The following is a 57,671-nucleotide window of genomic DNA, read 5'->3' on the forward strand; positions in this document are numbered from 1 at the left end:
GACCATGTAGAGTTGGGAACCCTGCGCGGTCTGGGCCCGGATCAAACGCTGGTTCTGGTAAATGGCAAACGTCGTCACTCCACCGCCTTTGTTTCGGTATTTGGTACCCGTGGCCGTGGCAATTCCGGCGTCGATCTGAGTTCGATCCCCACAGCTGCTATTGATAAGGTAGAAATTTTACGTGATGGTGCATCCGCTCAATATGGATCAGACGCTATAGCCGGGGTTATTAACCTGGTATTAAAGAAAAATATAAATCAGTTCACTGCCAACGTGGGCTATTCCGGTTATTATGATCCGGCTTTTAACAGTGGTAAGAGTGTTGTCGCGGCCCAATATCCTCATGGCGGCGCTATAGACGGCAATGGTATTACCATTGATGCCAATTACGGTTTAGCGGTAGGCAAAAACGGTGGTTTTTTAAACCTTACCGGCGATTATTCAAAAAATGGTAAAACATTTCGCCAGGTACACGATACTACTTATTCAAATCCAAAAGCCTTGGGCGTAAATACCTCCAGGAGGGCCAATGGGGATGGTTCGGCAGAAACGGGCACCTTCTTTTTTAACAACGAGATCCCATTGGCCGGTACCCGCACTACTTTTTACAGTTTTGGAGGATACAGCTATAAAGCATCTGACGATTATGCCTTTAGTCGAAATTTTTCGGCAAGGCCAGATCGCTTCCCTACCACCAGCGATGGTAAAATAATTCCGGTAAGCGGCATTATATTCAACACACCTGATGGTGAATCTTATTATAACCCCATTATCCAAACGCATAATACCGATGTAGCGGTTGCAGCAGGTTTTAAAGGCACTTTAGGCGAGGGATGGGACTGGGACCTGAGTAATAATACAGGTAATAATAAATTTCATTTTTTTGGCGAAAAAACTTTTAATGCCTCTTTAAACGCTACCCAAACACATTTTGATGATGGAGGATCGGAGTTTTTACAGAGCACTTCCAATTTGAATATCAACAAGCACTACTCCAAAGTAATGCAAGGCTTAAATCTTGGTTTTGGTTCGGAGTATCGCTATGAGCAGTACAAATTATTTGCCGGCGAAGAGGCATCCTATAAAAACTATGACCCTACCGGTGTAAAAGCACCGGGATCACAGGGTTTCCCAGGATTTCAGCCCAGTGATGTTGCCAAACAAAGCCGCTCTGTATTTGGCGCTTATGTTGACCTGGAAGCAGATGTTACCAAAAAATGGCTGGTAGATTTTGCCAATCGGCTGGAACATTACAGCGATTTTGGCTATAACTTCAACACCAAACTGGCCACCCGGTATAAAATAACCGATAACTTTAATATCCGCGCCTCTGCTGGTACTGGCTTCCGTGCGCCATCGTTGCAACAGATCAATTATAGCTCCACATTTACGAATGTGCAGGGCAACGTCATATCAGAAGTAAAGATAGCTCCTAATTACAGCCCTATTACCAAAGCGGCCGGCATACCTACACTAAAACAGGAAAAATCAAAAAACTTAGGCGTAGGTTTTACATTTAAACCTATACCTGAATTAAGCATTACAACCGATGGCTACCTGATAAAGGTTACGGACAGGGTGGTACTTTCCGGGCAGTTTAGCGCTAAAGACAGTACCCTTGCTCCGGCTTTTATAGCAGCCTTAAATAATTTACATGTTGGTACTGCTCAATTTTTTGCAAACGCGGTAAATACTACCAATCGTGGTTTGGATGTGGTTATCGACTATAACAAAACCATTGGTCAAGATCGTTTCCATATATTGTTTACCGGAAACTTTCAACACATGACTATTGATAAGGTGAATTATCCGCCTATATTAGGTACTACCCCAGAACTTAAAGAAACCTTTTTGAGTGACCGTGAAAAGAAATTTATCCTGGCATCGGCCCCGCCGCAGAAACTTTCTTTAAATCCCGAATTTGGGCATAAAAATTTTACTATAGGTACACGCTTCACCTATTTTGGCAAAGTGGTGATTGATGGCTATGGAGATGGGACAACCCTGCTGCCTACTGTAAAGGCAGATAACGGCTCAGGACAACTGCCAGATGTATACAATTATAGCGGTAAAGTAGTGAGTGATGTATACTTGGCTTACAAACTCAACAAAACAGTTCGTATGTCTATAGGCGTCGATAATGTATTTAATGTACACCCGGATCTTGCTTACGTAAAAGGAGCAAAGCTTCAGGCCTATAACAATGAACCAGCGGGCCCATTTGATGCTGTGCAGATGGGCAGCAACGGGCGCAGGCTTTTTGCACGCGTGGGTTTCAATTTCTAGAATTAATTTTTTCTATACAATAAAGCTATCTCGTAAAAATGAGATGGCTTTATGTTTTTATGACATTACAGATAAGCCTGTTCTGTAGATTATAAATATATTTAGATTGTTTAACCAGCTGATATCTGCCATGAAAAAAGCCATAGACCATATACTGGAAGCCCGCGAGAAAAAAATAACGGAAGAAGATGTAGTGCTACAGCCCTTACCACATCAGCAATTCCGCTTTGCGAACCCTTTTATCGTTTTGCACCATATGAGGCCGCTTGTTATTCAACCAGGGCAATCGTCACGGATACATCCTCACCCGCATCGTGGTTTTAGTCCTTATACCATTATGTTACAGGGCGAGGGCTATCACCGGGATAATGCCGGCAATGATAAAGTGGTTAAGGCTGGTGATGTACAACAGATGTTTGCAGGGAAAGGCATTTTACACAGCGAAGGCCCAACTGATGAACTTTTAAAAAGCGGTGGTACACAGGAGTTGATACAACTCTGGATAAATGCCCCCAAAGCCTATAAATGGGACGAGCCTTTTTATCAGGCTGCTACCAAAGACCAACAACCCTGGGTATTAGAGGCCGATGGTGTTAGCTTCCGCCTGTTAAGCGGCGAGTACGAAGGCAAAACTGGCCCTATCAAAAACTTCACGCCCGTTATTTCTATAGTTGGTGAAATAGCTGCAGGTAAAGCAGCCCATTTTACGGCAACGCCCGGTTACTGGACTTTGCTGTATATTATCCATGGCGATATGGAAGTAAATGATCAACCGGTAACAGCTCATAACCTGGTCGTATTCAGCAAAGAAAACGAGGACATTACTATAACTGCCAATACCGATGCGCAGGTATTGTACCTTTCGGCCGAACCAATTGAAGAACCCGTTGCCGCGAAAGATAATTTTGTGATGAACACACCCGAAGAAAACGAACAGGCCATTGCTGATTATAAAAACGGCCTGTTCGGTAGCTTAAGTTTTTAACCGGGCAGCACATTTTCTGGGTTTACCGAGACGCTATCGTATTTATCATAAAGCTTTAAAAATTTAGATGGATCGATAGGATGTTCGGTCAATATTTCTTTTAAGCCAAAAAAGAAACCTTCCCGATTTTGTCCCGGATTAAATATTAAAGTGGTTACAACAACACTATCGCTACTATTACGAAAGGCGTGTGGTGTAAACCTCGGAATGTAAACAACAGATCCTTCTACTGCATCTACAGTTTTGTCGGCCAGTTGAACGGTTAGTGTACCTTTATTTACAATAAAAGTTTCGTCCATATAACGGTGATAGTGCAACTGTGCACCAACGGTACCCGGTTGCAACAGAATTTCATACACGCCCATTTGATTGTTTGATATCTCGCTGGTTACTTTCAGTGTAATCTTATTGCCTGCTATCTCCAGTATTTCTCCTTCGCCGGGATTAAAGACAATAACTTCGTTTTTTAATACGTCGGTATAATGATTTATTGGAGTACTCATAGTGTTGTATCTTATGCTTTAGTTTTAACTTCATAATTTAAATACCAACCGAAACCAAACTGGTCTTTAATTACCCCAAAGGCGCCCCATGGGGTATCCTGTAATGGCGAAATAAATTGAGCCTCTACCGAAAGCTTTTCAAAAAAGGTTTTAACCTCTTCTTTATTTTCGCTATCGACACATAGGTAAACGGCATTGCCATGGGTGATCCCTTCAGGCTCAGTCAGTTCTGAGGCAAACAGGGTAATACTATTACTAATTAAGCTGGAATGCAAAATGGTCTCTGGAGCTTCGTGCGGCATAAATTCGGCCATAGGCGAGTTGCCGACCGTTTGCAGGGTTAACTCCCCGCCAAAACAATTTTTATAGAAAGCCATCGCTTCACGACAGTTTCCATTAAATTTTAAATAGGCATTGATCTGTGTCATGATAATTTGTTTTTTTGATAAAACAAATTTCCATAACCGCCTGAGTAAAAACGTTTACAAATGTTGAGACTCTAAAAAAACTTATAACTCGGCCCTGATGCGGCTTAATTGCGTGGGGGTTATCCCCAGGTATGCTGCTACTTCGTGCTGCTTTAACCGGGATTCGAGTGTGGGGTAGTCTTTTAAAAATTGAATATACCTGGTTTTAGCCGTATCAGACCGGAAGGCTATCTCCAATGGCTCCTTTTCAATAATCCAGTGCAATTCCATGTACCGGATATACATGGCTGCTATATCACTATATTTTTCTGTTAACTGTTTAAAGTCATTAAAATTATACTCCAGCACTACACTTGGTTCCAGCGCCTTAATGGTAAACATGCTTGGCCCTTTTAGTAATAAGGCGCTGGTTGATGCTACGAAATATCCTTCGGGAAAAAACCGCTTGATAATGGTATCGCCATCTTCAGAGGTATAGCTTTGTGCAAACAGCCCTTCGCCAACAAAGGCAACCATTCTGGGGATCTGCCCTTCCGTTAAAAAAAGGTCATTTTTGTTATACACCTTTCTTTTTAAACCTTTCTCCCAGACCGACCGGCTTTCATCTGATAATTTGGTATAGTTATTTATCCCTTTCCAAAATCTTTCCAGTATATCTTCCAATGTTTAACTCCTTAAATGAATGATCTTTTAAAGTTAAACTACCAAGATAACACTTATGTTTTTATAATAGCAAATTGTTTGTCTACTTCGCTTTGCGGATATAAATATTTCCATTCATGTTCTTCATCAGCATTTCGGGACCGCCACCATCAATTTTGCCATATACCCAGTCATCAAATTTGAGGCTATACATACCGTTTTTATTGGTTTTTGTAACTGCCGGTTTCTGCACGGTATTTACTACATCAAAGTCGGTATAAATATCACCACGATCTGACTTGAGCTTTACATTAGCTTTTAGTGTGGCGGGGAAAGTTACATCTACATTCCCATTTAATGTGGTAAACGCCATAGCCGCTTTAGGATCAATAGATCTGAACGTAACAGTCACGTCACCATTAATTGTATTGGCTACTACAGAGCCGGAAACACCTGTTAGTTTGATATGACCATTCACATTAATTACCTCCAGCTCGCCTTTTACATTGGAGACCATGATATTGCCGTCATTTATAGCAGATAATTTTAATTTTGCACCATTTTGCGGCACTTTAATAATTAAATTAACAAGCTTGCCGGCACTGCCACCTACATTCACTTCATTGTTCTTTTCTTCTGCTGTGATATCCAGATTATTATTACCTATCAAGCGTTTCATACCGTTACCGTCTTCTTTAACGTGACCACGCTTTTCTTCTCCCGACTGTGCATCTATCACAATATCTTTGCCTTCGTAACCTGTTACCGTAATTGATCCCCGTACCAGACCCGCGCTTAATTTATAAGGCTTACCAGGCTCGCTTAACGGTACAATCAACTGCCCGGATCCGTTTTGTGCCCAAATGCGTGTATTTAGTAATAAAACGGTTAGGAGTATCCCCGTAATTTTTATGGTTTTTATCATTTTCATGTCCTTAGCTTTTATTGTTGCTTTTTAATATAGATATCCCCGTTGAGGGTTTCAAATTTGAATAATTTACCACCTGACCCTATCCTTACATCAGAGTTTTTGCTGAGTTTAAAGGTTGTACCCTTACTATTTTTTGACTGGCTTGTAATTACTTTGCTGGGCATTACTTCTGCGTTAGGAAAGTCCGTATAAAACTGACCGTTCATACTTTTAAACTCCATATCAGCAGATAATGCTGCGGGATAGGTAACTTTTACCTCTCCATTTATTGTTTTGTAAGATGACGCTTCTGCCGGAACTTTAAGATAATTGGCCGTAACCGCCCCGTTAATAGTATGCGCATCCGTAGCGCCCTTGGCGTTAATGATATCAATAGGGCCATTTATATTATTTAGGTTTAATGCGCCATAAACATCTTTAACCGCGATATGGCCATCATTAATTGTTGATATACGGAGATTAGAATTGAACGGTACTTTCACCGTAAATTCCAGACCGATTTTATATTTAACCTCGGTGTCATCCCCATCGTGCCAACTGTGGTGAGGTTTTGAATTATATGGTTTGGCTATATAAGCTATTACACTATCAGGTTTCTGATCAAAGGCCAACTGAACTTCATTTTTTCCCTGATCTACGATCTGCTGGCTCCTGCCAGAAATAGTTTCATCAATTTCCATGATCACCTTATCGCCCGAATAGCCTTCTACATTGATGGAGCCATACACATTATAAATAGCCACCACTCCGCTTTGCAAAGTAAACTGCTTGCTGATGTGTTGCTTAAATTCCTGGGCCGAGGCCGAAAATTGGGCAAAACAAAGCCCTGCTCCCGTCAAAACGGGGATCAATAATTTTTTCATAAACTGGTTTTAAATAAGTTGTGTTATTGTTTCCTTGATCTTTTCACGTACGCCACGATCCAAATCTTTTTGTTTTAATAATTCTTTAAACGAACCTACCGAACGTTTTTCCTGCAGCTTGAGCATCACATCGGCTATGGCAGATTGCATTAAGGGCGAATCCTGGTCTAAAATAGAACGAATAAGCCCTTCTCTAACCTCTGGATGATCAGACAAATGCGCTAATGCCTCAAGCGTACTCAAACGTACATTCACATTAGGATCGTTATTTAAGGTAGCCAGCAGCGCGTTGATAACCTGTTTATCCGCATGTTTTATCTCACTGGTATAACTCACCCCTCGCATCCGTTCGGATGCTGATGGATTTTCCAACAAAGCCAGCATCATGGTTTGTCTTAACTCATGAACCTGCGATGACAGGGCCTGCAACTGCTGATCTTGTTTGTTACTACGGCCGGAAGAAAAAACCCAGTATCCGCAGGCAAAGCTAATGAGCACCACGAGCATACTGTAGGCCATTGGCCAGCGTGGCTGCAATTGCCATAACCGGTTCCAGTTGTCTGCTATTTTATCCCAAAAGCCTCTTTTTTCTGCAACCGATGCTGTGTAAGTATCCAGCATAGCGTAAAATTTCACCTTTACATTTACTGATGGCTCCGGTGTTTCCAGATCACCCAGTTCATTCCATAGCTCTTTCATAGCAGCTAATTCCTGCCCGCAACTATCACAACCCGCAACATGTATGTCCAGCTCTGCCTGTTGTTCCGGACTTAGCTGTTTATTCATATAATCTGTAAACAGCTCCTGGTATTGCTCACACTTCATCTTATTTCTGTTTAGCATTTTCTTTTAAAATAAACCTGTTTTAACTCCTGCATAGCCCGATGCGCCCTTACCTTAACTGCACCTTCAGTTATTTGAAGTATCTGTGCTATTTCCTGATATTTGAGTTCCTGCAGCCTGCTCATGATTAAAACTTCCCGATGATCATTGCTTAAATTCTTCATAGCGCCATGAAGTTCCGTCCGCGTTTGTTTTATTTCGAACAACTCATCGGCTGCTGTGCCTCCGTCAATCCTGTCGGCAAAATCTGTCACATCATAATGCGAAACATTCTCCGATTTCTTTTTATAACTGTCTTTTAATACGTTGCGGGCTATCTGGTACATCCATGCCATAAACTCACCCTCGCCGGTAAAGCTATTACGGTACTTAAGCATCTTGTAAAAAACAGTTTGAACCATATCTTCACTACCTTCCCGGTTATAGGTCATGTGAAACAAAAAGCCATATAAAGCCCTGTGGTACCGCTCAAAAAGCAGTCCCATTTTTTCCAGTTCCCCGGTTTTAACCCGAAGCATGATGGCATTGTCACTTAGCGTATTCAAACAGGTTTAGTATTTTAATTTACATTGGAGACTTCTGCAAAAAGAAATGGTTACAAGAAATTTAATAAATATTGTAATTTACTGATTATGAGTAAAAATCAATAAAAAAAAGAAGGCCTCCATAATGCATGTCGGCCTGTCTTTTCTCGCGGTAAGGTAGGTATAAATTCTTAGTTACTAATACACTTGAACCCAAACGGGATAAGTTATTAGTTGATAGCGTCAAGCACCATGGTGCCTTTGAGCTTTGATTTTTTATCGTATGTTTCTGATTTTACAAAGCGACCCATTTTTGGAGAAAACCACTCGGCAACTTTAATATGTAAGGGAATACCTATGCCCATCATTTTGATTTTCACGGTAGAATCATAGGTAATTTTGTAACAATCAAAAGTACCGGCGTTAGTGGTTACGTTTTCCTCCTTTTCAACCATACGGTTAATAATATCCATCTGCATGGCCGTCATAGACTGTCCGCCGTTGCCAATATCAAGGGTAACCGAGCCGTCATCCAATTTTTGGCCAACGCTCAAATTAAGCGGATAAGCCATGTATTTGACATCTCCCGTGATTCGCATATTGTTGTACTGTTTCATGGAAGAAGCAGGAACAAAAGATTTCATGTCAACTTTAATGGCATCACCATCACAAATCATTTCTGTGTCGCCACTGGGGCCTGGTTTTCCATCCTTATCAACAAAGTCAGCATGCACTATTACAGTTGTGGCATTCTTTTTAGTAGCCGTATAGGTGATTTTTTCCAGAGAATTTCCTTTGGTATCCAGATTTACATAGGTGAGTTTTTTTCCGCTTATTGCTCCCACAAACTGGCCACAGTTTTGTGCATCAGCTAACTGTGAGCCCAAAAACAATAACGTAATAATAGTAATGATACCTCTCATTGATGACTTTAACATTTAGTGTAAAAGTCAGCTTACTATTCGTTACTCACAACAGTACAAACACGCTACCTATATGCGGTTTTTACGCATTTTTATAAAAAATAATGGCAATCACATATATCTTATTATAGTTGTGGAATGGCGGGATTAGTTTATTAGTTATTTGTAACAGGTTTCATAACCTGGTCAAGGGCTAATTGCCAGTTGAATTTTTGCTTTGTAGTATTTACCTGTTGTATATCTTGTATATAAGCAGGATTAAAATACGCAGCCAGCGAAAGCGTATAAACACCATTGCCAGGTTCAAACAAGGTACCGGCTTCATATCCTTTTTCGTGGTTGGCGGCGCGTTGCTTATCAAACGGCACTTTACTGTTCACAAATTCGCCATGGGTTTTAACTCCTGTTACAAAGGGCACTAAAAAATCGACCGATTTCTGGATGGATGCTCCTTTTTCTGACTGATAGCTAAAGTAGTTTTTACCAGTGGCGCGGTAAATAACCATGCTGGCTCTTAATAAAGGTTCAAGCGTATAGGTATGGTAATGCAATGCGTCTCTTTCCAAAAAGTCAAAGCCGCTTCCATCAGCATTCAGGTTAACGTTGATCTGTTTTTCTATTTCCTGGTAAATACGGGGTTCATAACCGGTATTATGGAGCGTAAATGCAACCAATGTGAGCGTTTTGATCCGGTGCGAATTCCAGTTATTAAAACTGGTTGTTCTACCAGGTTTGGCAGATGCACTGTTGAACTCTGCTTCGCCAACCTTGATCAGCCAGCTATCAATCTGTTGTTTTGATTCTGCGGAAACGTTATTCCTGATTAAATCATACCCGGTTATCATATCCTCCAGCTTGGTTTCGTTGATCGGGTCGCCATTAGGTTTATTGGTATTTGCCCAGGCCAACAGAAAATCCTGCACTTTTTGCAGATAAGATTTTTGCTGATACAATCGGTAACACAAAGCCAATGCGTAAATTTTATTACCATCCTGCAATGATTTAAGACTGGCTGTTTTTGCCGGATTACCAGCCAGTACTCCCTGTGATACAATTGTTTCAATGGGACTTGGCTGCTCATTCAAAGCCTGTTCCGCTGTTCGCTTGTAGCGTTCAAAAGCTTTTTTCACATCATCACTGCCCGCAATATTCTTTTTTAACACCTGAATTTCAGCATCATTTAAACTTACATATTGTGCTTTGACGTATACAACTCCAAACAGGAGTACTGTCAGTAGAATTACTTTTTTCATAAATCAATTACGGTTAATTACAGGTTGACCTTTGTATAGATGTTGTTTACGCAACAATGCTTCCAGGTAATAATAATCGGCATAAATGATAGGCACATCAATTTCGGTACCTGCTGGTTTATGACCTGTACTGTGGATGAGTAAAAACCCTTTGCTCCCCCCTGCTTTGGCCTGATATTTTTCGCTTAGCGTTTTAACAATTTTATCGGCAGTAGAGCGGTACTCTTTGGCATTTTTACTATAAGTACTTAATTCATATAATGCCGAAGCAGCTACTGCCGCAGCCGAAGCATCGCGCGGGGCATTAGGTATAGCGGGATCATTATAATCCCAGTAAGGCACCAGATCCGCCGGTAAATTAGGGTTACTGAATATGAATTTAGCTATATTTTCGGCCTGTTTCAAATAAGCTTTGTTATGTGTTTCGCGATAACACATGGTATAACCATAAAGCCCCCAAGCCTGTCCGCGTGCCCATGCCGACTCATCGGCATAACCCTGGTGGGTTTGTTTGTGCAGTACTTTACCAGTTTCGGGGTCATAATCAATAACGTGGTAGGAGCTATAATCGGCCCTGAAATGGTTTTTCATGGCGGTATTGGCATGTGCCACAGCTATTTTATAAAAAGAGGAGTCGCCGGTTAAATGAGTGGCTTCAAACAGCAGCTCCAGGTTAAGCATATTATCAATAATAACCGGGAATTTCCATTGTTTACGGTTATCCCACGATTTGATGGAACCCACAACCGGGTTAAACCGGGTCGATAGCGTTTTGGCAGCTTCAATAATCACTTCTTTATAATGCGCATCTTTTGTTAAACGATAACCGTTGCCCACACTGTTATATACCTTAAAACCCATGTCATGGGTAATGCCGTTTGTTTTCTCAACCTCAATATTTGTAGTGAACTGTTGGGCTAGCCCCATCCACTTTTTATCGTTGGTATACTCATATAAAAACCAAAGTTCGCCCGGGAAAAAGCCGCTGCACCAATCTTTTGAAGGCACCATGACCAATTTTCCTTCTACGCTTAAACTACGTGGCGATACAAGTGCTGAGTTAGCTGCGTCTGACTTTACGGTGTCAACTTCTTTAAGCAACAAAGTGGTTTGATTTTGTGCAAATGAAAAGGCTTTGGCTACATCGGTTTGTGAAAACACCTTAGTAGTCAAAAGGGTCAGCGCAAAAAATACGATCAAGTTTTTGGTTCTCATGGGTTTTATAAAAAGTTTATGATCAGCTTGGTTCGTCTAAAGTTCAGGGGGATAAAAGACGCTGATGATGAGTTCAATATTACGACGTATTCCTGCCAAAATAAAAGCATAGCCGGTTAATTTTTACGCAAACGTTTGAGTTAGCTTGATGTAATCTGGACTTCGATGCCTTTTTGGGTGTGTCTTTTCGCAAAAAGCAGGTAAAAAATGCTGTTTAGTTGAGGTTTTTGTCTAATTTTAGGAAAATACTCATATACTTGTTGAGTTGCCGGGAGAGAGCCAAATTATGAATTTTGATGCCATTACTATAAGGGATATTGCCAGGGAATTACATCTATCTGTATCTACTGTTTCTAAAGCACTGAGAGACAGCTATGAGATAAGCGAAAAAACCAAAAAACTCGTAACAGAGTTTGCCCAAAAACATAACTACCGGCCTAATCCTATGGCCCAAAGCCTTAAAAAAGGGCATAGCAAATCCATCGGCATTGTAGTTTCCAGTATCGATAACCAGTTTTTTTCGCAGGTGATTAACGGCATGGAGTCTGAGGCTTATAGCCAGGGCTACAACGTGATTATCACCCAGAGTCATGAATCATATGAACTGGAGGTGCAAAACGTTGGACACCTGATCCATAGGGCCATTGACGGCCTGTTGATTTCAATCGCGACCGAAACCGCCGATGTAGAACACCTCAGACGGTTGCAGCAACAGGGCTTACCTATCGTTTTCTTTGATCGTGTAAGTAACGAGATAGACACACATAAAGTTATAGTTGACAATTTGGGTGGCGCCTACCAGGCCACTATGCACCTGCTTGCCTCAGGCTACAAAAACATTGCGCATATCACTAGCTCGGTAACATCATCTGTCACCAACCAACGGCTGGCCGGCTATGTAGACGCTCTTGTTGAAAGCGGCATTGAAGTTAATGAACAGTACATCAAATATTGCCTCCATGGCGGTCTTAATCTGGATGAGTTGGAACAAGCGATAGACGAGCTGATGCAGACAGAACCACGTCCGGATGCCATTCTTACCGCTTCCGACAGGATCACGACATCCACCATGACCTTATTGCATAAAAAAAATATAAGGATACCACAAGATGTTGCATTGGTTGGTTTTTCCAATACCGTACTGGCCGATGTATTAAACCCCTCCCTTACATCGGTACATCAGCCTGCTTTTGAAATTGGCAGAAAGGCCACTGAAATGTTGCTGAGCATCATTAACAGTAAGCGCCCCATTACCGAATTTGAGAATGTGGTTTTACCTACCGAACTGTTTATCAGGAGTTCATCGGCAAGCAAGCTTAAATAAACTTTTTTCTTATTCTGAAAAAGCTCTCCAGACTATTTCAATAACAATTCAGCTTCCTGAAATACACCTTAGTGTAGGGATAATTTTACATTTCCTAATTTTTCGAAAACGATTGCGTAAATAAAATTGGGGCAAAGTGTAAAACACCATATCAAATGTAGGTACTTTTGATATGTGCCATTCGCCTAAATAAGGCGATCACCCATTTATAAACCCTGTATTAATTATTAAAGTTTGCTGTATGTGCCAGGTTGTACCTTCATATTTTGTAAATACTATTGATCAGCCATTAAACATAGTAAGTGTAACCGATATCCATATGCGTTAATGATAGGAGACCTGCATGCGGTCATACAATTTATTTACAGTGTAAAATAACGTACTAATAACCACCCAAAACCAATAAAACCAAAACTTACTAAAACGAGAGTGAATATGAAAGAATAACAGACAAAACAAGTCTGGTAACAGACGCCCCTCCCCCTCATTTAAGGTTTCCTCAAAAAATCAAGTAACGAAAGTTGCCCGGAATCCTATTGCCAATTTTTTAAACCTAATTAATACCATAAACAAAGAATATGAAGAGAAAAACTTTATTTTTTAGCGTATTCAGAAGCACATCATTGCAATTAGCGCTTATTTGCTTTTTGCTGACCGGTGCTTTTGCAAGCGTTAGCTCAAAGCCCGGGGCTACGCCAATGAAAACTGCCGGTAACTTAAAAACTGCGGCTGATATAAAAATAACCGGTCATGTAACCGATGAAAAAGGCTTGCCACTTCCGGGAGCCAGTATACGGGTAAAAGGCACAAAAGCGGGTACCACTACCGATATTGATGGTAAATATTCCATTACCGTACCGGATAATAGTGCCGTTCTGATATTTACAACCATAGGATACACTGCCCAAGAAATACCGGTTAACGACCGTAAAACCATCGACGTTCAATTATTAAACAACGCCAAAGATTTAAACGAGGTTGTAGTAGTAGGTTATGGTGCGCAAAAGAAACGCGATGTAACCGGCGCAGTAACCTCAACCAATTTAACTAACGTTACCAAAACTCCTGTTTTTGGTACAGCTCAGTTATTACAGGGCCAGGTAAGCGGTGTGCAGGTTACGCAAACCAATGCACAACCAGGTGCTAGTTTTAGCGTACGCATCAGAGGTACCAACTCCATCACTAACAGCAGTGAGCCTTTATATGTAGTTGACGGTTATGCGGGCGCCGATATATCTGCCATAAACCCGAATGATATTGCTACTATGGATGTATTGAAAGATGCATCTGCAGCGGCTATTTATGGTAACCGTGGCGCAAATGGCGTAGTTATCATCACTACCAAAACCGGTAAAGCAGGGCAAAATATTGTTTCGGCCGATGTATACTCTGGTGTTCAGAGAGTAGGTAAAATACTCGATTTGATGAACGCATCACAATTTGCCGTATACCTTGATTCGGTGACATCTTATAACAATGTGGGCTCAAAAACACCAAAGCCACTACCTTTTACCCAGGATCAGATCAATAACTTAGGTGCCGGTACCAACTGGCAAAAAGAATTGTTCCGCACTGCCCCTATTACCAATGCAAACCTTTCTATAAGCGGTGGCAGCGAGCTTACCAAATACCTGGTAAGTTTCAGTTACTTTGATCAAAAAGGTATCATCCTTAACTCCGGGTACAAACGAGGTACCTTACGTTTTAATTTTACACATGAAATCAGCAAAAAACTATCATTTGGCCTTAACTCCCAGGTATCTTACGATCAGCAGAATATTGCTAACGTAAATACCAGTGGTGGTGCCGGTGGCGGTACATTGCTTGATGCCTTACGTATAAGCCCTACTATACCGGTTTATGATGCTACCGGCGCGTTCACTTTTCAAAATGGCCCTACCGGATATGCGGATATATTAGGTAACCCGATTGCGGCGGCTACGCTAAATACCGATGTTGACAATTCACTGCGTTTGTTTATTAACGCCTATGGCGAATATCAGATAACAAAAAACCTAAAATTCAGGTCGAGCTTTGGTACAGATGACCGTTTTGAAAAAGAAAGGATCTTCAGGCCAAACACTACTTACCTGGGCTTAACCACCAATGGTTATGCATCAATCATTAATCCTTCTAACCTCGATTGGTTAAATGAAAACACGTTAACCTATAATGCCACTTTCAATAAAATACATACCATAACCGCCTTAGCAGGTTTTACCTATCAAAACTCCCAATACCGGGCCAGCACAGCAACCGCGCAATCATTAACTACCAATAACCTGGGTACTGATGGTTTAGGTGCAGGTACCAGCCTGAATGCAACATCAACTGCCAATGGGCGCAGGTTAGCATCATTTATAGGCAGGGTAAATTACAGTTTGATGGACAGGTATCTATTAACCGTTTCTGTACGCCGGGATGGTTCTTCGGCCTTGGGCGCTAATAACCGATGGGGTACATTCCCATCAGGTGCATTAGCCTGGAGGGTATCAAGCGAAGAGTTTATGCAAAACATCAAAACCATTAGCGATCTGAAACTACGTTTAGGATATGGTATTGTGGGTAATCAGAGTATCCCTGTTAATTCGCCATATGCACAGTATGCTTTAAATAGCTATGTTCTCAACGGCGGTCGTAGTGTTGGTTTTTCACCCAATAATATCCCGAATGATAATTTACAATGGGAACAAACCCGGTCATACAACATTGGTGTCGACCTTGGTCTATTGAACAACCGTATTACTTTCAATGCAGATGTTTACGATAAAAAAACCACTAAATTATTATTCCAGCGTCCAGTGCCTTCAACAACCGGCTTTACCACTTTCCAGGACAACCTGGGTGCCATGAGCAACCGTGGTATTGAGCTGGCTTTAAATACCACCAATATCAGCGGGCAATTTATAAAGTGGACCACCGGTATTAATTTTGCCAAAAACATCAATAAAATACTAGATCTGGGCGGCCCTCAGAGTGTACTTACCGGTACCGTAAGTTCCAGCTTATATCCGGGCGGTCAAAACTCATCTATATTACAGGTGGGTAAACCTATCGGCTCATTTTATGGTTATGTATATGACGGTATATGGCAGTCAACCCAACAAATTGCAGCCAGCGGTATTACTAACGCTCTTAAGCCTGGCGACCCAAGATATAAAGACCTGAATGGCGATCATATCATTAACGCGTCAGACCGTACTATTATCGGCAATGCTTTACCAAAATTCACTTACGGCTTTAACAGTAATTTAACTGTAGGGCAGTTTAACCTGTTTGTGTTGATACAAGGCGTTTATGGTAACCAGATCATGAACGAGAACAAAATTGAGACTGAAAACGGAACCACCAACGATAATAAATTAGCTTATGTATTAACCAGAAGCTTTGGTATGCCGGGTTCCGATAATTCGCTGCCAAGTGTGGGCAGTACTTTGCGTCGGAGTTTAGGCCCAACCAGTGACATATTGGAGAGTGGCAGCTATTTAAGATTTAAAACTATCACTTTAAGCTATAATCTGCCTTTGCCAAAAGTGAGCAGGATATTTAAATCAGCCAGTGTATATGTAACAGGCCAAAATTTATTCACCATCACCAAATACTCAGGTTATGATCCGGAAGTGAATACTTACGATACGTCAAGCGGAAACTATACTTCATTGGGTACCGATTATAACCCGTATCCAAATATCAAAACCTACACCCTGGGCTTAAGATTAGGCATGTAACCGGTAATTATTTAAATAGACAAATCATGAAAAAAATATATATACTATGTGTTTTGGCGGGATTGGGCCTTTCTTCCTGCAACAAGCTGTTAGACGAAAAACCAACCAGCGTTTTAACCAATACTAACTTTTATCAAAGCGCTGCCGATGCACAGGCTGCTGTTGTAGGCGCCTTAAGTCAGTTACAACCACAGGCTTATTATCAGCGTACAGTTTATATTATGGGTGAGCTCTCCGGCGATTGCCTTATCCCTCTGCTTACACAAAATCAGGAGCGTATTGATATGTATAAGCTAACTTACACTCCATCAAATATCGAAATAAACAACTGGTGGGTAAACAGCTATAAATTGATTAGCAGGGCCAATGATATTTTGGCTAATGTTCCTAAGATCACCATGGATGTTCCTACGAAAAACAACCTATTGGGTAACGCCAGTTTTTTACGTGGGATGGCTTACTTTGACCTGGCCAAAAGCTTTGGCGATGTTCCATTGATCACTCACCCAATTATTGATAAAAGTGATCCTGATTTTTCGCCGCCAAGAACAGCTGCCAGTAAAGTATACGCGCAAGCTATTGCCGATCTGTTATTTGCCGAAGCCAATTGTTTATCGGAAGATAAAATCTCATCAGCCAATAAAGGAATGGTATCATCAGGCGCGGCGTCAGCTATGCTGGCCCGTGTTTACCTGCAAAGGGCAAGCACCACCTTTGCCGATCCTAACGACAATCAAAACGCACTTGCCGAATGTAATAAAGTGATCAGTTCTGGCCTTTATAAACTGATGCCGAATTATACCGATGTGTTTAACTGGGATATTAAATATTTCCCGCAACAAACAGAACATATTTTTGATGTGCAGTTTGGCAGTAATAACACCACTACCACGCAAAATATAACCATCCGTATGTTTACACCGTTGGCTGGTGGTGGTTCCGGATCATTTGTGGCCAACCCTTATGTATTCAACAGTCTTTATTTTGGAGCCGATGTGAGAAAAGCATGGAACGTAACCAACAAAGTAACCGATTCAAAAGGAGTTACCACAACTGTTGCTCCGTGGATCAGTAAATATAAAGATCCTCAATGGGTACAGGGAAGCAATAACTCCCGTATGAACTGGATCATACTGCGTTATGCCGATGTATTGATGATGCAATCAGAAGCCATGAATAATCTTAATCCAGGCGATCCCGCCAAATTTAATGGGCTAAACACTGTGCGGGACAGAGCAGGTTTATCTGCTGCCCACCTGAGTTTGGCTAATACCCCTACACCTTCCGCTTTTATTGATACGTTAGTTAAAGATCGTGCCCGTGAGCTTTGTGTAGAAGGGCATCGTCGTTGGGATTTAATCAGGTTAGGCCGTATTAAACAAATTGAACAGACTATTAATGGTTTTACACTTCCAGACAACCTGTTATTGCTACCCATACCACAGCCGGAGCGCGATGTAAACCCGAACTTAACTCAAAACCCAGGATATTAATTATGACATACAGACACATTACCCTGTTTCTGTTAATACCCCTATGTTTTACCAGCTTTGCCCAACGCAAGGCTGGTAAAACTATTTTTATACTGCTTGATGAGCAAGCGCTTCATCAAAGTAAACAACAGTATCAAAATAAAGACACAGCCATGGTAGCACAGGTTAACAACCTGCTTGCCCGTGCCGATAGCCTATTAAGTGCAGGTCCCTATTCGGTAACTTATCATAAAACTAAGCTGGCACCCAGTAATGATAAACACGACTATGTAAGCCAGGCGCCCTACTGGTGGGCAGATTCCTCCAAAAAAGATGGTAAACCTTACATCCGAAAAGATGGCCGGCGTAATCCCGAAATTTATTTGTTGCATGACGGCAGCCAGATAGGTAATTTATGCAATAGTGTAGAGCAGCTCACGCTAGCCTGGTACTTCACCGGTAACGAAAAATACACACAGAAAGTTAAAACTTTACTGCAAGTTTGGTTCCTGGATGCCGATACCCGAATGAACCCAAATTTAAATTACGCGCAATATATTCCCGGACTTAATGATGGCCGTGGAATTGGTATTATTGAAACGACTGGATTAACCGTTATACCGGATATGCTCACCCTACTACAATCCAGCAAGAATGTTGATAGCGGCTTAATAAATGGCATAAAACAGTGGTACCAACAATATCTGAATTGGTTGGTAACCAGCAAAAATGGCAAATCGGAACACAGCCAAATCAATAATCATGGTACTTATTATGACCTGCAGGTAGTTGATTTCGCCTTGTTTACCGGCAACGATGCTTTGGCAAAACAAACCCTGCAGCAAACCACTATGGCCAGGATCGACCAACAATTTACTCCCGATGGCGCTATGCCGCTGGAGTTGATCCGTACCAAATCCTGGGGTTATGCCAACATGAACCTTTGGGGCTGGTGCCGCCTGGCTAAAATGGCCGCTTTGGTTAATGTAGATCTTTGGCATGAGCAAACCATCGATGGTAAAGGCATCAAAACAGCCATTAACTGGCTTATGCCTTATGCACTTAAACAAAAAGCATGGACCCACGAGCAAATTGAGCCTATTACCTATGGCACATTTACCCGTATCGTTCGTGCTGCTGCCGCTGTTTATCCTGATGATAACTTCAAACAATATTTAAAAGAGCATCCAATAAAAAATCGGTTAAACGATATCAATTAGCAGGTTTTTAATATACTTATGAAAAGATCAGTATTATCCCTTTTAACTTTTATCTGTGTTTTTGGTCAGTTGAGCTATGCCCAGCAAAAAACAAGGCTTACCGGTAATTGGGAGTTCCTGAGGCAGGACATTGGCGGCATATGGGAAGCCGTGCGTCCGGTTACACCCGGTAACCCCGAAAGTGTTCCGGTTTGGCAAAAGGTAACGCTGCCCCATTGTTTTAATGCACGGGATGCTGTTGATCCGGATGTGAACTATTACCAGGGACCAGGCTGGTACCGCACCCAGTTGGATATTAAAAACCCTTATGCTAATGGCCGTATATTGCTCCATTTTGAAGGTGCCGGACAAAAAACCGAGGTATACGTATATACCACCAAAGTAGGTGCCCATTTGGGTGGTTACGACGAGTGGACAGTAGATATCACCCAGGCGGTGGAAGATTTTAAAAAGACGGATGTTTGTCAAAAACGATTTAAAGGACGTATCCCGGTGGAGATCAGGTGCGATAACTCGCGAGATCTGGAAACTATCCCCTCACAGTTATCTGATTTTAATGTTTATGGTGGACTTTACCGCTACCTGAACATGGTGTATGTTCCGGCTGTTTCTTTGGATAAAATATTTGCATCGGCACAAACTGATAAGGAAGGTAAGCTGGGCGAGCTTCAGGTTAAAGCCAGGTTCTATAACCCGGCTAATAATTTTGCTGCCGATGGCCTGATTAAACTGATTGATCCGCAAGGTAAAGTTGTGGCCAACAAAACTTTTCAGCTCAACAATTTGACCGGCGATATTTCGATTGGCTCGTTCCAGTTGAAAAAACCAAAGTTATGGTCACCTATTGATCCAGCTTTGTATACGGTTGAAGTATCAGTAAAATCAGGCGACCAGGTTGATGTGCAAACCGAAAAAGTGGGGTTTCGCAATTTTGAGTTTGCCAATAACGGGCCGTTTTATTTGAACGGTAAACGTTTGCTATTACGCGGTACCCATCGCCATGAAGATCAGGCTGGTGTAGCTGAGGCCATGACCGATAGTATGATGCACCAGGAAATGCAATTGATGAAGGATATGGGTGTTAACTTTATCAGACTGGGTCACTACCAGCAGTCTCGTATCATATTGAATTTATGCGATAGCCTGGGCATCCTGGTTTGGGAAGAAGAACCATGGTGCCGCGGCGGCTTAGGCGGCGAGATCTATCAGAACCAAGCCAAGCAAATGATGACCAACATGATCGAACAGCACTTTAATCATCCGGCTATTATTTTGTGGGGATTAGGTAATGAGAACGATTGGGAAGGTGATTTTCCAGTATTTGATAAAGAAAAGATCAGAACTTTCATGAAAACGCAGAATGACCTGGCTCATCGCCTGGATCCTTCACGCAAAACAACCATCAGGCGTTGTGATTTCTGTAAAGATATACCCGATGTATACTCCCCTTCTATCTGGGCGGGCTGGTACCGTGGTTTATTTACCGAGTACAAGTCAACTTCCGAAGAAGAATTTAAAAAAGTAAAACACTTTTTCCATGCCGAATGGGGCGGCGATAGTCATGCCCTGCGCCATTCCGAAAATCCGGATAAAGCGTTGAGCATCATCAAAGCGGGAACAGGTACAGATGAACGCCTTGGTGACGCTTCCCTGTATGGCGGCGCAGCTCGTGCGTCTAAAGATGGCGATTGGAGCGAAAGTTATATCTGTAACTTGTTCGACTGGCACCTGAAAGAGCAGGAAACCATGTCATGGCTTACCGGCTCGGCATTTTGGATATTTAAAGATTTCTCGACGCCCATCCGTCCGGATAACCCTATCCCTTATATGAACCAAAAAGGTGTGGTTGAACGAGATCTTACACCCAAGGAATCGTATTATGTATTCCAATCTTATTGGACGGAAAAACCTATGGCCCACATTTATGGGCACAGCTGGCCCGTGCGCTGGGGTGATGCAGGCGAAGAAAAAATGGTAAAAGTGTATTCTAATTGCGATAACGCTGAGCTTTTTGTGAACGGTAAAAGCTATGGTGTAAAAAAACGCAACAGCCAGGATTTCCCGGCAGCGGGTTTGCGTTGGATGGTACCGCTACAGGCAGGTAGTAACGATATTAAAGTAGTGGCCCATAAAGGCAAACAAACCGTTACCGACCAAATCAGTCAGCAATACCAGACCGAAAAATGGGGTAAACCGGCCAAAATTGTGATCGAAAAAGTGAAAGATGAAAATGGCGAGGCCACTATACAGGTAAAATTACAGGACATTAAAGGGGTACCATGTCTTGACGCCGTAAACTGGATCGCGTTTTCGCTATCCGGCGATGGTACGCTAATAGATGATCTGGGTACTTCAAGAGGTTCACGTAAAGTACAGGCGTATAATGGTCGGGCTTTAATCAGTGTAAAAACAAATAATGGTAAAAGCGTGGTAGGTGTACAATCGCCGGGCTTACCAACCGCATTCATTAATTTATAAGCTATGTTTAAAATACGGTATTTATTATTTCTTTGTTTGCCCCTGCTCTTACTAAGTTGGCAAACAGATACAGACTTGCCCGTTAAACAGCAGGTAACGGCTACATTAAAAGCCGATATACTAAAAGAAGCCGCCTGGGCGCTTAAACAAGATCCGGTAACCGTTACGACCGAAACTTGCTCGCGCAGCTCGGGAGGCAAGCACGATTTTTACTCCGAAGGTGACTACTGGTGGCCCAACCCGCAAGATCCGAATAGCCCGTACATACAAAAGGATGGGTTGACCAATCCGCAGAATTTTGTGGCACATCGCCTGGCTATGATCCGCTTTAGCCGTATCATTGGAGCCCTTGCATCCGCCTATCAGATTACCGGTGATAAAAAGTATGTTAAGCAGGCGCTCTGGCACCTGAAAGCCTGGTTCATTACCCCCGAAACTTTGATGAACCCCAACCTGCAATATGCGCAAGCCATTAAAGGGGTAGCCACTGGTCGCGGTATTGGCATTATTGATACCATACAATTAATGGAGGTGGTTCAGGGTGTGGAAGCGATGCAAAATTCTTCCTTGATAGATCAACAAACGCTTGTGGGGATCAAAGGCTGGTTTAGCCAGTATATTACCTGGCTTACCACTCACCCGTACGGTAAAGACGAAATGAATGCCAAAAACAATCATGGCACTTGCTGGGCCATGCAAACCGCTTGCTTTGCCAAATTTACAGGCAATAAAGAGGTGATGGATTTTTGCCGCACCCGCTTTAAAGAGGTATTATTGCCCAGCCAGATAGCTGCCGATGGTAGTTTCCCCTTAGAGTTAAAACGCACCAAACCTTATGGATATTCTATATTTAACCTGGATGCCATGACCACCCTATGCCAGATACTGAGCGACAAAAACGATAATTTATGGACCTACCAAACACCTGATGGTCGCTCCATCAAAAAAGGGATTCAATTTTTATATCCCTTTTTAAAAGATAAAAATACATGGCCCTATGCGCACGATGTGATGCACTGGGAAAGCTGGCCGGTAGCACAGCCCTCATTGGTTTTTGGTGCAGCGGCTTATGGCAATGCCGAATGGCTTAATACCTGGAAAAAATTGGATCACACACCAAAAGATGAAGAGATCATCAGAAATTTACCGGTAAGGCATCCGCTTATCTGGCTCAATTAAAAACATCAAAAGCCCGGCTCAAATGAACCGGGCTTTTTTATGATATAATATTTAATCGGGTAATAGCCTGTGGAATTTAAACTCAGTTAATACCGGGGCATCGGCCGGATAGGTGATATATTTTAAGGTTAATACGTTACCATCAAGAATAAATATGGTACGATCATAAAGTTTGACATTGCTTGGCGTTTTAACCACAGGACTATTACCATTTTGCACAACCATCTCCTTGATCGTAATTTTTAAACTATCGCCTTTAGTAGTATAAGTACCGTTATACAAGGTCTGATTTGTCAGTCCGTTATCGTAATGCACTAATGTGTACGTAAATTCGCCAAGCCCACCGAAATATAAATGAGTATCAAAATTAGGCCCCTGGTTGGTGACCGCCCAGCCCCCAATCAAGCTTTTAACTGGTTCAGTTACCGGTTTCTTGTCTTTTTTACAAGCCCCGGTGATCAGTAAAGTGCAAATCAGTACGCCATATAAAGCACTGACAAAATTTGGTTTAAGTAATTTCATAAAATGCAGGTTTATAACCATTACGCCACACCAAATCATTTCGTTACAAACACTTACAATTTTCATCAATACACTGGCGCCTCTAAGCTTATCCCATATCGTGTTACAGATGATCTAAAAACCTCCCTGGCTACCTGAGTTAAGTTCTGCCATTCAAAACCACCGTAAATAGTATCAAATGGTATCTGGTCAACCCGTTTAATCACCTCTGCCAGTTCCTTTTCGGGTAATGGAATTACGTTCGGATAACTGTACATAAATGCCAGATGCTTTTTACTTTTAGCAACGTAAATACTATCGCCGGTAAGTAATGTTCCTTCTGCCGATAAGTCAGGCACCCGCAGCACGCTGCTACCTGGGAAATGTCCGCCAATATTGATGATGGAGATACCATCGCATAACTGCTGTTCAGTTCCCTCCCAAAATGAGATATGCGGTCCTTTGTTAAACATCCATTGCTCATCAGCAGCATGAATATAAACCGGACAATCAAATATCTGTGCCCACTCATTCACATTGCTGTAAAAGTGAGGGTGCGAAAAAGCGATAGCCTTTATCCCTCCCTTCGATCCGATAAAATCAATAATTTCCTGGTTAAGCAGCGGAATACAATCCCACAAAATATTGCCTCCCGGTGAAAGTGTTAGTAAAGCCCTGTTTCCGAGCGCTAATAATGGTGTTACCTGCAGGGAGAAAAGCGTAGGACTAAGTTCCCTGATCAATACCTGGTGATTAGCTACTATTTCGACTGAGTTAGTCCAGTTTTGGCCATCTTCAGCAAGATATTGCCGGTCGTCATTACATATCGGGCAAAACTCAGGTGATGACAGTTCTGCTTCATATTGTGTACCACAGGTACAGCAAGTGTTTTTTACTTGTTCCATAATATCTCCGTTTTAAGTCTGGTTAGATTAATTATCATCTAATTTCAGACATTAATGGACTATCCATATAGTCCAGATATTACAAGAAAAATAGTCCAGGCGTTATGTATTAATCGATAGCGTGGTCGGTTTCAGTATCTGTTCCCTTCCACACTCTTTTGGCAGTCCAGTCCTCATCAGCCTTTTGCCAAAATTCGTCGGATGGTGGTAAACCCAGTATCAAAAAAACTTCGGAACAAAGGTAAAGGCTCCCCGTAGATATATACCCCTCACCAATATCCGGCTGATGTCCGTACAGCCCCACCTGCAACCAGCCCTTTTCATCAAAAGTACCAGGGGCTTCGATTTGTCTTTTAACAAGGGTATACAAAGCCGCCCTCACCTGTTCAGGTTTTATGCCATCGGGCAAAGTATGCATCAGGGCAATTTTTGATAAAAGCTGAAAGGCGCCAAATCGATAAGCCAATGAGCGGCCAATGGGTGGATAAGTGCCCTCGGGAGATATCAACCGTTCCTGAATAGCGGCATAACGACGGGCACGTTTCAGCGCGGTATTGTAAGTTGCTTTTTGGTCGACTCCGGCATCCTGGAGCGTTTGCAACACTTCCAGCAGCATGGGTTGTATCACAAAACTGTTGTAGTAATCCCAATGAAAATCGGCACCGTCACCATACAGTCCATCCCCCTTGTACCAAAGTTGATGTTGTTTAATGGCATAATCCATTCGCATCCTGTCGCCATAATTATCAAATTTCAGCAAGGCTGCTTCAATAGTAGCGCTGAACAGCAGCCAGTTATTATATCCGGGTGTAATAACTCGCGAAGATTTAAACGCGGCAATAATATTTGCTTTGGTTGGCGCATCCAATGGATCCCATAGTTGGTGTGGCGCTCGTAATAAGGCCTGGGCCAAAAAGGAGGCATCAACCACGGGTTGAGCGCCTTTGTTAAAATTCATAAAATCAGCACCGTTCGGATCGGTAGCATTGTGAAGACCCATACGCGCCAGTTCGATATATTTTTTGCGTAATATACCTTCGGGGGTTTGATCGGGTCCTAATTCCAGCCAGGGCGCCATACCAGCCAGTAACCGGCCAAAAGCTTCCAGGTAAGTATAATTTTTACGATCGCCGGTCTTGGCTTCAACCGGCATTTGCTGTTTGAGTTCGTTTTTACTCAAGGTGATCAATACCGGATTGGCTATCTTCACCAAAGATTTAACCAGGTAAGCCCGTTCTTTTTGCCCGGCCTCATTATCTGTTGGCGATTGGGCCATCACCATACCTGATAAAGGCAAGGATAATATCAAACAGAAAAATTTATGGCGCATTACAGGATTGATGTTCATCTTATCATTATTAATTCTCGGTTTTACCGGGGAATTTATCAAACAAAGCTTTCAGTTCTTTTGCCTTTTCAGGGTATTCCTGGATAACATTGGTTCGTTCGCTTGGATCGAATGACAAATTAAACAATTCTATTTTAGATTCCTGTGCCTGGTTGGATATCCCTGTATTGGTATTGGCCGATTTTACTTCCCGGTATTTCCAATCGCCCTGGCGTACCGCTTCACAAATGCCGTTATTTACGTAATAAATTTCCCGGTGTTTGGGATGACGGCCGCCTTTGCCCAACAGCACATCGGAGATGGATTGCCCATCAAGCACCCGCCCTTTTGGCAATGGCGCGTTTACCCACTGGGCCAGGGTTGGCAATACATCCAGATTGCTCACCATACTGGTGATGGATGCACCTACAGGCGTATGCCCTTTCCAGTACACAATAAAAGGTTCGCGTACGCCACCTTCATAACTTTGCCCTTTGCTGCCGCGGAAGACGCCTGCGGTACCGGCATCCCAGGGTTTGGTAGCCCCATCACCCGACATGCGCGATGGAAACTCGATCCACGGGCCGTTATCGCTCGAAAACATAAATATGGTATTATCGGCCAGTCCTTGTTTTTCCAGCTGTGCCCAAACCTCGGCTAAACTGGCGTCGAGCTGCTCCACCACATCACCCAGGTGACCGCCATCGGAACGGCCTTTATTTTGCTGCGATGAGGCAAAGGCTACCGGCAAATGCGGCACATTATGCGCCAGGTACAAGAAAAATGGTTTACCTTTCTTTTGCTCTTTAATATACCTGATCGCCTCGTTCTTATATAGATCGATCAGGGATGAATCAGCCGGTTTGATCACCTCTGGTTTATGTCCCCGGAATATTTTAAGCGTGGTATCTGTTTTAACGTATGGATACTTATAATCATGGCTGTACAACATACCGTAATAGGAGTCGAAACCTTGCGCCATGGGATGGTTGTAAGGCTTATGATCGCCCAGATGCCATTTACCTATCATAGCAGTTTTATAACCAACAGCCTTCAGCATTTCGGCAATGGTCACTTCCTGATCAGGCAAACCCAATTCCGATCCCGGCCCTATAGGATAGGGAAGATTCATCCTGGAGGCATAACGCCCTGTTAGCAACGATGCCCTTGATGGCGTACAGCTTGGACTGGATACCACATAATTAGTTTCTCTTACACCTTTTTGGGCCATTTTATCCAGGAACGGCGTTTTAATGACCGGGTTTCCATAACAACTCAGGTCGGAGTAACCCATATCATCGGCCAGTACAAAAATGACATTGGGGCGTTGCTGCGCCCTGGCATTTAATGTTATAAAAAGTAATACAAGCCATATTAGCTTAGCAGGTAATTTGCCCGGAAAAGATTGCATAAAGGTTGGTATAATTTATCCAAAGTAACCGATTGCCATTTTACTTTACAAGCGGTTACTTTATTATTTTTGTTACAATGATTTTATCTTGTTCCAGTCAACCACTCCTACTTTTTGTGCCCATTGCAGGTATTCGGCTTCCAGGGCTTTTACCTTATCGGGGTATTTAGCAGCGAGATTATTGGTTTCAGATCGATCGGCATCCAAATCATACAATTCCCAGGGCCGGTCAATTTCGGCAACCAGTTTCCAGTTCCCTTTCCTGATGGCCCGGCTACCCTCATGCTCCCAAAAGATGGCATCGTGACCGTTCCAGGCTTTGCTGAGCAATACATTTTTCAGACTAAATCCCTCCAACGGTGTAAGCTTCCTATTTTTTAACTCCTGCGGATAACTTACGCCAGCCAAATCAAGACAGGTGGGCATGATATCGATAAAATGGGCAGGCTGCGTGTTGGTGCTACCAGCTTTGATAATACCCGGGAACCAGGCAATAAACGGTGTGGCGATACCGCCCTCGTGTGTATTTCTTTTAAACAGCCTGAACGGTGTGTTACTCACGTTGGCCCAGGGAATTTCGTAACTATCAATAGAATTTACTGAACCGGGTGTTCCATTTTTTTGAATCACTGTGGCCAGGCTCTTTACCTCATCGGCACTGCCACCATTGTCTGATGCAAAAAGCACGATGGTATTTTTATCTTTTCCAAGTTGTTTCAGCTTGTTCATGATCTCGCCTACACCGGCATCCATCCTATCTATCATGGCCGCGTAAATGGCCATGCGGGTATCCCATTTATCTTTTTCTTCAGGTGATAATGAATCCCAGTCGGATGCGCGACTGTCACGATCAGATAGTTTCCAGTATTTTTTGATGATACCGCTGGCCAGTAATTTTTCATAACGTTGTTTACGCAGCTTGTCCCAGCCTTTGAGGTATTTGCCCTTGTAACGGGCAATGTCCTCCGGCAGTGCTTGTATGGGCCAATGCGGGGCGTTATAAGCCACATATAAAAAGAACGGCGACTTATCAGTTTTAATTTGTTCCAACGACTGTATGGCGAAATCGGTAATAGCTTGTGTCAGATATTTAGAAGTATCGTTCCTCGTGATCTCCCGGTCGTTCAGCATAAAGGTTATCTTGCTGCCATCGTTATACAATGGGGCCGAATTAAAATAACTGCTGCCATTATTCAGCATGATAAATGATCTGTCAAAACCGCGATTAAAGGCCAGTGCCGATGGCTGCAGACCAACATGCCATTTGCCCGATACGATGGTGTTATAACCGGCTTTGGTTTTCAGCAACTCGGCAATGGTGGCGCAATGCTCATTCAGATACCCCTGGTATACCGGCGAGCCTTTATATTTCACCATGTCGCCCACACCTGCCTGGTGCGGATATAAACCGGTTAACAATGATGTGCGCGATGGACAGCACCTCCCGGCATTATAAAATTGGGTCATTTTTAAACCTTCCCGGGCGAGTTTATCAATATTGGGGGTATGGATCTCGGAGCCAAAACAACCCAGATCAGCAAAGCCCATATCGTCGGCTAAAATGATGACGATATTGGGTTTGGTTATTTGCTTTTGCGCGAAGGTGATGCTGCCGGAAAGCAGGCATAAAATAAGGAGTAGTAAATGTTTCAATGTTGGTGGTGGTTATTATCTTACACTAAATGTCATTTCGAACGAAGAGAGAAATCTTATACATTGGGATATAATAGCGTATAAGGTTTCTCCTCGTTCCTCGTTCGAAATGACAAAAGGAAATATGATGACTATTTGGTTTTCGCAATGCTTGAGGTAGTCTGTGCCACCACGGCTTCAACCTGGTAAACTGACGAAAACCCTTGCTTTTTCCAAACCTCTTTTTTGTTTTGATACAGCACCAGGGTTGGCAGCACGTTTACTTTAAGCTCCTTTGCCAAAGCAGTATTATCATATACTTCGATGCTGATGATCTTTGGGGTAAAACCAGTTTTTGCTTTCAACGAATCCAGTACGGGTACCAGCTTTTTGCAGGCGCCGCAATACCGGGAGCCAAAATCAACCAGTACCAACTGCGATGAACCGGTAAGCTCTGTAAATTCTGCCTTAGTTAAAGAAACACCTTTTTTAGTAGTCGAGATAATAGGATAACCAGAACCTATCCAGTTAGCTAAACCACCCGGAAGCTCTTCTACGTCCTTAAACCCTTTTGCACGCAATTCGTTGGATAAAACCTTGCTTCGGCCATTGGCAATAGAGTAAACAAAGGTCGGTTTGTCTTTTGAAAGCGCATCCAGGCGTTGCCGATAATCGGCGGCTTTGGCATCTACGTTAACAGCGCCCTTGATATGGTTCTGTACAAATTCTTCGCCCGAACGGGCATCCAGTATCTGCGCGTTTTTAGCGTGGTTAAGTTTGGCGGCAAAAGCCTCTAATGATAACAATGGGGGTTGTACAGGTGTGGTTTGCGCATTGGCAACACCCGTGGCGGCAACTATTACTGCCAGCAAAAAGTTTCTTAATTTTTTCATGATCATTAATTAGTTATTGTTTTCTAAATGATGGATCCTTTTATTGTTGATATCATCACGGTCAATAAAGGGGTAGATATTGTTCTTTTTAGCCTCGGCATCAAACAAGTCTTTCAATTCCTTTAATTTTTCAGGATATTTTTTAGCCAGGTCAATGCGTTCGTTAAAATCCTCGTTCAGGTTATACAGCTTCCATACGTCCTTGTCGTAATTGCGCTCAGGAAGTGTTTTACCTTGTGGAAAATTGAGCAGGTCGATATTATCCGGGCGATGCGCGGCTTCGGCTTTCCAGCCGTCTTTATAAATAGAGCGGGAAGTGAAGATGTAATAGTATTGTTTGGTGTGCAACGTTGGCGCCTGCGCATTATTGAACGAGCTAAACAACGATTTACCCTGCAACGTATCCTGTTTAATACCTTTAATATACTCAGGCAGTTTCAAACCTGCGGCTTCAATAGTAGTTGGGAATATATCCGAAACATGACCATACTGGTTACGGATACCGCCTTTTTCCTTGATCAATTTTGGATAGTAAACAATGAGCGGGTTATGCGTACCACCTTCGGCGTCGGCATCAGATTTCCAGTATTTGAAAGGCGTATTGGCAGCCTGTGCCCATCCTAGTGGATAATTGGTTGATGCCTCAGGAGTGCCGATAGATTCGTAATCACTTTCGTTATCCTTGATATAATCGGCCTCAGGTGTAGTCAGGGGTGAGTTTTTGGGGTTGATGACACCGTGGAAAGTTCCTTCCTTACTGGCGCCGTTATCCCCTATCATCACAAATACCAGCGTATTATCAAACTGACCAGACGCTTTAAGATAACTGATCACCCGGCCAACCTGGTGGTCGATATAGGTAAGGTACCCGGCATATACTTCCATAAAACGGGCATATAGTTTTTGCTGAGCCGGCGGCAGACTCTTCCAGGCTTGTATGCGCTCATTACGCTCGGGCAGTTTAGCATAAGCAGGAATATAACCGGCTTTTTTCTGATTTTCAAAAACCTTTTCGCGGTACACATCCCAGCCTTCATCAAATTTACCCTTGTACAGGTCGCTCCACTCCTTGCTTACCTGGTGCGGGGCATGAGTAGCACCTGGCGCATAATATAAAAAGAAAGGCCTGTCGGGAGCGGCTTTATGAGCAGCATCAATATAGGCTATGGCCTTATCGGTGATCACCTCGTTCAGGTTACGGCCATCCGGTTTTATATGGAAATTATCCTCTACCAGGTGCGGCGGGTTATACTGGTCGGTAGCCGATTCCAGAAAACCAATGTGGTGATCAAAGCCTTTACCCGTAGGCCAGCGGTCGAATGGACCAACGGCTGTAGTATCCTCATCGGGTGTTACGCCCCACTTGCCTACAGCAAAGGTACTGTAACCGTTTTCGCGCAGATTTTCGGCAATGGTACCCTTATCAGCCGGGATCCGGCCATCATACCCTGGAAAACCTGCTGCGGTTGAGGCATGCGAAAAATTACCCACGTGCACATAATGATGATTACGACCTGTTAGCAAAGACGACCGGGTTGGCGCGCAAATACCAGCTGTATGAAAATTAGTATAACGTAAGCCATTGTTGGCCAGCGTATCAAAATTGGGGGTGCTGATGAGTCCTCCAAAGGTAGCAGAGGCGCCAAAGCCAACATCGTCTAATAATATCCACACCACATTGGGTGCGCCTTTAGGGGCCTTAAGCGGCTTAGGCCACCATTCCTTTGATTCGGCCAGGGTTTTGCCTATCACCCCTTTGTAGGTTGATGGAGTTGATGGCGGTATATTGGCCGGAGCTACGGGTCCATATTGCGCCACGGCCGGCAGCGCAAAACCCAGGGCAATTACTATTGCCACGAACGTTTTTTTATGATTTTGTTTCATATGGATAGGTTTTATATTATTGGATTATAACTTCTGATCTAATTTAATACACGTCAATTGCGAGGTACGAAAGCTACAGCCCCACCCAACCCTCCCCGGAAGGGAGGGCTTTAAAATATTTTCCAAAGTCTCCCCTTCCGGGGGAGATTTAGAGGGGGCTTTCGTACCTCGCAATGACGCGTTTTTTTGTCCTTGTTCTTTGCTCTACTTATCCATGTTCCAAAGAATCCTTGCTCTTTGTTCCCCTAATCCTTGCTCCCTCAACAGTCTATTTTTTATAATTCTGATGTATCCTCCGATGATAAACATCGTACCAGTCAATAAACGGATACAGGTTATTTTTTTGAGCCTGTTCTTCAAATACTGCTTTCAGTTCTTTTAACTTTTCGGGATATTTCTTGGCCAGGTCGATACGCTCATTGAAGTCATCGTTCAGGTTATACAGTTCCCATACATCATCATCAAAGCTGATATCGGGAACATTTTTGCCTACGGTAAAGTCGTTCAGCTCCACATAATCCGGATGGTGTGCCGCCTCGGCTTTCCAGCCATCGCTGTAAATAGAACGCGAGCCAAATATGTAGTAATGCTGTAGTTTGTGCCTGTTAGCTGCTTCCGGGTGATCAAAGGAATAAACCAGAGATGTTCCTTGCAGTGTATCCTGTTTAATACCCCTGATGTACTCAGGCAGTTTAATGCCTGTATACTCCAATGTGGTAGGCAGCACATCAATCACATGACCGTACTGCGTGCGGATGGTTCCCTTGTCTTTAATGCCTTTTGGATAGTAAACAATCAACGGGTTACGGGTGCCTCCTTCGGAGTTGGCATCCTGTTTCCAGTATTTAAAGGGCGTGTTGGCAGCCTGTGCCCAGCCCAGCGGGTAATTGGTTGAGGCCTGCGGCGTGCCTATGTCATCAATATCCTCAATGTTTGTTTTCAGGTAAGGAGCCTCGGCAAGCAATTTGGCCGAATTCTTTTTAGGATTAATCTCACCATGCAGGGTTCCCTCTTTACTGGCACCGTTATCGCCTATGATCACAAATACCAGGGTATTATCCAGCTGGCCGCTTTGCTTTAAATAATTGATTAGTCGACCAACTTCATGATCAGTATAAGTCAGGTAACCGGCGTACACTTCCATAAAACGGGCATATAGTTTTTGCTCGGCCGGAGGTAATGATTTCCAGGCGGGGATACGGGTATTACGCTCCGGTAATTTAGCATAAGCGGGTATGATGCCCAGCTTTTTCTGCCTTGCGATCACTTTTTCCCTGAAATCATCCCAACCCGAATCAAACTGACCTTTGTACAGATCGCTCCATTCTTTTGCTACCTGGTGCGGTGAGTGGGTTGCTCCCGGTGCGTAGTACAAAAAGAAAGGTTTATCTGGTGCTGCTTTATGTTGTCGGGTAATATAAAAAATAGCTTTATCGGTGATCTGCTCGTTCAGGTGACGACCATCTGGCGTTACGTGGGCGTTGTCTTCTACCAGATCAGGTTTGTACTGATCCGTTGCCGAACCCAGGAACCCAAAGAAATGATCAAAACCTTTACCTGTTGGCCAGCGATCAAACGGACCGGCATCGGTAGCATCCTCATCGGGTGTTAAACCGTACTTACCCACGGCAAAAGTATTGTAACCATTCTCGCGCAATATTTCGGCAACCGTTCCTTTATCAGAGGGTATGCGGCCGTCATAACCCGGGAACCCGGCAGATAAAGCGATGTGCGAGAATCCACCCTCGTGAACATAATGGTGATTACGCCCGGTAAGCAGGGCCGAACGTGTAGGCGCGCAGATACCTGCCGTATGGAAATTGGTGTAACGCAGCCCGTTATTGGCCAGCGTATCAAAATTGGGTGTTTTAATGATACCGCCAAAGGTGCTTGTAGCGCCAAAGCCCACATCATCCAATATGATCCACAGCACGTTTGGCGCACCGGCAGGCGCTTTATGAGGCTCGGGCCACCACTCCTTTGAATCATTAAGCGTTTTCCCTACCGTACCGCCAAATGGCTGCGTATTTTGAGCCTTTACACTTTGCAAACCGAGCATGCCGATAAGCACAGCAACGGGCCATATTTTACCAATACCCGGCTTAAAATACTGGGGTGGCTTTGGGGTGAGTACTTTTAAATGTATCATAATATGATTTTCGTTTAGATGTTTATTATTGTACCGGAAAACCAGCTTTTGTTAAACTGTCAAGAGCTCCTATATTATAGCTTAAATGATAGCCCAGCGTTTGCAAGGAATCAGCTGCTCTGCCGCTCCGGTTGCCGGAATGACAATAAAGATAGATGGATTTATTTTTATCTAGCTTCCTGATCTGATCGGCAAAATCGGCCGATTTGATATTGATATTTGCTGCGTATTTTAAATGCTTCTGGTTGTACTCTTCGGGCGTACGCACATCTACGAGGTAAGCTTTACCTTGCGCCACATCATCAAGCAGTTTCTTTTCTACCGATGGTGTTACAGCTATTTTACCCGAATGGGTCTGTACGTATGCCGTCTGTTGTGCCCGTAAAGCAGTGTTTACAAAAAACAGTAGCGCGGTGATGATGATTAATTTTTTCATGTTTAAGTACTACTCCGCATAACTTGATCTGAACTTAATACCCCAGTGGCCGTCTTCTTTGGTAAGGATGTACAAAGACTCGAAATGTCCTATCAGGCTCCCATCGGCCCGATACCGCGAAAACCCTGTATCCACATGTACCTTATCTGCAGAAGCCTGGATAATGTTGCGGTGATCCCACTGGCTATGATCCCAGCCGGTCTTTTGCAGCTCGCCAAAAACTCTTGCAGAGTCACGGAGCCCTGCTTTTTCCAGTACCGACATTTTACCGCTGGCCAACCGGTAATGCGGAAACTGATAGGTACGCTCCCAACCCGCCAGATCTTTAGCGTTAAAGGTGGCCATATACTCATCGAGCACCTGGAACACGGCCGCACTTACCCTCGGGTCAATCCCATGCGAGCCCTGGTCAGTCGCCGATGATTGTCCTAAAACCTGGGTTAACCCACCGATGATTGTTAAAAAAACAAAGAATAATCTTTTCATAGCATTGATATTTAATCGTTTAACTATTCAAAACCTCACCCTACCCTCTCCAAAGGAGAGGGTTCTGAAATCTTGTTCTAAATCCTCTCCTTTGGAGAGGATTATTACCATGAGGGCTTCGCCGTTTAGGTGAGGCTTTACTGCCAGCCCGGGTTTTGCGTAAGCTTGCCATTACTGTTATCAATTTCCTGCTGCGGTATCGGGAACAAGTAGAATTTGCCCGCTGCTCCTTTGGTCACATTGGTTTTACCTACTTTGAGCAAGCTGGTTTCCAGTATGCCGTTACCGCTGGCATCCCGCTCGCGGATCAGATCGAACCAGCGCTGATACTCGAACACAAATTCCAGGCGGCGCTCCAGGTAAACCGCATCACGGAATTGTGCTTGCGTCAAACCCGAAAGATCATCCAGTCCGGCACGTTTACGCACCCTGTTAACAGAAGTATATGCCTTGGTGGTTGGCCCGTTCAGTTCATTTTCTGCTTCTGCATGGATCAGCAACACTTCTGAAAAACGGATGATAGGTACATTGGCCCCAGACTCAGCCTCATTGGCAACCACGTTGGGATCATAATACTTGTTAAAAAATGGAGTAGAATCACCGGGGATGCTATTATCATTCAGTTTGCCATACCATAAGTTGGTGCTCGGGCTCTGGAAACGGGTCACAAAACTTACGCGCTTCCTTTTATCATTAGCCGGATACAATTTATAGATGCTGAAAAACTTATCTGTTCCGCTCGGTTTGGTAGCATCGGGTACCGAATAAAACACCACCTGGTCGGCATAACTACTTGTCATACCAGGTATACCATTGAGGATTGACCGTGGCGCCTGGTTATTGCCCTGTCCCTGCGAATTGGCTTTAAATTGAGCTGAGAAGATATGCTCCTTACCATTTTTAGAAGCCGGCAAAAATACATCTGCGTAATTAGTAAACAGATCATACCCATACGGGCCATTGATCACCGTTTCGGCCTGGGTTACGGCTTTTGCCCATTGGCGCTCGGTCAGATAAACTTTAGCCAGCAATGCATTAGCAGCACCCGCGGTTGCCCTGCCCAGATCGGCACCGGTGTAGGTGTTTGGCAGATCAACAGCGGCAGCGATCAGGTCGGTTTCTATTTGTTTATAAACCGTTGCAGCAGCTGTTCTGGGTACTTGCAAATCAGACAGGTTAATAGAAGTTTGATCATGCAGTACCAGCGGTACATCGCCATATAAACGCACCAGATTAAAGTAAAACAGGGCACGTAAAAACTTAGCCTCGGCCACTAGTCTTTTGTTCAGCGTAGCATCAAACTGAATGTGTGGTATGGTATCAATAGCGATATTGGCTTTCTTGATGGCGGCATAATGTTGCTGCCATATCTGCAGGATACGCAAACCTGATGAGGAATGCCCCAGCACAGCCTGCGACCGCACATCGGCATTGGTAGCGCCCGGACCAGGTCCCTCGTCGTCGGCCATAAAGTTCATACCGGTATTGAACAGGGTATTGTACGGCGTTTGGACTGCGTTAGAACCCGCGTTTAACAGCGAGTAGGCAGCCGTAACCGCGGCTACCGCGTCGGCCTGTGTTTTATAGAACTGGTTTGCCGGAATAAAAGATCGCGGATCTTCATTCAGCTTTGCGCAAGAGGTAGCACCGAAGGCAAGCAGTATAGTGAGATATTTTATATTATGGAGTTTCATGTCTGATCGTATTATAAGGTGATACCTAACCCGGCAATAATGGATTTACTGTTGGGGTAAGCCCCATTATCGACACCCGAGGTAATGGCCGACTGTTCATTACTGCTCACCTCCGGATCATACCCGGTGTATTTAGTCCAGGTAATGAGGTTTTGAGCAGTTATGTAGATCCTGATCTTTTTAATAGGCGATTTGGATACCACCGATGTTGGAATGGTATAACCCAGACTCAGGCTTTTTAAGCGCAGGTACGAGCCGTTTTCGATAAACCTATCAGAAATAGTAGGTGCCGGATCCTGGAAGGCGCTGTGCACATCGGTATTAGTGTTGGAAGGTGTCCAGCGGTTCAGTAAAGTGGTGGTGGCATTGGTATAGCCCGTGCCCAGCTCCAGTACATTGCGCTGTTGGTTATATATTTTGTTACCATATGAGCCTTGCAGGAAAATACTCAGATCGACGCCTTTGTACGAGAATGTATTGGTGATACCGCCTGTAAACTTAGGTTGGGCGTTACCTAAGATCACCCTATCGGCCGATTGCGTGATCTTGCCATCACCATTTATATCTACATAGGCCTGTCCGCCCGGAGAAGTATTGGCAGCCGGGGTAAGTGCCGGGCCGCCGGCCTTGATCAATCCGTTGGTTTTATACCCGATAAATGAACCGATAGGCTCACCAACTTTTAAAATAGATGGCAGGGATGAATCCGGAATAAACTGATTTACACCATTGCCACCCAAACTCAACACTTTATTACGGTTCACCGCAAATACCAGGCTGGTGTTCCACACAAATGAGCCGGTGAGGTTATGCGAGTTCAGGCTTAGCTCAAAACCCTTGTTTTGTACCGCTCCTACGTTTTCATACTGCTGCGGATTGGTGATAGCCGTATTGGTAATAATGGTGAGTCCGCTTGTAGCCGGCAGCGGCAGATACAGCAGCAGGTTGGTTGTTTTTTTGTAATAGATATCAGCAGTAAGCGTGATCCGGTCTTTCAGCAGGCCAAAGTCGAAGCCAAAATCATACTGGGTTGTTTTTTCCCAGGTAAGGTTAGGGTTGGCCAAACTATTTGGCGCGAAACCAGCTACCGTAGTATTACCAAAGTTATAGCGGTAATAACCCAATTGTGAATACGACTGGTATGCCGGAATATCACTATTACCGGTTTGCCCGGCGCTCAGTCTGAATTTAAGCTGACTGATCTGCTCCACGTTTTTCAGGAAATTTTCGCTGGAGGCATTCCAGGCGATAGCCGCGGATGGGAACGATGCCCATTGATGGCCGGGAGCAAATTTGGAAGAACCATCGGCACGTAAGGTCAGCGTTAACAGGTATTTACTATCGAAGCCATAATTAACACGGGCCAGGTATGATTTTAGCGCCCAGGTATTGGTAGAGGATGAAGGCGCGATAGCAAAACCGCTCCCCGAAATGGAAGTGATACTGCCCGAGCCCAGGTTGTTATAGGTATCATAATCGCTTACAAAACCCGATGATCCGGTAATCGCTCCTTCGGCCTTAAACTTTTGTTGGGTAAATCCTGCCAGTACATTCAGGTTACTCCTGCCCAGTTTTTTGGTATAGGTCAGCGTGTTTTCGTTCAGCCAGTTGAAGGAGTTCAGCGTACCAACTTCGCCCAAACCTGAGTAGCCGGAACCTTCATATACCGTGGCCGGTAAATAACGATTTTGCTTATTATCAATCAGATCCACTCCTGCTAAAACACGGGCGGTCAAGTCTGGAGTGATTTTATAATCGCCAGAGATATTACCCAAAACACGACTTGTAGTAGTAGTATTGGTTTGATTATAGAGCGTGTTGATTGGGTTACCATAACTACCTTCAAATATATTCTTCATAAAGAAGGATCCATCCGGATTGTATATCGGAGTAGTTGGCGTCATCAATAGTATCGCCGGTACAACGCCTGCCGGGGCTACCTGCGCGCTGGTACGGCTGCCGGTTATAAATGATGATATTTTGAACTTATCGTTATAATCATGCTCCACATTCACACGACCGGCATATCGCTCAAAATTGGTATTTTGTAATATACCATCCTGTTTCATGTAGTTGCCCGAAAAAGCAAGGCGGGTCCTGTCTGTTCCTGAAAGGATGGACAAGCTATGATTTTGCGTATTCCCTTCCCGGAAGGCAGCCTTTTGCCAATCGGTATTCACATTATAGGGATTGAGTTGAGCCGCGGTTTGTGGTGTTTTGCCCGAATTAACCAACGCATCGTTACGTAACGCACCCCATTGATCGGAATTGAGCAGCGGAATGGTCTTAATCACACTTTGCCAACCGTAGGTGCCATCGTAATTGATAGATGACACGCCCGATTTACCTTTTTTAGTGGTAATAATAATTACACCATTGGCGCCGCGCGTTCCGTATATGGCTGTGGCTGATGCATCTTTCAGCACCTCAATATTTTCAATATCAGCAGTATTGATAGAAGCCAGTGGGTTGATCTCCGGACCATTGGTTACCCCGGCATCCGTCAGCGAATTGCTGTTGGAAGTAGGAAAACCATCAATAATATACAATGGTTCGGCTACCGCATTAATAGAGTTTACGCCCCTGATATGCACCGTAACACCTGCACCCGGTTGCCCGGAAGCCTGGGTTACCTGTATACCTGAAATCGTACCCTGCAAAACCCTGTCGAGCGATGGTACGGGTTGTTTTAGCGCCAGTTGCGGCACTGATGCTACCGAACCGGTAATATCTTTACGTTTTTGAGAGCCATAACCAACAACCACTACCTGGTTCAGCAGGCTTTGGGCATCTTTCATCAATATCTCCACGGGGCTCCCGGTGGCGATGTATGATTGTGTTTCGTAACCTATAAAGGTGATAATAAGCTTATATGGAAACTTCTGACCGGTAACAAAACTGAATTTTCCTTCTACATCTGTAGAAACTACGTGGGTTGTGCCTTCAATACGTACTACCGCGCCGGGCAATGGTTCTTTGGTGGAACCATCCAGTACCCTGCCTACCAGTTTGGAATTGATAATAGGCTGTGTTTGCTGTGCAAAAACAATAGCGGGGAACAGTAAGGCTAATAATTGAATAAATAATAGTTTTTTCATATCGCCTGGTAGTTTAAGTTGGTGATTAAACCGGACGATACAGCGGCTTTTAGTACAAGCCTGCTACCGTTGTAGCGGTAGTAAAAGTGCGCGGCAATGGCCGTGACCAGGTGAACAAGCCGGGTCTGGGGCAATAGAAAGCCCCGCCCAACTTTTGCAATATTTTGCATAAATTTGAATAGTTTAAAATGACACCATTGAAACAGGCTCAACGCCAATCGATCCCTGTTTCGTTGTTTTAATTCTGGAGGGAAAAGCGATCGCTTTTCCCTTATTTATAGAGCTGGTTTTGTTATTATTTTTTCATATGCCTTCCTGTTAAGATCCTGTTATTTATTGGGGGTATTATTGTATTAATTTTTCACACACCTGAAACCCAGGTGTTCCATACCGCTGTCTTCGGTGGTTTTCATCCGCCGGGCTACCCTGAAGCCCGAGCAATAGCTGTCGTTACACAAAAACGAACCGCCCCTCACTACACGCTTTATGGCATAAGGCTCATCCGGGTCGTATGATTTTGATGGCCCTTTGGGGTTTTTAATGCCTTCGGGTTTGTTAATGGTGTTGTAATACCGGTAATCATACAGGTCGGCACACCATTCCCAAACATTGCCGGCCATATCATATAAACCATAACCGTTGGCTGCAAATGAACTTACCGGCGCGGTATAATAAAACTTGTCGCGCTGAGTGTTCCTGTACGGAAAATCACCCTCCCAAATATTTGCCTTAGGTTTGCCCTCGGTCACTTTTTCGTTTCCCCACGGATATATATTATCGGTCAGTCCTCCCCTGGCAGCATGTTCCCATTCTGCCTCTGTTGGCAAGCGTTTACCGGCCCATTTGCAATAAGCTATCGCATCGTCATACGATACCTGCGTTACCGGGTAAGTCCCTTTTCCTTTGATATCGCTGCCAGGCCCATGCGGATGCTTCCAACTGGCACCTTTTTTCCAGGTCCACCACTGGCTGTAATCGCTCAGTGATACCGGTTGTTTAGAAGGCACAAATACCAGCGATGCAGCTACCAGCAAACTATCCGCCGGTTTTTCGGTCCCGGGAGGCAGCTGTTTTTTGAGCACATTCCAATCCGGTTTTTGTTCGGCTGTGGTTACATAACCAGTGGCTTTTACAAATTTTTCAAATTGCGCATTCGTTACCTCGGTACGATCCATCCAAAAGCCATCGACTGTAACTTTATGTTTTGGATATTCGTCCTTTTCGGCCTGTGCATTGTCTGCCCCCATCCTAAAAGTACCCGCCGGTATCCAAACCATACCGCTATGACTGGTATCGGGGCCTGTCATCACCGCCGCGCCGGCTAAAGGGGTTGGTTTAAACCGGCTGGGAATGTTCGACTCGCAACAGATCGCTTTCTTTTTATTCGACGCAACACTATCGGTTTTAGCAACAGCTTTTTCTTTTTCCTTTTGCTTGCAGGCCGAAAAAACTATCGAACCAGCAATCGCGATTATCAGTACCGGGGAAATTCTTTTAAGATTCATATTTTTACAATCAGGGTTCGAGGTTCGGGTTGTGAGGTTCGGAAACCTAACTTCCAGAACTTCGATCCAGGCAACACGCCTCACGCAACCATTACGCTTTTACCGGCTGTAAGTTATATGTTTCTTCAGAAATTTCCTGCTCCACATTTTCTTGTTTTTCCGGGCGATAAAGCTGATGTTCCTGCAATGGCACATCTTCCCTCACCATCTGCCCGTCGGCAGCCAGTTCGCTTCCCGCTACTTTTGATTTAAAAATAGGCCATAACAACTGCGCATACCACTGGTCGCCCTCATAGTGCGATATCCCATAGGCTTTAGGATACTGACGAGAGATATGCGCCGTGCCGAATATTACATCCCATAAAAAGAACATGTTTCCAAAATTGCCTTTGTAATACCCCACACCATCATCTGTAGTAGCAGCATGGTGTGCATGGTGAGTCGCTGGTGTAGATATGGTACGCTCCAACACCCAGGCTAGCGGATGCAGCACTTTGTATTGATAAAAAGGTTTATCCCACGGAATACTGGAATGCGCCAGTGTAGTAATAGTACCTTTGATTCCTTTTACTATAATAGCAGGGATACCCAGGCCCAGGTAAACCAGCGCGGTAGTTAAATACGTTTGCGAAAAAAACAGGGTATAAATTACATTTTGCCTGCTGGCCATAGCCATACCCATGTACGATGCCGAGTGGTGCGTACGGTGAAAACGCCATAACCAGGGCACTTCATGATGCAGGCGGTGGTACCAGTATTGGGTCAAATCATCAGCCACGGCTATAATGATAAAGCCCCAGAAAAATGGCACCCAGTCAAAAGCGTTTTTGAAACCCGGCAGCAGGAATGGTAAAACTTTCAGCCCGTAGTAGGCTATTACCGGTTTAACAACCAGTTTGGGGATGGTAAAGCAGGCAATATCTACCCAGCGCTCGTTTTTAGTCCAGTGTTTTTTATACAGGCCAAATGAAAATTCAAGTATCCCGAGTACCAGCACCAGAACGGAAAAACCATATCCGTTGAGGTTATCAATTACTTTTTTTATCAGTTCAATCATAGTATTTGTGTTTAAGGATTTTCAGATTTAGTTTTTGTGTCGGGTTGTGCTGTTTTGTGATCCTGCTTTTTCTTTTCCCATGGGCGCTGCCCGGTAAAGTAAAAAGTAGCAAACATGAGCACCAAAGGCAATGCATACAGCAGCAGGCTCAGCAAGGCGTTTTTAATAATTCGTGTTTTTTTTGCTTCTTCCAGTTTCATGATGTGGTTGTTTTAGTTGGTGCTGTGGTTGCCGGTGCGGGCTTATGGCTATCTGACAGTAGCTTTTGAGTGAGCCATAAACCCCCAAAAATGATCACAAAGGGAATCAGGGTGATGATCACCCCTACCAGTATCTTTTTTCCCAGCAAGGAAACGTCATTGAAGGTCATAGTAATAAATTTATATTGGTAATTAAAAAAACAGGTAAAAAAGGCCATCACAACTGTGCACAGATGGTTATGCCATATATAAAATTGAATAAGAATAATTTGTAGAAATCAGACCATTACCGGCAGGTAACAATCACTGAGAAAGAGGATCCCTTGATGCCAGGATCAACAGCAACAACAAAAACGAGCAGAAAGAGCAGTTTGCATTTGATAAGCAGCAAAGCCGGGATTGGTGGTTGAGTCGGGTTGCATTTTCTGGAGCTTTTAAAACTGTTTTACGTTGTATTTTTTTATTCTCTCGGGCAAATGTAATAATTGTTTTTATAATTACTACTAATTCTATAGAATTTATGTATAAAATTAACATTTTTATGAATTTCGTAGTGTTCTTAGTTAAAATTGATAAAAAAACGCAGTTCGAAGTCTCTAAAACATGTGGAAATTGAGTATTTGTGAATAGATTGGTGTGGGTGGTGTCTTGATTCTTTCATCTCAATTAACAGGACATTGCCTCCGGCCCGCGCTATCCACTCATACGCCACAAGGCATTAGCCACGGGACCGGTATCCGCTGCTATCGCTGACGTGGGTTAATTATTGAATTAGTGAATTAGTGATTTCTTTTAGAACAGCTTCGGGCGAAATTCTGAACCATGATTAATGGATTTAAAGATTACCTTGATCTATTCTCATCCCATATTACAAGTTTGTCATCCTGAGGAACGAAGTATCTATTCACAAATATGCATACCGTTTAATAGATGCTTCACTCCGTTCAGCATGACAAAATGGTGGTATAAAGCACCTCTTTTCCTGTCAACAGATAAGCTTCAGGCGATTTTTAATTAGTGAATTATTGATTGAAAGCGCTTCTCCTCCGTCGGCACAACAGCTTCGGGTGAAAGCGGGCAGAACGATGCGGGACAGTGCGGTTGCAGGGCATAGCAAGTTTTTGCTGAAGTGCGGGATTGTGCGAACGAAGTGGGGCAAAATAATTGCAGCCTGGTTCTGTCCGGTTTGCAGGGCAAAGGCCCAGTGCGCAAAGAAGCATTTCTGGTGACAAGCCTTTTGGTTACTTTGTGGCGACAAAGTAACTGGCCTTCCCGCGGCCAAGAGCGGGTATACGCCAAGCAAAGTAACCCTGTATAGCATGCGATTGCCACGCTACGCTCGCAATGAGATGAAGGAGGAGGTGATGCTAAACTCTATTACGGTATCAACCCCACAACCGTATTAACAATCAAATTAAAAACACCACTTTTAAACTGATCAACACTTACTTCGGCCAGACCGGCTTGCTTCAGGGCTATCATTTTTATTTCATCGGCTTGCCCCAGTACCAGGTCGCTAAAGTCATCTTTGCTGATAGCGCCGCTAGCTAACTGTTTAGTCCAGGTTTTTAGGTCGTCACTCAATTCATTCAGGATAGCCTGCCCATCGGCTGTAGCCGCGATGATATATTGTTTTAAAGTGGTTGCGGCCAGGTCTGTAATACCCTGCTTAAGCGTAGCCAATACGTTTTTAAAATTTATTGCCATAATTTAGTTTATTGGGTTACCTGTGCGGGTTTTATCTTTTTGCTTTCCAGTTCGGCTATCTGGTCAAAGGAGTTGCCTATCTGTTTCTTTTTATCAACGATATAAGCCGAGTTGCACTTGCCTTCTTTTTTCCATTTCACCAGGAAACCGCCAAATAAATGTCCATCCGGATCGTTCAGGAGAGTCCACATTTGGGTGGTGATCTGGTTATTTGGGCGGTGCTTATCGTACTCGATAGCCTTATCAAGATTAAGCTGAAGCGCTTTTACTTCACTTTCATGAGTTGTGTAATTTTCGGTAGCTTTATCCATCAAATCAAGAACATCTACTTTTAAAGAAGTGGCCTGTGCGTAAGCAGTTTGATCGAAGGTTGATATCGTTGGGCTGCAGCTCAAAAGCAGGCAAAGCGGTAATAATAGCGCCAGGTAAAAGCGTGTGATCTTCATAGGTAGGTAATGTTTGAGTAAAAGTAAAAAGAGTTTTCGATATAATTAAGTAAAACGCATGAGTATTTCGCCCGATTCTGCAGCTGTATTTGGTTATCACCGGTATATGATCGCCCTACATGGCAATCGTAGTCCAGCGGCTTTGGGCTGGCGCGATACGGAAAGCCAGATTATCCGCTTTGATGCACTGGCTCATATGGCCGACCTGAATAGCCACTCCCTGCTGGATGCCGGTTGTGGACATGGCGACCTCCGCTCCTATCTGCACGAATTGTACCCCGATATAGTTTATTATGGCATGGAACAGATCCCCGAATTGTATGACGAAGCCACGCGTCGTTTCCAGGACTGGGAGGCCACCGCTTTTATCCGCGGTGATTTCATGACTGATGAAATGCCTGTAGCCGATTATGTGATGGCCAGCGGATCGCTCAACTACTACAATGCCGATCCCGATTTTATTTTTAAGGCCATTACCCGTTTATACGAACATTGCAGGCGAGGATTAGGTTTTAACCTGCTGAGTCACATTATTCCCAACGGTCTTTTGGCTGCTTATGATCCAGATGTGATCATGGACCATTGCCGGCAGCTATGCCAGCACGTGGTTTTAAAAAATGATTATAGTAATGAAGATTTCACGGTTTTTATGTACCGATAGATTGTCACTTCTCCTGTCGATAATTTTCGGTATATTTGTATACACAGCGGCCCGGTTTTTCTGATCAAAAGGAAAACCGGGCTGTTTTGTTAGGGAATAAAAGGGCACAAAAACCAACCGATTGGTTTGTTTTATTTGACAATCAATTATTTAATACTTTTTAAAGCTTTCAAAACCTATTAAAAATTTGTTAAAAAGTGTTAAAGTGGCGTTAAAATTTAGTTAAAGTGGCCAAAAAACAAGCGTTTTCATGCTGTTTTTGATTAAAAAAGTGTTAAAATTTAAGGTTTAAAAAGTTTTCGGGAGGTAAACATGGCCCCAAATATGTTCTGCAATTTTTATTCGATCGTTAAACATGTTAATATTACATTTGACTTTGTTGGATAAAGCCAACAGCCTATAATCTTGAAAAAAATGAAACAAGGACTGCTCATTGATATGGACGGTGTTATATACAGCGGCGAAGAGCTGATATATGGCGCCGATAAATTTATTAACCACCTGCTTGCAAAAGGGATCCCCTTTGCGTTTATGACCAACAACAGCCAGAGGACCAGCCTGGAGGTGGTACGTAAACTGAAAAGACTGGGCATTACGGTGGAGGCTAAACACATATATACCAGCGCTATGGCTACCGGGAAGTTCCTGGGCGACCAAAGCCCTAATGGTACAGCTTACGTATTGGGCGAAGGCGGTTTGCTAACCAGCCTGCACGAAAACGGCATAACTCTGGTTGATACCGATCCCGAATTTGTGGTTTTGGGCGAAGGCCGCAATTTTACCCTGGAAATGGTTCAGCGCGCGGTAGATATGATATTAGCCGGTGCCAAATTCATCACCACCAATCGCGATCCATCACCCAAAAAACCGGGATGGAACAACCTGGGCATAGCTGCTACTACAGCCATGATAGAGGAAGCCACTGGCCGTAAGGCATTTGTAACCGGCAAACCAAGTCCGGTGATGATGCGCTCGGCCCGTAAATTCCTGGGTCTGGAGACAGCCGAAACCACAGTAGTTGGCGACACCATGGAAACCGATATTCAGGGTGGTGTACAAATGGGTTATAAAACTATACTTGTACTATCCGGGATATCTTCCAAAGATCAGCTGAGCCATTACGCCTTTAAACCCGACCTGATAGTTGGTTCGGTTGATAAGATCGAGTTTCCGCTAAAATGGTGGTAATAGAAAAGAGGCCCTATCATCAATCAAATTGATCACCCTTGGTATTGTGTCACCTATGGATTAAAATTTAGCCGATAGCATTTATACGAAAAGTGGGTTTACATATTTTCTGGAATAAAATACATAATTAATTGATTATCAAATGTTTAAATCAATGTCAACCATAAATTGTGTAAACCATGTAAACCCACTTTTATAACAAAATGGCCTGCTTAGAGACTATCCTTAACCCCATCCTTTAGATACAATGCCTCTGTTAAATTATATTCTGAAATTCAATGAGATATAAGGGTACCAACCCTCATTAGAATGCCCGGCAAGTAGTTGTACAATAGTTAAACCGGCTGGCGAAAAGTATAAACCGCCACCAACACCCTGGTGCCATGTATCTGAATGTTCATCTTTTATCCATACCCTGCCAGCATCATAAAATCCGGTTAAGCCTAGCTCACCAGGTAATATATAACTGGCTATCTTTGCTAGTTTCACCCTGCCCTGAAGGTTGTTAAACACCATTTGCTGACCAGCAAACCGATTTTGAAGGAAACCCAACAAATTTCCCTGACCGCCCAGGAACAAGGATTGATAAAACGCCGGATCGCCAATGGTTACGCCGCCACCAACACGATCAGACAGTACGATAGTACCTGACGAATTGAGCTTTTGGTAATAAGTAAACTCTGGCTTGATCTGCATAAATGATTTAGAATAGCTGTTAAGCCCGGTATAACCCTGAACCAACACGTTGAAATAAAAGCCACCGGATGGCAATATATTATTATTCCGGCGGTTGCTCACGTAGTTTAAAATCAGCCCTACATGTGCTTTATCTTTATTTAAAGTAGCGCTATCATAAGAGTTGATGTGTGTTGTAGGCAGACTGATAAACTTTCCAACATTATCGGCAGGATTCATGTGATAGAGTTGTAATGATGGGCCTGCACTAAATGTACTTCCTTTACCCGTATGCCAGCGCAAAGAAGGGTCAAACTGATAAGTATCAAAACGGGCACGATAAAACCTGCGATAGCCTGGAAATTTAGTAAGCTTAGTTTCATTACCACGGCCAAAAAAGTTCATCGTATTATCTGGTGCCTGTATATAAGCCTGCATCGTAAAATCAGCTTTACCTATAGCCTGGATCCATTCTCCATTATACTTGATCCTAAACGCATCGGTAGCAAACGAATGGGTGATCATAACCTGCTGTATGGTTGAGTAAGGCAACTTTCTGAAACCATCTACTCCTTTATATTTAAAGCCTAGCCCTAATAAAAAGCCATCATCGGCATTAATAGCTGCTGTTGCCAACGGCATCCAAACATTATAAAGATTAGCTGGTACAAACCGGCTGTTTAGGGTATCCGTGGATAAGTGCTTACTCAGCCGGTTTACATTACCGGTGAAACTTGTGCTATCCTTCGGCCCATAAACCTTTACACTGCTGTTGGCTTGTTTTACCTCGAAAGTTTTATCATCAACACTATCAATAATGCGTAGTTTAATTGGTGACGATGCATTATTGATTAAAATATGATCGTTACCTGCACCAGTGTACAACCTCAACTCTTTGGTTATATCCGGCTGATAGGTCATGTCCCATACGGTATTTTTAACCTCCCCTTTTTTGTTAAGGCTTTCCACCGTTACACGCATACCTTGGTTAGGCGCGTCGCTAATGGTAATTTGCTCATCCTTATCGGTTGTATGCAAATCAACTATCCTGTTTATAAAACGATAATACTCAGCCATTGCTGCAGGCATATTGTCCCGGCGTCTTTTCAGTTCAGACAGCAGTTCTTTGTGCCTAAAATCATAGGTTTCTTTGGGTAATCGTTTTAAGCCTGCTTCTAAAACCTCGTCTGTTTCGGCCTTAACAAATTCGTTGGTGATCCGCATCCAATCTGCATAACTTATCTGCGCATCAGGAAATTGTTTCATAAACCTTGTTTTAAACAAAGAATATTTTACTGCGGGAATATCACCACTAAAATTGCCTAATAGCGGATCGACCCAAGGCAATGCAGCTATGGATGGAAACAGGCCCTGGTTAACATGGAATACCTGATCACGATCACGCGGTACAGCCACATAATGTCTTGCTTTATCATCTTTAGTTACTGCCCAACGCCATTGATCTTCGTGCCTGTCCCAATCACCTATCAACAGGTCAAGCATACGTGCCCGTAAAAACTCTTCGCCGTCAACCCTGTTATCATAGTTCTTAGTTAACTCGCGTTGCATCTTAAAGGTGTTGTCAGATTCACCAATGGGCTCCCGTTCTTCCAACAAACACACCATATTGGTGAATATCTTGCTGTACTGCCCCAAGGCCGGGTCATCAACAACCACACCAATAATCGGGTTAGCATGAGGCACTCTGGCAGCAACAGCCAACGGAGGAACAATCAAAGCCGAGTACGGATGCTGAGCGCTAAATTCATCACTAACCCAATCAATAGCAAATGTACCCTGCAGGCCCTCTGGCAATAACTTATCAGGCACTTTTTCAACACTTCTTAGTACCCATTCCCTTCCGGTTTTATCCTCCAGTCGCAATGATTTGGACTGCATGCCACCACCTTGCTTTAAAGTTGTTAAGCCCCCATTAATCTGAGATAACCTGATTATGGGTAATTTAACAGCCATAGCCCACTCTTTACGAAAATTTGTTCCAAACAACCAGCGATGTACACCAGTTACATCATTATAAGAAGGATGAATTTTAACAATTGTGCTATCAGGAAACTTTTGCCAGGCAGAAGGAGCTATTTCCTGAGCCTGCAAGGACGTTACAAATGCTAAGCAAACAAACAGAGAAGGTATCTTTTTTATCATAGGTTAATTTTGTACCGAATATAATTTAAAGAAAATAAATTATTGCTACATAAATATATCAGGGAAGCATATTTATGAATAATATCTACGACGAATTTAGCTTAAATTAACCTTAATTAAAAATTACAAACAGGAAAAGCACCCCTAGTTAAAAGCCAAAGGTATGTTAGAGATTGTATGAATAAATAATTCTCATTCTGTTAAAAAAACTAACAATCACTGTTAATCAATCAAAATTTCAAGAATAAAAGAAGATAAGCATCAAAAGGTAGAAAGTTGGTTTCAGGCAGATAGTATTTAAATATGTTTATTCCCTTACCTCCACTTTTATTTCTCTGTCTGAAATGAACGGAACCGTAGGATAACCATCATATTCTCCGGTCTCTTTTTCATTTTTATAGGACGATCTTTTACCTTTTACATCAATGATCCCGTTATCATAAACAGTTATAAATGCCCAAATCGGGTCAATTGTTGATGCAAAATCATAACCATCTTTTAAATGAGCAAATTGGTAGGATATACTATTGATTTGCAAGTAGTTTATATTGTTATAAACGTTATGATAATCCTCATGATGATGGCCACTCAGAACCAGTTGCACCTTCTGAAAACCTGCCTTTTTGTTTGCCCGTTCAAATAATATGCGCATTTGATTGCCTTCTTTTAAACCGTCAAGATCATTATCAATACCCTGGTGGCAGAATACCATAACAGGTAAATTAGTACTATCCAGATCCTGTTTAAGCCAGTTACGCTGTTCTTTTAAAATGGAGTTGGGGTATCCTTTTAACTTATTTTCAGGTGCCCTTTCATTACCGTTTAATATCACAAAATGATAATTGTTATAATCGAAAGAATAGTACTTCCCTTTTGCATTCCAAAACTCAACAACCTGATCATGGGTAAAACCACCGTCTGTATCGTGATTACCTATAACATGATATTTGGGGCCTTTAAACTGATTCCAAATATCCATAATGGGTTGATTGGCAGGTTTGGGAACACAAAAATCGCCCATTTGTATGATAAAGTCGGGCCTAAGCTTGTTCATTTCAGTGATGAATGACTGCACCCGTGCGGGACCATCAGTAATAAGGTCTTGGTGAAGATCTGTACAAATTCCTATACGAAACAGCGCTTTTCCCTTTTTCTCCATTCTTCCGCTTTCAACGCTGCTTGCATTTACTGATAAGGTATCAGCAACCGCCATACCAATGCTCCCTATAATTGATTTGATCAAGAAACTTCTTCTTTTCATGTTATTGTTTAGCATAGTTTAACAATTGATTTTACATTATAGCTATTACCGATTAAACAAAGTAAAATAAACCATTTAATTGTTTAGCTAAAATAAACTTTACATATAAAAATCACATTAAGTATTTATAAATAAAACGTATATTTTATTATATAAAAAAAGCCCTGTAGGTCAAATGACCTACAGGGCTTCAAATAATAATTAATCTTTCTTCTTGAGAAAGATTATTGTGTTTTTTTAATATACTGTTTGTTGCCACTTGGAGATAAAGTATACTTACCTCCTCTTGGGCCTAAATAGATAGTTCTGCCTTTGTCGTCTTTGCCGATAGCTTTATCATCAGATTTGTTTGCAGCCTCAGTAACGGCTTTAGTTGCTTTTGTTTTTTTAGCACTAACAGCTGTAGCGGCATCATCTTTAGCATCTTTTGCTTTGGTGGTAGCTGTAGCTGCTTTATCATCAGCCTTTGCCTTAGCATCTTTTGCAGTTGCAACGGTTTTGTCTGCCTTGTCTTCAACCTTAGCCTTGGTATCTTTTACTTTAGCAGTGGCTTTATCGGCTTTGGCATCGGCTTTTGCTTTGACATCCTTTGCTTTGGCAGCGGCCTTATCAGCTTTGGCATCGGCTTTTGCCTTGGCATCTTTTGCTTTATCGGCTGCCGTTTCAGTTTTATCTGCAGCTTTCTTTTTGACTTTTTTTACAGCATCAGTAGTTGATTGGGCAAATGTATTGGCACTCACCAATAATACTGAGCAGGATAATAATAAAACAAGTAATTTTTTCATGTTAAATAATTTTGGATGTAACAAACTAATATAAAATTGGTTTAAAAATTTAATGAATTTGACTTGACAAGGTATAATTGGTTTAAAATAAACCGCTGAGTTTATCTTTTAACCCGCCAAAAATATCTTCAGCTGATGAAGAACCTCCTTGAACAAATGATTCAATTTTATCCCCTAACCCCATAGGCAATTTATCTTTCAAATGGGATATTACGGTTTCGATAGCGCCCTTTGCCTGGTCTACCGAAATTCCGGTTTTTTCTGATACTTCCTGAATGAGTTCTTGCATAATTAATAGATTTTAGTTCGATACTTTTTATAATTGATTATTTAAATTTAAAAAAAATAAATGAAGAATTTGTTGTTTCTACTTATTATTTCAAAAATCAAAACTCCGATCGCCATCTTAATAAAACCATCATATCATCTTAATATTAAATTTCAATTACCTGTAAACCATAATCAAATCATATCAACAGGCCTTAGCTAAATAGGCACCAATAGCCTATATAATCAACTTATTTTTATTAAAATATAAGTTTTACTCCTTATGTAAACTATTTCATTTATTCAAAAAATTGTATATTCGTGTAAATCAAAAAAATCTAAAACCATGGGAAAATTTGCAACTAAAATAGGTAAAGACGGTCAGCATTATTTTAACCTTTTAGCTACTAATAGTCAGGTTATTCTTACGAGCGAAGGGTATACAACAACAGCCGCTATGCACAATGGTATCGAGTCTGTAAAAAAAAATGCGCCTGATGATAAGCATTTTGAAAGGGCTGACTCCAAAAATGGAAAGTTTTATTTTAACTTGAAAGCATCTAACGGACAAGTGATCGGCAAGAGCCAAATGTACGAAAGCGTAGCCAGCCGGGATAATGGTATTGAATCTGTTAAAAAGAATGCTCCTGAAGCCCCCACGGTTGCTGAGTAGGCAACTTATTGTTTAAATAATAATCTATAATTCAAAATAACAGAATGCTCCGGGCTTATTTTCGGGGCATTTTTTATTTAAGACTCCCCTATAAATTCGCTCGGAGTTTTCCCGTACTGCTTTTTAAATTCTTTGCTGAAATATTTACGATCGCTGAATCCAACCATATAGGCTATCTCATTGATGGTATATCGTTTACTTTGCAAAAGTATAGTCGCATTATTCATCTTGATGGATTTAATAAAGTCATTAACAGACATACCTGTAAGCGCATTCATCTTTTTATACAATATTGGCTGACTCATGGCTACCGCCTTTGCCAATTCAGGCACTCCAAATTCTAAATTATCAATATCCGCCTCTATTATTCCAATTACTTTACTCAGAAACTCATTATCAATGGAGTCAACCAGTTTTTTTACCTTTTGATCATTCCCTGCATTGGAAACAATACTGGTCTCTTCACTTTCCTGATCTGGTTTAAGCTTACGATTAAGGCTTTGTCGTATCCTTTCGCTGGCTGTTAAAAGATTATTTACCTGCAATAACAATATCTCGATACTAAATGGCTTTGATAAGTAAATATCCGCTCCCATTTTTAATCCTTCGGCGTGACTTGAATCGGAGGCCCTGGCAGTTAAAAGAATAACCGGGATGTGGTTTGTCCGTTCATCGGCCTTTAATTTATTACACAAAGTAAATCCATCCATTTCAGGCATCATCACATCACTGATGATTATATCCGGGATATGTTCTTTTGCCAGTTCCCATCCTTTTAGTCCGTTATCGCCCGTAATCACCTCGTAATGATCCTGTAAAAAACCACTTATGAATGCACGAACATCAGGGTTATCCTCTACTAACAAAACCAGGTATTTTTTATTTCCCGCAGGTTTGCTGGTGGTTATGGGGCTGATCATAGCAGCATCGGTACTTACTAAAGGTTTAGCTAAGCCTGATGGATCATCCACCCGTTGCCGGATCAAATCTTCCGCGCTAAAATGATCTACTCTCTTGCGTAAACTAACGGCAAAAGCTGTATTGTTGCCTCCGGACGATATCTTACTCTCTACCGTAATGGAACCCTGGTGTAATTCAACTATGCTTTTAGCCAGTGCTAAACCTATACCATAACCTGTGTTTTGTTTTCCATGATCACTCTCCTGAAAATAGTTCTCAAACAAATTATTCAGGTTTTCGGGCGCTATCCCTTTGCCATTATCGCTTACCGTTACGGCAACTTCATCCTTCTTTTCTTCTATAAAAACACCAATGTGGCCTCCGTAATTAGTAAACTTAAACGCGTTATAAATTAAGTTGTAAAACACTTTTTCTAACTGTTCTTTATCAAAATAAACCCTGATATCATCCGAGGAAGAAATCAGATCTGTAGTGATGTTGCCTGATATAGAACTGTCATCAAACGAAGCCAATATTTCCTGCAGGATATTTACGATATTATATTCCGACACATGAAGTTTTAAACTACCGCTTTCTGCTTTGCGGAAATCCATCAGTTCGTTTACCAGTTGAAGCAGGCTATCGGAATTTTTCTTTACGGTCTGTAATTGCTTGGTATTTTCGGAGTCTCCCTTGCCAAACAACATCAATTTTTCCAAAGGCCCCAATATTAAAGAAAGATGCGTGCGGATTTCATGCGATATATTGATAAAGAAATTCAGCTTTAACTGGGTAAGTTCCTTATCCCTGCGCAACAGCGACCGGAGTATAAAAAAGCGGGCTATCAAAAACACTAAACCGCCTATAAAGAGCACGTATAAGCAACAGGCCCATATAGTTTCCCAAAATGGCGGTAACACTTGTATATGCAGTACCGCGGCCTGCCCCCACACCCCATCATTATTAGCCCCTTTTGCTAAAAACGTGTAACTCCCCGATGAAAGATTGGTATAGGGGGCCGATGGAATATCAGTATGTACCCAATCGTTATCAAAACCTTCCAATTTATAGGCATATTTGTTCTTTTCGGACTTGATATAGTTTAACACGGCAAAATCAATGGTAAACACATTTTGCGCATGCGTAAAAGTTATTTTGGGTGTTAGGCTGATATCTTTTTTTAATAATCCATCTGGCTGGTTGATCCCTACGGGCTGATTAAATAGTTTCAGTGCGGTGATGACAACTGGCGGAGCGATATTATTATCCTCTATTTTAGATGGATAAAAGCTGCTTAGGCCATTATATCCTCCAAAGAGCATTTCACCGTCAAAGGTTTTATGGCAGGAATTGATATTGAATGTATTCCCCCCTAAACCATCGCTTTTGTTATAATTTTTAAAGGTGTGGGAAGCGATATTAAACTTTGATAAACCGTTGCCCGTACCTATCCAAAGGTTATGGTTGGCATCCTCTAATATACTCTGTACGTTATTATTAGCCAGGCCTTCTTTCTCAGAATAAGTTGTAAATCTCTGCTGATCACTATTGTATCCAGCCAGGCCACCATAATATGATCCAACCCAGATACGGCCCTGTGTATCCTGAAATATGCAATTGATATCGTTGGATTTTAAACCACCATACGTAGTAAACAGCTTTAAACCACTATGGGCATGATCAAGCAGATACAATCCATTAGCTGTCGCTATCCATATATTTTTTTCTTTATCTTCCAGCAAAGTCTTGACTGATCGTTTGCCAATTTTATTAATGACCGGGTTGTCTGCCATCTCTAATACACTATTATTTCGCTTAAAAACAAGCAGACCGTTTTGAGTCCCAACCCAGAAATTATTTCTGGAATCTTCTAAAATGCCCAACACTTCAGAGCCTAAGGTTACCGGATCATTTTCCTTATAAAGATATCGCTTAAAATTATGGGCACCCGGGTTAAACAGGTTTAAGCCGCCGCCATGCGTTCCTGCCCAAACATTTCCACTCTTATCAATATATACCACCTTAACCAAGTCAGATCCAAGCGATGTGGGGTCGTTCACTTTGTTTTGATACGTGGTTACCACATCAGCCTTGCGGTCAAAGTAATTTAGGCCTCCCCCTTCGGTTCCGATCCACAGATTCTGTTTACTATCTTCCCATACCGCGCTCACCACATTGTTATTGATGTTGGAGTGATAACGTGTTGTTTGAAAGGTCAAAAACGTGGTATTGTGTCTGGATATCATATTAATTCCTCCCCAGTAAGTGCCGATCCATACGGTGTTGGTGTTATCCATAAACACACTGTAAATGGAGTTCTGACTCAGGCTGCTCTTATCCTCGGGATCATGCTTATAGGATGAAAACTGCCTCGTTAAGGGATCAAGGATGCTTAATCCTCCCTGTGTGCCAATCCATATTTTACCGGAGTTGACTATTTGCAGTATTCGGATATTATTATTCACCGGGCCATTTGCACCGTTGTTACTTAAAAACCGGGTACAGGTGTTTGTGCCTTTATCGTAAAGATTAACACCGCCATGCAGTGTACCGATCCATAAGTTATGCTTCAAATCTTCCGTAATGGTAGTTACATAATTGTCGCTCAAACTATTGGGAACACTTTCCTTATGCTTATACATTTGATACCGATACCCGTTACCTTGCTTTTGCATTTTGGTAAGGCCTGCCGACGAGCCTATCCAATAAATACCCTCGTGATCCTGGTATAGCGTATGCCCATTGGTTCCGTACAGACCGGCAACAGAATCAGGAACAGCCACCGAACCGAACTTACCCAATGTTTCGCCTGGCAATAGGTGCAGGCCGTTTGACGACCATACCCAGATGTTTTTTTGCCGGTCTTCATACATCGAGCTAATGATTTGATTACCCTTCCCGGGCGATGATGAACCTAACGGAATGCGGTCAAAGCTATCCGTTTCGGGGTTATACTTATTCAGTCCGTTGCGGGTACCTATCCAGAGCGTTTTGTGCGCGTCAAGCAGCAGACAGGTAATATAATCTGATGAAAGACTCGATCTGTCGGCCGGATCATTTTTGTAAATTTTAAAACTCCGCGTATTATACTTGTTGAGCCCGTGCTGGGTACCATACCACATAAAGCCCCGACCATCCTGAACTATGGCCAGCACCGAATTTTGCGACAGGCCGTTATCCACCGTCAGATTCTCAAACGCGATACGCTGACTATAAGCAGCCGAATAACAACCTATGGAGAACAGGAATATGGTAATAGCTAATTTCATTTGATCGACCGGTCAAATAAAACTAACAAAATTCCCGCTACATTAATAGTTTTTCTTACCAGGATGGTTCTCTTTAAATATCGATGGTTGCTTATTCTTTTGTAAATGAGTTGTATAAACTTTCAGGAAATTGCGCTGCTACATTCCGAAGCTTTGCCGGTATATACTTCCAGGGAAAGCTTAAGTTTTTAGGATACGGTTTATGACTCGTTTTGGCCGGTATATCTTTTCGATCCGGCAGGTTATCCAGCCCTATTATATTATTACTGAAGTTGTTATTATTAAAACTCACGTGACTATACTGCTTTGGCGACCTGGTAAAAACTGCGGGGGTTTTCCCGGTATAAACAAAATAATTATCTTCAAAAACAACATGTTCTGGTATCCCATTTTCAATATCTACCGCTTCGATAGTGAAAGATTTTGGCGCATCATTATAAAATATATTCCCTTTAATCAGGGTACTGTCTGTTACCCCCGCGAAATTAAAAAGTCGCTTACGGTTCAGACCGTCATTTACGCTCAGGTTATACTGAATGATATTACCCGAGGTTTTGACATTATCTTTATTAATGAGGTCTGATATCACCAGCATAAAACCGCCCTCGTTATCATGGCTGTAATTGTACTGTATAATGGTATTCCTGGAGTTACCGTCAATGTCAAAAGATTGCCCGTCATTGGCCCAATTACCATTTTTGGTATAACCAACCTCGTTGTACTGAATAGTGGTATGATCACTGCTGTGAGGCCATACGGCCACCGCGTTATCCGTTGCCCGGCTACGGATATGGAAGAGTTTATTATGCTCAACCATAGCGGTATCAAAGGCTTTTACCACAATGCCATCCCCCCCAATATCTTCGAGCAGGCAGTTACGGATAAGTAGATACTTGTTTGGAAACCAGTTAGTCCGCAATGAAAAAGTTCCATTGCCGCGGATGCCATTACGGTCCACACGCTCTACCTTGCAATTTTCGATTTGCAAATGTTCAATATTACTCGGTTTAGGGCCCTGGCAATCCCAAAAGATGCCGCAACCTTCGGCAGAGCCTTTTTTGTTATCGCCATTAATATCATGGATATACAAATTAGCCAGCCTGATATGGTGCAGTGTACCTATGTCTTCCGCCATGATCCGAACACCTGTAGGACCTGTTTTTTGAACCGCTACCGTATTATCCAGGTTGGAGGCGGCCAGGTATTCTACCACAATGTATTGCAGGTTGTGCAGCAGTATAGCATCCCGAAAATGGCCTCCCGCTTTTATTTCGGGCAGGGCGCCTGAGCCGTAAGCACTAAACACGATGAGGGACTTTGCATTCCCGGAGCCTGATGGAGCCAGTTGCCCTTCCCAAACCCCGTTACGGGCGAATAATACACTATCGCCGGGCATAAAGGCATGTTTATTTACCGGGGCCAATGACCGCCATGCCTTTGTGCGGCTCAACCCGTCGGAGGAGTCGTTACCGGTTTTGTTGTTGATATAATACGTGGTCGCCAGAGTGTGCAAGACACTACAGCTGGCAATCAGAAGAAGTAATATTTTTTTCATTAGTTTATTTATGGTGACAGATTACCGATGACTACATCGGCTGTTCAAAAACTTTTTAAACCTTAAATTTTAACATTTTTTTAGTCAAAAACAGGGTAAAAACGATTGCTTTTTATGCGTTTTAACTAAACTTTAACGCCATTTTA

Annotated in this window: 46 protein-coding genes (1 of these 46 running past the window's edge); 11 read left to right on the top strand and 35 right to left on the bottom strand. The window is 42.8% G+C overall.

The genetic code is table 11. From position 1 onward, the window contains the following. Positions 1-2,286, top strand: partial view of a TonB-dependent receptor gene (locus tag BW976_RS03285; RefSeq protein ID WP_076370319.1) — the 3' portion only. The gene continues 489 nt to the left of window position 1, outside the view; 2,286 of the gene's 2,775 nt are visible here — the last part of the coding sequence; its start codon lies beyond the left edge, outside the window; the stop codon is at positions 2,284-2,286. 130 nt (positions 2,287-2,416) lie between these two features. Then, positions 2,417-3,271, top strand: a complete 855-nt coding sequence (locus tag BW976_RS03290) for a pirin family protein (RefSeq protein WP_076370321.1) — start codon at positions 2,417-2,419, stop codon at positions 3,269-3,271. Here the strand turns inward: BW976_RS03290 and BW976_RS03295 are convergent. From BW976_RS03295 to BW976_RS03340, 10 genes are all read right to left on the bottom strand, one after another. Continuing rightward, positions 3,268-3,774, bottom strand: coding sequence for a cupin domain-containing protein (locus BW976_RS03295; RefSeq protein WP_076370323.1), 507 nt, complete (start codon positions 3,772-3,774; stop codon positions 3,268-3,270). The genes BW976_RS03290 and BW976_RS03295 overlap by 4 nt on opposite strands. Positions 3,775-3,785: 11 nt before the next feature. Next, positions 3,786-4,202 (bottom strand): VOC family protein, encoded by a 417-nt coding sequence (locus BW976_RS03300; protein ID WP_076370325.1) that lies wholly within the window; start codon positions 4,200-4,202, stop codon positions 3,786-3,788. Positions 4,203-4,283: 81 nt separating this feature from the next. Further along, positions 4,284-4,865, bottom strand: a complete 582-nt coding sequence (locus tag BW976_RS03305) for a Crp/Fnr family transcriptional regulator (protein ID WP_084192044.1) — start codon at positions 4,863-4,865, stop codon at positions 4,284-4,286. An 82-nt stretch (positions 4,866-4,947) separates the two neighbouring features. Beyond that, positions 4,948-5,775: a DUF4097 family beta strand repeat-containing protein gene (locus BW976_RS03310; protein ID WP_245834613.1), complete on the bottom strand. Its 828-nt coding sequence runs from the start codon at positions 5,773-5,775 to the stop codon at positions 4,948-4,950. A gap of 11 nt (positions 5,776-5,786) precedes the next feature. Then, on the bottom strand, positions 5,787-6,638 hold the full coding sequence (locus BW976_RS03315; protein ID WP_076370327.1) for a DUF4097 family beta strand repeat-containing protein: 852 nt from the start codon (positions 6,636-6,638) through the stop codon (positions 5,787-5,789). A gap of 9 nt (positions 6,639-6,647) precedes the next feature. After that, on the bottom strand, positions 6,648-7,481 hold the full coding sequence (locus BW976_RS03320; RefSeq protein WP_076370329.1) for a zf-HC2 domain-containing protein: 834 nt from the start codon (positions 7,479-7,481) through the stop codon (positions 6,648-6,650). Then, positions 7,475-8,026, bottom strand: a complete 552-nt coding sequence (locus BW976_RS03325) for an RNA polymerase sigma factor (protein WP_217696196.1) — start codon at positions 8,024-8,026, stop codon at positions 7,475-7,477. Before BW976_RS03325 ends, BW976_RS03320 begins: the two co-directional genes overlap by 7 nt. A gap of 209 nt (positions 8,027-8,235) precedes the next feature. Then, positions 8,236-8,943 carry a TapB family protein gene (locus tag BW976_RS03330; protein WP_139332182.1) on the bottom strand — a complete coding sequence of 236 codons (708 nt, stop codon included), beginning with the start codon at positions 8,941-8,943 and terminating at the stop codon, positions 8,236-8,238. A gap of 140 nt (positions 8,944-9,083) precedes the next feature. Continuing rightward, entirely contained in the window at positions 9,084-10,181 is a 1,098-nt protein-coding gene (locus BW976_RS03335; protein ID WP_076370335.1) for an alginate lyase family protein, read from the bottom strand. Between the two features lie 3 nt (positions 10,182-10,184). Further along, on the bottom strand, positions 10,185-11,396 hold the full coding sequence (locus BW976_RS03340; RefSeq protein WP_076370337.1) for a glycoside hydrolase family 88 protein: 1,212 nt from the start codon (positions 11,394-11,396) through the stop codon (positions 10,185-10,187). Between the two features lie 286 nt (positions 11,397-11,682). On the opposite strand from BW976_RS03340, the gene BW976_RS03345 reads away from it, so the two are divergent. The 6 genes from BW976_RS03345 to BW976_RS03370 all read left to right on the top strand — a co-directional run bounded on the left by BW976_RS03345 (position 11,683) and on the right by BW976_RS03370 (position 22,797). After that, positions 11,683-12,720, top strand: coding sequence for a LacI family DNA-binding transcriptional regulator (locus BW976_RS03345; RefSeq protein ID WP_076370339.1), 1,038 nt, complete (start codon positions 11,683-11,685; stop codon positions 12,718-12,720). 578 nt (positions 12,721-13,298) lie between these two features. Beyond that, the gene (locus BW976_RS03350) at positions 13,299-16,448 is read left to right on the top strand and encodes a SusC/RagA family TonB-linked outer membrane protein (protein ID WP_076370341.1); all 3,150 of its coding nucleotides are present in this window, start codon (positions 13,299-13,301) and stop codon (positions 16,446-16,448) included. 26 nt (positions 16,449-16,474) lie between these two features. After that, positions 16,475-17,941, top strand: a complete 1,467-nt coding sequence (locus tag BW976_RS03355; RefSeq protein WP_076370343.1) for a RagB/SusD family nutrient uptake outer membrane protein — start codon at positions 16,475-16,477, stop codon at positions 17,939-17,941. Between the two features lie 2 nt (positions 17,942-17,943). Beyond that, on the top strand, positions 17,944-19,140 hold the full coding sequence (locus BW976_RS03360; protein WP_076370345.1) for an alginate lyase family protein: 1,197 nt from the start codon (positions 17,944-17,946) through the stop codon (positions 19,138-19,140). Between the two features lie 18 nt (positions 19,141-19,158). Further along, on the top strand, positions 19,159-21,618 hold the full coding sequence (locus BW976_RS03365; RefSeq protein WP_076370347.1) for a glycoside hydrolase family 2 TIM barrel-domain containing protein: 2,460 nt from the start codon (positions 19,159-19,161) through the stop codon (positions 21,616-21,618). A 3-nt stretch (positions 21,619-21,621) separates the two neighbouring features. Then, on the top strand, positions 21,622-22,797 hold the full coding sequence (locus BW976_RS03370) for an alginate lyase family protein (protein WP_076370349.1): 1,176 nt from the start codon (positions 21,622-21,624) through the stop codon (positions 22,795-22,797). A gap of 51 nt (positions 22,798-22,848) precedes the next feature. On the opposite strand, the gene BW976_RS03375 is transcribed toward BW976_RS03370, so the two are convergent. From BW976_RS03375 to BW976_RS03460, 19 genes are all read right to left on the bottom strand, one after another. Next, positions 22,849-23,319, bottom strand: coding sequence for a hypothetical protein (locus tag BW976_RS03375; protein WP_139332183.1), 471 nt, complete (start codon positions 23,317-23,319; stop codon positions 22,849-22,851). A 65-nt stretch (positions 23,320-23,384) separates the two neighbouring features. Beyond that, complete coding sequence (locus tag BW976_RS03380; RefSeq protein ID WP_076370354.1) at positions 23,385-24,203, bottom strand: MBL fold metallo-hydrolase; 819 nt, start codon at positions 24,201-24,203, stop codon at positions 23,385-23,387. Positions 24,204-24,312: 109 nt separating this feature from the next. Next, positions 24,313-25,551: a DUF2264 domain-containing protein gene (locus BW976_RS03385; protein WP_245834615.1), complete on the bottom strand. Its 1,239-nt coding sequence runs from the start codon at positions 25,549-25,551 to the stop codon at positions 24,313-24,315. Positions 25,552-25,561: 10 nt separating this feature from the next. Continuing rightward, positions 25,562-26,941, bottom strand: a complete 1,380-nt coding sequence (locus tag BW976_RS03390; RefSeq protein ID WP_076370356.1) for a sulfatase-like hydrolase/transferase — start codon at positions 26,939-26,941, stop codon at positions 25,562-25,564. 72 nt (positions 26,942-27,013) lie between these two features. Beyond that, the gene (locus BW976_RS03395; RefSeq protein ID WP_076370358.1) at positions 27,014-28,594 is read right to left on the bottom strand and encodes an arylsulfatase; all 1,581 of its coding nucleotides are present in this window, start codon (positions 28,592-28,594) and stop codon (positions 27,014-27,016) included. A gap of 131 nt (positions 28,595-28,725) precedes the next feature. Beyond that, the gene (locus BW976_RS03400; RefSeq protein ID WP_076370664.1) at positions 28,726-29,466 is read right to left on the bottom strand and encodes a thioredoxin domain-containing protein; all 741 of its coding nucleotides are present in this window, start codon (positions 29,464-29,466) and stop codon (positions 28,726-28,728) included. Between the two features lie 9 nt (positions 29,467-29,475). Beyond that, a complete protein-coding gene (locus tag BW976_RS03405) occupies positions 29,476-31,350 on the bottom strand; it encodes an arylsulfatase (protein WP_076370360.1) in 1,875 nt (624 codons plus the stop codon). A gap of 268 nt (positions 31,351-31,618) precedes the next feature. Then, complete coding sequence (locus BW976_RS03410) at positions 31,619-33,499, bottom strand: arylsulfatase (RefSeq protein WP_084192045.1); 1,881 nt, start codon at positions 33,497-33,499, stop codon at positions 31,619-31,621. 25 nt (positions 33,500-33,524) lie between these two features. Then, complete coding sequence (locus BW976_RS03415) at positions 33,525-33,935, bottom strand: rhodanese-like domain-containing protein (RefSeq protein WP_076370362.1); 411 nt, start codon at positions 33,933-33,935, stop codon at positions 33,525-33,527. A 9-nt stretch (positions 33,936-33,944) separates the two neighbouring features. After that, positions 33,945-34,421: a hypothetical protein gene (locus BW976_RS03420; RefSeq protein ID WP_084192046.1), complete on the bottom strand. Its 477-nt coding sequence runs from the start codon at positions 34,419-34,421 to the stop codon at positions 33,945-33,947. A gap of 137 nt (positions 34,422-34,558) precedes the next feature. Then, on the bottom strand, positions 34,559-36,115 hold the full coding sequence (locus BW976_RS03425) for a RagB/SusD family nutrient uptake outer membrane protein (protein WP_076370364.1): 1,557 nt from the start codon (positions 36,113-36,115) through the stop codon (positions 34,559-34,561). Positions 36,116-36,126: 11 nt separating this feature from the next. Further along, a complete protein-coding gene (locus BW976_RS03430; RefSeq protein ID WP_076370366.1) occupies positions 36,127-39,213 on the bottom strand; it encodes a SusC/RagA family TonB-linked outer membrane protein in 3,087 nt (1,028 codons plus the stop codon). Next, positions 39,210-39,383 carry a hypothetical protein gene (locus BW976_RS29210; protein ID WP_175614030.1) on the bottom strand — a complete coding sequence of 58 codons (174 nt, stop codon included), beginning with the start codon at positions 39,381-39,383 and terminating at the stop codon, positions 39,210-39,212. The genes BW976_RS03430 and BW976_RS29210 overlap by 4 nt, the downstream gene beginning before the upstream one ends. 183 nt (positions 39,384-39,566) lie before the next feature. After that, positions 39,567-40,718, bottom strand: a complete 1,152-nt coding sequence (locus tag BW976_RS03435) for a formylglycine-generating enzyme family protein (protein ID WP_076370368.1) — start codon at positions 40,716-40,718, stop codon at positions 39,567-39,569. A gap of 91 nt (positions 40,719-40,809) precedes the next feature. Next, positions 40,810-41,775, bottom strand: coding sequence for a sterol desaturase family protein (locus BW976_RS03440; RefSeq protein WP_076370370.1), 966 nt, complete (start codon positions 41,773-41,775; stop codon positions 40,810-40,812). Positions 41,776-41,786: 11 nt separating this feature from the next. Then, positions 41,787-41,975 (bottom strand): hypothetical protein, encoded by a 189-nt coding sequence (locus BW976_RS03445; protein ID WP_076370372.1) that lies wholly within the window; start codon positions 41,973-41,975, stop codon positions 41,787-41,789. After that, complete coding sequence (locus tag BW976_RS29215; RefSeq protein ID WP_175614031.1) at positions 41,972-42,145, bottom strand: hypothetical protein; 174 nt, start codon at positions 42,143-42,145, stop codon at positions 41,972-41,974. Before BW976_RS29215 ends, BW976_RS03445 begins: the two co-directional genes overlap by 4 nt. Before the next feature lie 1,207 nt (positions 42,146-43,352). Further along, positions 43,353-43,682: a hypothetical protein gene (locus BW976_RS03455; RefSeq protein WP_076370376.1), complete on the bottom strand. Its 330-nt coding sequence runs from the start codon at positions 43,680-43,682 to the stop codon at positions 43,353-43,355. Between the two features lie 8 nt (positions 43,683-43,690). Then, positions 43,691-44,128: a hypothetical protein gene (locus BW976_RS03460; protein WP_076370378.1), complete on the bottom strand. Its 438-nt coding sequence runs from the start codon at positions 44,126-44,128 to the stop codon at positions 43,691-43,693. Positions 44,129-44,186: 58 nt separating this feature from the next. Between BW976_RS03460 and BW976_RS03465 the strand changes: the two genes are divergently transcribed. Both BW976_RS03465 and BW976_RS03470 read left to right on the top strand, forming a co-directional pair. Then, positions 44,187-44,789: a methyltransferase gene (locus tag BW976_RS03465; RefSeq protein WP_076370380.1), complete on the top strand. Its 603-nt coding sequence runs from the start codon at positions 44,187-44,189 to the stop codon at positions 44,787-44,789. A gap of 414 nt (positions 44,790-45,203) precedes the next feature. Then, positions 45,204-45,977, top strand: coding sequence for an HAD-IIA family hydrolase (locus BW976_RS03470; RefSeq protein ID WP_076370382.1), 774 nt, complete (start codon positions 45,204-45,206; stop codon positions 45,975-45,977). A 261-nt stretch (positions 45,978-46,238) separates the two neighbouring features. On the opposite strand, the gene BW976_RS03475 is transcribed toward BW976_RS03470, so the two are convergent. The 4 genes from BW976_RS03475 to BW976_RS03490 all read right to left on the bottom strand — a co-directional run bounded on the left by BW976_RS03475 (position 46,239) and on the right by BW976_RS03490 (position 51,150). Further along, complete coding sequence (locus BW976_RS03475; RefSeq protein WP_076370384.1) at positions 46,239-48,815, bottom strand: BamA/TamA family outer membrane protein; 2,577 nt, start codon at positions 48,813-48,815, stop codon at positions 46,239-46,241. A gap of 307 nt (positions 48,816-49,122) precedes the next feature. After that, positions 49,123-50,076, bottom strand: coding sequence for a metallophosphoesterase family protein (locus BW976_RS03480; RefSeq protein ID WP_175614032.1), 954 nt, complete (start codon positions 50,074-50,076; stop codon positions 49,123-49,125). 224 nt (positions 50,077-50,300) lie between these two features. Beyond that, positions 50,301-50,861, bottom strand: a complete 561-nt coding sequence (locus tag BW976_RS03485; RefSeq protein WP_076370388.1) for a hypothetical protein — start codon at positions 50,859-50,861, stop codon at positions 50,301-50,303. 82 nt (positions 50,862-50,943) lie between these two features. Further along, positions 50,944-51,150 carry an HU family DNA-binding protein gene (locus tag BW976_RS03490; protein WP_076370390.1) on the bottom strand — a complete coding sequence of 69 codons (207 nt, stop codon included), beginning with the start codon at positions 51,148-51,150 and terminating at the stop codon, positions 50,944-50,946. A 324-nt stretch (positions 51,151-51,474) separates the two neighbouring features. Here BW976_RS03490 and BW976_RS03495 point away from each other — a divergent pair, with 324 nt between their 5' ends. Next, entirely contained in the window at positions 51,475-51,801 is a 327-nt protein-coding gene (locus tag BW976_RS03495; protein ID WP_076370392.1) for a YegP family protein, read from the top strand. A 77-nt stretch (positions 51,802-51,878) separates the two neighbouring features. Here BW976_RS03495 and BW976_RS03500 read toward each other — a convergent pair whose 3' ends face one another. Together BW976_RS03500 and BW976_RS03505 are read right to left on the bottom strand one after the other, a co-directional pair. Next, a complete protein-coding gene (locus BW976_RS03500; RefSeq protein ID WP_076370394.1) occupies positions 51,879-55,970 on the bottom strand; it encodes a hybrid sensor histidine kinase/response regulator transcription factor in 4,092 nt (1,363 codons plus the stop codon). Between the two features lie 91 nt (positions 55,971-56,061). After that, positions 56,062-57,525, bottom strand: a complete 1,464-nt coding sequence (locus BW976_RS03505; RefSeq protein WP_139332184.1) for a hypothetical protein — start codon at positions 57,523-57,525, stop codon at positions 56,062-56,064. Positions 57,526-57,671 lie beyond the last annotated feature (146 nt).

The sequence above is a fragment of the Mucilaginibacter lappiensis genome (genome assembly GCF_900155965.1).
GTDB lineage: Bacteria > Bacteroidota > Bacteroidia > Sphingobacteriales > Sphingobacteriaceae > Mucilaginibacter > Mucilaginibacter lappiensis.

Coding starts and splice junctions, on each gene's coding strand:
- BW976_RS03290 (WP_076370321.1), top strand. CDS start 2,417: ATGAAAAAAGCCATAGACCATATACTGGAAGCCCGCGAGAAAAAAATA.
- BW976_RS03295 (WP_076370323.1), bottom strand. CDS start 3,774: ATGAGTACTCCAATAAATCATTATACCGACGTATTAAAAAACGAAGTT.
- BW976_RS03300 (WP_076370325.1), bottom strand. CDS start 4,202: ATGACACAGATCAATGCCTATTTAAAATTTAATGGAAACTGTCGTGAA.
- BW976_RS03310 (WP_245834613.1), bottom strand. CDS start 5,775: ATGAAAATGATAAAAACCATAAAAATTACGGGGATACTCCTAACCGTT.
- BW976_RS03315 (WP_076370327.1), bottom strand. CDS start 6,638: ATGAAAAAATTATTGATCCCCGTTTTGACGGGAGCAGGGCTTTGTTTT.
- BW976_RS03320 (WP_076370329.1), bottom strand. CDS start 7,481: ATGCTAAACAGAAATAAGATGAAGTGTGAGCAATACCAGGAGCTGTTT.
- BW976_RS03330 (WP_139332182.1), bottom strand. CDS start 8,943: ATGTTAAAGTCATCAATGAGAGGTATCATTACTATTATTACGTTATTG.
- BW976_RS03335 (WP_076370335.1), bottom strand. CDS start 10,181: ATGAAAAAAGTAATTCTACTGACAGTACTCCTGTTTGGAGTTGTATAC.
- BW976_RS03340 (WP_076370337.1), bottom strand. CDS start 11,396: ATGAGAACCAAAAACTTGATCGTATTTTTTGCGCTGACCCTTTTGACT.
- BW976_RS03345 (WP_076370339.1), top strand. CDS start 11,683: ATGAATTTTGATGCCATTACTATAAGGGATATTGCCAGGGAATTACAT.
- BW976_RS03350 (WP_076370341.1), top strand. CDS start 13,299: ATGAAGAGAAAAACTTTATTTTTTAGCGTATTCAGAAGCACATCATTG.
- BW976_RS03355 (WP_076370343.1), top strand. CDS start 16,475: ATGAAAAAAATATATATACTATGTGTTTTGGCGGGATTGGGCCTTTCT.
- BW976_RS03360 (WP_076370345.1), top strand. CDS start 17,944: ATGACATACAGACACATTACCCTGTTTCTGTTAATACCCCTATGTTTT.
- BW976_RS03365 (WP_076370347.1), top strand. CDS start 19,159: ATGAAAAGATCAGTATTATCCCTTTTAACTTTTATCTGTGTTTTTGGT.
- BW976_RS03370 (WP_076370349.1), top strand. CDS start 21,622: ATGTTTAAAATACGGTATTTATTATTTCTTTGTTTGCCCCTGCTCTTA.
- BW976_RS03375 (WP_139332183.1), bottom strand. CDS start 23,319: ATGAAATTACTTAAACCAAATTTTGTCAGTGCTTTATATGGCGTACTG.
- BW976_RS03380 (WP_076370354.1), bottom strand. CDS start 24,203: ATGGAACAAGTAAAAAACACTTGCTGTACCTGTGGTACACAATATGAA.
- BW976_RS03385 (WP_245834615.1), bottom strand. CDS start 25,551: ATGAACATCAATCCTGTAATGCGCCATAAATTTTTCTGTTTGATATTA.
- BW976_RS03390 (WP_076370356.1), bottom strand. CDS start 26,941: ATGCAATCTTTTCCGGGCAAATTACCTGCTAAGCTAATATGGCTTGTA.
- BW976_RS03400 (WP_076370664.1), bottom strand. CDS start 29,466: ATGAAAAAATTAAGAAACTTTTTGCTGGCAGTAATAGTTGCCGCCACG.
- BW976_RS03405 (WP_076370360.1), bottom strand. CDS start 31,350: ATGAAACAAAATCATAAAAAAACGTTCGTGGCAATAGTAATTGCCCTG.
- BW976_RS03410 (WP_084192045.1), bottom strand. CDS start 33,499: ATGATACATTTAAAAGTACTCACCCCAAAGCCACCCCAGTATTTTAAG.
- BW976_RS03415 (WP_076370362.1), bottom strand. CDS start 33,935: ATGAAAAAATTAATCATCATCACCGCGCTACTGTTTTTTGTAAACACT.
- BW976_RS03420 (WP_084192046.1), bottom strand. CDS start 34,421: ATGAAAAGATTATTCTTTGTTTTTTTAACAATCATCGGTGGGTTAACC.
- BW976_RS03425 (WP_076370364.1), bottom strand. CDS start 36,115: ATGAAACTCCATAATATAAAATATCTCACTATACTGCTTGCCTTCGGT.
- BW976_RS03430 (WP_076370366.1), bottom strand. CDS start 39,213: ATGAAAAAACTATTATTTATTCAATTATTAGCCTTACTGTTCCCCGCT.
- BW976_RS29210 (WP_175614030.1), bottom strand. CDS start 39,383: ATGCAAAATATTGCAAAAGTTGGGCGGGGCTTTCTATTGCCCCAGACC.
- BW976_RS03435 (WP_076370368.1), bottom strand. CDS start 40,718: ATGAATCTTAAAAGAATTTCCCCGGTACTGATAATCGCGATTGCTGGT.
- BW976_RS03440 (WP_076370370.1), bottom strand. CDS start 41,775: ATGATTGAACTGATAAAAAAAGTAATTGATAACCTCAACGGATATGGT.
- BW976_RS03445 (WP_076370372.1), bottom strand. CDS start 41,975: ATGAAACTGGAAGAAGCAAAAAAAACACGAATTATTAAAAACGCCTTG.
- BW976_RS29215 (WP_175614031.1), bottom strand. CDS start 42,145: ATGACCTTCAATGACGTTTCCTTGCTGGGAAAAAAGATACTGGTAGGG.
- BW976_RS03455 (WP_076370376.1), bottom strand. CDS start 43,682: ATGGCAATAAATTTTAAAAACGTATTGGCTACGCTTAAGCAGGGTATT.
- BW976_RS03460 (WP_076370378.1), bottom strand. CDS start 44,128: ATGAAGATCACACGCTTTTACCTGGCGCTATTATTACCGCTTTGCCTG.
- BW976_RS03465 (WP_076370380.1), top strand. CDS start 44,187: ATGAGTATTTCGCCCGATTCTGCAGCTGTATTTGGTTATCACCGGTAT.
- BW976_RS03470 (WP_076370382.1), top strand. CDS start 45,204: ATGAAACAAGGACTGCTCATTGATATGGACGGTGTTATATACAGCGGC.
- BW976_RS03475 (WP_076370384.1), bottom strand. CDS start 48,815: ATGATAAAAAAGATACCTTCTCTGTTTGTTTGCTTAGCATTTGTAACG.
- BW976_RS03480 (WP_175614032.1), bottom strand. CDS start 50,076: ATGAAAAGAAGAAGTTTCTTGATCAAATCAATTATAGGGAGCATTGGT.
- BW976_RS03485 (WP_076370388.1), bottom strand. CDS start 50,861: ATGAAAAAATTACTTGTTTTATTATTATCCTGCTCAGTATTATTGGTG.
- BW976_RS03490 (WP_076370390.1), bottom strand. CDS start 51,150: ATGCAAGAACTCATTCAGGAAGTATCAGAAAAAACCGGAATTTCGGTA.
- BW976_RS03495 (WP_076370392.1), top strand. CDS start 51,475: ATGGGAAAATTTGCAACTAAAATAGGTAAAGACGGTCAGCATTATTTT.
- BW976_RS03500 (WP_076370394.1), bottom strand. CDS start 55,970: ATGAAATTAGCTATTACCATATTCCTGTTCTCCATAGGTTGTTATTCG.
- BW976_RS03505 (WP_139332184.1), bottom strand. CDS start 57,525: ATGAAAAAAATATTACTTCTTCTGATTGCCAGCTGTAGTGTCTTGCAC.